At 43.5% G+C, this 57,671-nt stretch carries 55 protein-coding genes, 1 riboswitch and 1 other annotated feature (2 of these 57 running past the window's edge); of the genes, 5 read left to right on the top strand and 50 right to left on the bottom strand.

The genetic code is table 11. The features are described from left to right. The 3 genes in view from AC0YN7_RS03895 to AC0YN7_RS03885 are tightly spaced (at most 39 nt apart) and all read right to left on the bottom strand, a layout consistent with a single transcriptional unit that may run on beyond the window. Positions 1 to 187, bottom strand: the 5' portion of a protein-coding gene (locus tag AC0YN7_RS03895) for a heme ABC transporter ATP-binding protein (protein ID WP_475808644.1). Its footprint begins 602 nt before the window's first position; 187 of the gene's 789 nt are visible here — the first part of the coding sequence; it begins with the start codon at positions 185 to 187; its stop codon lies off the left edge, out of view. After that, positions 184 to 1,185: a FecCD family ABC transporter permease gene (locus AC0YN7_RS03890; RefSeq protein ID WP_475808643.1), complete on the bottom strand. Its 1,002-nt coding sequence runs from the start codon at positions 1,183 to 1,185 to the stop codon at positions 184 to 186. The genes AC0YN7_RS03895 and AC0YN7_RS03890 overlap by 4 nt, the downstream gene beginning before the upstream one ends. Before the next feature lie 39 nt (positions 1,186 to 1,224). Continuing rightward, entirely contained in the window at positions 1,225 to 2,202 is a 978-nt protein-coding gene (locus AC0YN7_RS03885; protein WP_475808642.1) for an ABC transporter substrate-binding protein, read from the bottom strand. Between the two features lie 230 nt (positions 2,203 to 2,432). Then, a riboswitch (cobalamin riboswitch) is annotated at positions 2,433 to 2,654 on the bottom strand. 255 nt (positions 2,655 to 2,909) lie between these two features. Here AC0YN7_RS03885 and AC0YN7_RS03880 point away from each other — a divergent pair. Further along, positions 2,910 to 3,359 (top strand): FixH family protein, encoded by a 450-nt coding sequence (locus tag AC0YN7_RS03880; protein WP_475808641.1) that lies wholly within the window; start codon positions 2,910 to 2,912, stop codon positions 3,357 to 3,359. A 656-nt stretch (positions 3,360 to 4,015) separates the two neighbouring features. Here the strand turns inward: AC0YN7_RS03880 and AC0YN7_RS03875 are convergent. The 14 genes from AC0YN7_RS03875 to lepB form a co-directional block, all read right to left on the bottom strand. Next, positions 4,016 to 4,702, bottom strand: a complete 687-nt coding sequence (locus tag AC0YN7_RS03875; RefSeq protein WP_475808640.1) for a sulfite exporter TauE/SafE family protein — start codon at positions 4,700 to 4,702, stop codon at positions 4,016 to 4,018. Then, a complete protein-coding gene (locus AC0YN7_RS03870; RefSeq protein ID WP_475808639.1) occupies positions 4,699 to 6,975 on the bottom strand; it encodes a heavy metal translocating P-type ATPase in 2,277 nt (758 codons plus the stop codon). The genes AC0YN7_RS03875 and AC0YN7_RS03870 overlap by 4 nt, the downstream gene beginning before the upstream one ends. A 101-nt stretch (positions 6,976 to 7,076) precedes the next feature. Continuing rightward, positions 7,077 to 8,945: an arginine--tRNA ligase gene (locus AC0YN7_RS03865; RefSeq protein ID WP_475808638.1), complete on the bottom strand. Its 1,869-nt coding sequence runs from the start codon at positions 8,943 to 8,945 to the stop codon at positions 7,077 to 7,079. Positions 8,946 to 8,992: 47 nt separating this feature from the next. Continuing rightward, positions 8,993 to 9,220, bottom strand: a binding site (T-box leader). A gap of 95 nt (positions 9,221 to 9,315) precedes the next feature. Further along, positions 9,316 to 9,627, bottom strand: coding sequence for a rhodanese-like domain-containing protein (locus tag AC0YN7_RS03860; protein ID WP_475808637.1), 312 nt, complete (start codon positions 9,625 to 9,627; stop codon positions 9,316 to 9,318). Between the two features lie 285 nt (positions 9,628 to 9,912). After that, positions 9,913 to 10,224 (bottom strand): YbjQ family protein, encoded by a 312-nt coding sequence (locus tag AC0YN7_RS03855; protein ID WP_475808636.1) that lies wholly within the window; start codon positions 10,222 to 10,224, stop codon positions 9,913 to 9,915. A gap of 82 nt (positions 10,225 to 10,306) precedes the next feature. Next, entirely contained in the window at positions 10,307 to 10,645 is a 339-nt protein-coding gene (locus AC0YN7_RS03850) for a DUF3889 domain-containing protein (RefSeq protein WP_475808635.1), read from the bottom strand. A 139-nt stretch (positions 10,646 to 10,784) separates the two neighbouring features. Then, a complete protein-coding gene (locus tag AC0YN7_RS03845) occupies positions 10,785 to 10,913 on the bottom strand; it encodes a hypothetical protein (protein ID WP_475808634.1) in 129 nt (42 codons plus the stop codon). Positions 10,914 to 11,266: 353 nt separating this feature from the next. Then, a complete protein-coding gene (locus AC0YN7_RS03840) occupies positions 11,267 to 11,563 on the bottom strand; it encodes a hypothetical protein (protein WP_475808633.1) in 297 nt (98 codons plus the stop codon). Positions 11,564 to 11,907: 344 nt separating this feature from the next. Continuing rightward, complete coding sequence (locus AC0YN7_RS03835) at positions 11,908 to 12,288, bottom strand: hypothetical protein (RefSeq protein WP_475808632.1); 381 nt, start codon at positions 12,286 to 12,288, stop codon at positions 11,908 to 11,910. Positions 12,289 to 12,466: 178 nt separating this feature from the next. Continuing rightward, positions 12,467 to 15,502, bottom strand: coding sequence for an efflux RND transporter permease subunit (locus tag AC0YN7_RS03830; RefSeq protein ID WP_475808631.1), 3,036 nt, complete (start codon positions 15,500 to 15,502; stop codon positions 12,467 to 12,469). A 28-nt stretch (positions 15,503 to 15,530) separates the two neighbouring features. Then, on the bottom strand, positions 15,531 to 16,220 hold the full coding sequence (locus tag AC0YN7_RS03825; RefSeq protein ID WP_475808630.1) for a response regulator transcription factor: 690 nt from the start codon (positions 16,218 to 16,220) through the stop codon (positions 15,531 to 15,533). Beyond that, on the bottom strand, positions 16,198 to 17,676 hold the full coding sequence (locus AC0YN7_RS03820) for a sensor histidine kinase (RefSeq protein ID WP_475808629.1): 1,479 nt from the start codon (positions 17,674 to 17,676) through the stop codon (positions 16,198 to 16,200). The genes AC0YN7_RS03825 and AC0YN7_RS03820 overlap by 23 nt, the downstream gene beginning before the upstream one ends. A 95-nt stretch (positions 17,677 to 17,771) precedes the next feature. Then, entirely contained in the window at positions 17,772 to 18,701 is a 930-nt protein-coding gene (locus tag AC0YN7_RS03815) for a DUF4184 family protein (RefSeq protein ID WP_475808628.1), read from the bottom strand. Positions 18,702 to 18,720: 19 nt separating this feature from the next. Continuing rightward, positions 18,721 to 19,263, bottom strand: coding sequence for a signal peptidase I (lepB, locus tag AC0YN7_RS03810; RefSeq protein WP_475808627.1), 543 nt, complete (start codon positions 19,261 to 19,263; stop codon positions 18,721 to 18,723). A 166-nt stretch (positions 19,264 to 19,429) separates the two neighbouring features. Here lepB and AC0YN7_RS03805 point away from each other — a divergent pair, with 166 nt between their 5' ends. Together AC0YN7_RS03805 and AC0YN7_RS03800 are read left to right on the top strand one after the other, a co-directional pair. After that, on the top strand, positions 19,430 to 20,638 hold the full coding sequence (locus tag AC0YN7_RS03805) for an MFS transporter (protein ID WP_475808626.1): 1,209 nt from the start codon (positions 19,430 to 19,432) through the stop codon (positions 20,636 to 20,638). Then, positions 20,635 to 21,216 (top strand): HAD family hydrolase, encoded by a 582-nt coding sequence (locus tag AC0YN7_RS03800; RefSeq protein WP_475808625.1) that lies wholly within the window; start codon positions 20,635 to 20,637, stop codon positions 21,214 to 21,216. The genes AC0YN7_RS03805 and AC0YN7_RS03800 overlap by 4 nt, the downstream gene beginning before the upstream one ends. On the opposite strand, the gene AC0YN7_RS03795 is transcribed toward AC0YN7_RS03800, so the two are convergent. Beyond that, positions 21,208 to 23,070 carry an ATP-binding cassette domain-containing protein gene (locus AC0YN7_RS03795; RefSeq protein WP_475808624.1) on the bottom strand — a complete coding sequence of 621 codons (1,863 nt, stop codon included), beginning with the start codon at positions 23,068 to 23,070 and terminating at the stop codon, positions 21,208 to 21,210. The two genes, AC0YN7_RS03800 and AC0YN7_RS03795, sit on opposite strands and share 9 nt — an antisense overlap. Continuing rightward, complete coding sequence (locus tag AC0YN7_RS03790; protein WP_475808623.1) at positions 23,057 to 23,908, bottom strand: energy-coupling factor ABC transporter ATP-binding protein; 852 nt, start codon at positions 23,906 to 23,908, stop codon at positions 23,057 to 23,059. The genes AC0YN7_RS03795 and AC0YN7_RS03790 overlap by 14 nt, the downstream gene beginning before the upstream one ends. Positions 23,909 to 24,031: 123 nt before the next feature. Here AC0YN7_RS03790 and AC0YN7_RS03785 point away from each other — a divergent pair, with 123 nt between their 5' ends. Then, on the top strand, positions 24,032 to 24,646 hold the full coding sequence (locus AC0YN7_RS03785; protein ID WP_475808622.1) for a biotin transporter BioY: 615 nt from the start codon (positions 24,032 to 24,034) through the stop codon (positions 24,644 to 24,646). 271 nt (positions 24,647 to 24,917) lie between these two features. On the opposite strand, the gene comI is transcribed toward AC0YN7_RS03785, so the two are convergent. The 11 genes from comI to AC0YN7_RS03730 form a co-directional block, all read right to left on the bottom strand. Beyond that, on the bottom strand, positions 24,918 to 25,013 hold the full coding sequence (gene comI, locus AC0YN7_RS03780; RefSeq protein ID WP_475808621.1) for a competence inhibitor ComI: 96 nt from the start codon (positions 25,011 to 25,013) through the stop codon (positions 24,918 to 24,920). 168 nt (positions 25,014 to 25,181) lie between these two features. Further along, the gene (locus AC0YN7_RS03775; protein ID WP_475808620.1) at positions 25,182 to 25,694 is read right to left on the bottom strand and encodes a DUF6886 family protein; all 513 of its coding nucleotides are present in this window, start codon (positions 25,692 to 25,694) and stop codon (positions 25,182 to 25,184) included. A gap of 126 nt (positions 25,695 to 25,820) precedes the next feature. Continuing rightward, entirely contained in the window at positions 25,821 to 28,052 is a 2,232-nt protein-coding gene (locus AC0YN7_RS03770; RefSeq protein ID WP_475808619.1) for an ATP-dependent helicase, read from the bottom strand. Between the two features lie 142 nt (positions 28,053 to 28,194). Continuing rightward, positions 28,195 to 29,508: a D-arabinono-1,4-lactone oxidase gene (locus AC0YN7_RS03765; protein ID WP_475808618.1), complete on the bottom strand. Its 1,314-nt coding sequence runs from the start codon at positions 29,506 to 29,508 to the stop codon at positions 28,195 to 28,197. Further along, positions 29,496 to 30,719, bottom strand: a complete 1,224-nt coding sequence (locus tag AC0YN7_RS03760) for an amino acid deaminase/aldolase (RefSeq protein ID WP_475808617.1) — start codon at positions 30,717 to 30,719, stop codon at positions 29,496 to 29,498. Before AC0YN7_RS03760 ends, AC0YN7_RS03765 begins: the two co-directional genes overlap by 13 nt. 607 nt (positions 30,720 to 31,326) lie before the next feature. Next, complete coding sequence (locus AC0YN7_RS03755; protein WP_475808616.1) at positions 31,327 to 32,154, bottom strand: MerR family transcriptional regulator; 828 nt, start codon at positions 32,152 to 32,154, stop codon at positions 31,327 to 31,329. Between the two features lie 122 nt (positions 32,155 to 32,276). After that, entirely contained in the window at positions 32,277 to 32,948 is a 672-nt protein-coding gene (locus tag AC0YN7_RS03750; RefSeq protein WP_475808615.1) for a class I SAM-dependent methyltransferase, read from the bottom strand. A gap of 176 nt (positions 32,949 to 33,124) precedes the next feature. Continuing rightward, positions 33,125 to 33,250, bottom strand: a complete 126-nt coding sequence (locus AC0YN7_RS03745; RefSeq protein WP_475809102.1) for a hypothetical protein — start codon at positions 33,248 to 33,250, stop codon at positions 33,125 to 33,127. Positions 33,251 to 33,525: 275 nt separating this feature from the next. After that, positions 33,526 to 34,026: a YlbF/YmcA family competence regulator gene (locus tag AC0YN7_RS03740; RefSeq protein ID WP_475808614.1), complete on the bottom strand. Its 501-nt coding sequence runs from the start codon at positions 34,024 to 34,026 to the stop codon at positions 33,526 to 33,528. 23 nt (positions 34,027 to 34,049) lie between these two features. Further along, positions 34,050 to 35,657, bottom strand: coding sequence for a tRNA (N6-isopentenyl adenosine(37)-C2)-methylthiotransferase MiaB (miaB, locus tag AC0YN7_RS03735; protein ID WP_475808613.1), 1,608 nt, complete (start codon positions 35,655 to 35,657; stop codon positions 34,050 to 34,052). Between the two features lie 172 nt (positions 35,658 to 35,829). Further along, the gene (locus AC0YN7_RS03730) at positions 35,830 to 36,432 is read right to left on the bottom strand and encodes a TetR/AcrR family transcriptional regulator (RefSeq protein WP_475808612.1); all 603 of its coding nucleotides are present in this window, start codon (positions 36,430 to 36,432) and stop codon (positions 35,830 to 35,832) included. Between the two features lie 189 nt (positions 36,433 to 36,621). On the opposite strand from AC0YN7_RS03730, the gene AC0YN7_RS03725 reads away from it, so the two are divergent. Further along, entirely contained in the window at positions 36,622 to 38,115 is a 1,494-nt protein-coding gene (locus AC0YN7_RS03725) for an MDR family MFS transporter (RefSeq protein ID WP_475808611.1), read from the top strand. Between the two features lie 117 nt (positions 38,116 to 38,232). On the opposite strand, the gene AC0YN7_RS03720 is transcribed toward AC0YN7_RS03725, so the two are convergent. The 20 genes from AC0YN7_RS03720 to AC0YN7_RS03625 all read right to left on the bottom strand — a co-directional run. Beyond that, complete coding sequence (locus tag AC0YN7_RS03720) at positions 38,233 to 38,805, bottom strand: phosphate propanoyltransferase (RefSeq protein WP_475809101.1); 573 nt, start codon at positions 38,803 to 38,805, stop codon at positions 38,233 to 38,235. Positions 38,806 to 38,904: 99 nt separating this feature from the next. After that, positions 38,905 to 39,771 carry a 2-oxoacid:ferredoxin oxidoreductase subunit beta gene (locus AC0YN7_RS03715; protein WP_475808610.1) on the bottom strand — a complete coding sequence of 289 codons (867 nt, stop codon included), beginning with the start codon at positions 39,769 to 39,771 and terminating at the stop codon, positions 38,905 to 38,907. Further along, positions 39,749 to 41,506 carry a 2-oxoacid:acceptor oxidoreductase subunit alpha gene (locus AC0YN7_RS03710; RefSeq protein WP_475808609.1) on the bottom strand — a complete coding sequence of 586 codons (1,758 nt, stop codon included), beginning with the start codon at positions 41,504 to 41,506 and terminating at the stop codon, positions 39,749 to 39,751. Before AC0YN7_RS03710 ends, AC0YN7_RS03715 begins: the two co-directional genes overlap by 23 nt. A 186-nt stretch (positions 41,507 to 41,692) precedes the next feature. Beyond that, entirely contained in the window at positions 41,693 to 42,631 is a 939-nt protein-coding gene (locus AC0YN7_RS03705; protein WP_475808608.1) for a dipeptidase, read from the bottom strand. A gap of 112 nt (positions 42,632 to 42,743) precedes the next feature. Next, positions 42,744 to 43,004, bottom strand: a complete 261-nt coding sequence (locus AC0YN7_RS03700; protein ID WP_006036664.1) for a stage V sporulation protein S — start codon at positions 43,002 to 43,004, stop codon at positions 42,744 to 42,746. A gap of 137 nt (positions 43,005 to 43,141) precedes the next feature. After that, a complete protein-coding gene (locus AC0YN7_RS03695) occupies positions 43,142 to 43,936 on the bottom strand; it encodes a TIGR00282 family metallophosphoesterase (RefSeq protein WP_475808607.1) in 795 nt (264 codons plus the stop codon). Positions 43,937 to 44,032: 96 nt separating this feature from the next. Continuing rightward, on the bottom strand, positions 44,033 to 45,574 hold the full coding sequence (gene rny, locus AC0YN7_RS03690) for a ribonuclease Y (RefSeq protein ID WP_475808606.1): 1,542 nt from the start codon (positions 45,572 to 45,574) through the stop codon (positions 44,033 to 44,035). 182 nt (positions 45,575 to 45,756) lie between these two features. Beyond that, positions 45,757 to 46,479 (bottom strand): regulatory protein RecX, encoded by a 723-nt coding sequence (locus tag AC0YN7_RS03685; RefSeq protein ID WP_475808605.1) that lies wholly within the window; start codon positions 46,477 to 46,479, stop codon positions 45,757 to 45,759. 57 nt (positions 46,480 to 46,536) lie between these two features. Next, positions 46,537 to 47,586, bottom strand: coding sequence for a recombinase RecA (recA, locus tag AC0YN7_RS03680; RefSeq protein WP_475808604.1), 1,050 nt, complete (start codon positions 47,584 to 47,586; stop codon positions 46,537 to 46,539). A 241-nt stretch (positions 47,587 to 47,827) separates the two neighbouring features. After that, the gene (locus AC0YN7_RS03675) at positions 47,828 to 49,075 is read right to left on the bottom strand and encodes a competence/damage-inducible protein A (protein WP_475809100.1); all 1,248 of its coding nucleotides are present in this window, start codon (positions 49,073 to 49,075) and stop codon (positions 47,828 to 47,830) included. 90 nt (positions 49,076 to 49,165) lie between these two features. Then, the gene (gene pgsA / locus AC0YN7_RS03670; RefSeq protein WP_475808603.1) at positions 49,166 to 49,741 is read right to left on the bottom strand and encodes a CDP-diacylglycerol--glycerol-3-phosphate 3-phosphatidyltransferase; all 576 of its coding nucleotides are present in this window, start codon (positions 49,739 to 49,741) and stop codon (positions 49,166 to 49,168) included. A gap of 489 nt (positions 49,742 to 50,230) precedes the next feature. Further along, positions 50,231 to 50,725 carry a YajQ family cyclic di-GMP-binding protein gene (locus AC0YN7_RS03665; RefSeq protein WP_475808602.1) on the bottom strand — a complete coding sequence of 165 codons (495 nt, stop codon included), beginning with the start codon at positions 50,723 to 50,725 and terminating at the stop codon, positions 50,231 to 50,233. A 101-nt stretch (positions 50,726 to 50,826) separates the two neighbouring features. Then, positions 50,827 to 51,750: a RodZ domain-containing protein gene (locus AC0YN7_RS03660; RefSeq protein ID WP_475808601.1), complete on the bottom strand. Its 924-nt coding sequence runs from the start codon at positions 51,748 to 51,750 to the stop codon at positions 50,827 to 50,829. 18 nt (positions 51,751 to 51,768) lie between these two features. Continuing rightward, positions 51,769 to 52,536 carry a DUF3388 domain-containing protein gene (locus tag AC0YN7_RS03655; protein WP_475809099.1) on the bottom strand — a complete coding sequence of 256 codons (768 nt, stop codon included), beginning with the start codon at positions 52,534 to 52,536 and terminating at the stop codon, positions 51,769 to 51,771. A 187-nt stretch (positions 52,537 to 52,723) separates the two neighbouring features. Beyond that, a complete protein-coding gene (locus AC0YN7_RS03650) occupies positions 52,724 to 52,975 on the bottom strand; it encodes a DUF3243 family protein (protein ID WP_475808600.1) in 252 nt (83 codons plus the stop codon). 112 nt (positions 52,976 to 53,087) lie between these two features. Then, entirely contained in the window at positions 53,088 to 53,834 is a 747-nt protein-coding gene (gene ymfI, locus AC0YN7_RS03645; protein WP_475808599.1) for an elongation factor P 5-aminopentanone reductase, read from the bottom strand. After that, entirely contained in the window at positions 53,831 to 55,117 is a 1,287-nt protein-coding gene (gene yfmH / locus AC0YN7_RS03640) for an EF-P 5-aminopentanol modification-associated protein YfmH (RefSeq protein WP_475808598.1), read from the bottom strand. The genes ymfI and yfmH overlap by 4 nt, the downstream gene beginning before the upstream one ends. Positions 55,118 to 55,120: 3 nt before the next feature. Continuing rightward, positions 55,121 to 56,395 carry an EF-P 5-aminopentanol modification-associated protein YfmF gene (gene yfmF / locus AC0YN7_RS03635; RefSeq protein WP_475808597.1) on the bottom strand — a complete coding sequence of 425 codons (1,275 nt, stop codon included), beginning with the start codon at positions 56,393 to 56,395 and terminating at the stop codon, positions 55,121 to 55,123. A gap of 186 nt (positions 56,396 to 56,581) precedes the next feature. Continuing rightward, the gene (gene sleB / locus AC0YN7_RS03630) at positions 56,582 to 57,358 is read right to left on the bottom strand and encodes a spore cortex-lytic enzyme (protein WP_475808596.1); all 777 of its coding nucleotides are present in this window, start codon (positions 57,356 to 57,358) and stop codon (positions 56,582 to 56,584) included. 116 nt (positions 57,359 to 57,474) lie between these two features. Further along, a protein-coding gene (locus AC0YN7_RS03625; protein ID WP_475808595.1) for a DNA translocase FtsK crosses the window boundary here: on the bottom strand, positions 57,475 to 57,671 show its end. The gene runs 2,464 nt beyond the window's last position; only the last 197 of its 2,661 coding nucleotides appear in the window; the start codon falls outside the window, past its right edge; the stop codon is at positions 57,475 to 57,477.

The following is a 57,671-nucleotide window of genomic DNA, read 5'->3' as shown; positions in this document are numbered from 1 at the left end:
TTCCCTCCAGCAGAACTTCGCCTTCTTTCGGACGCTCCACACCTGACAACATATGAAGCAGTGTTGATTTACCAACACCGTTAGGTCCAATAATCCCGTACATCAGACCTTTTTGAAAGGAACAAGAAAGATTTTTCAATACAAGACGGCCTTGAACCGACTGCACAATTCCTCGTACATCAATCATAGCGAGCCTCCTTGTTTCAGCTTGCGGCGGTGTAATAAGTAAGCGAAGAAAGGCGCCCCGATTAGCGCTGTAACGACGCCAAGTGGAATTTCCTTTGGAGTCAGTACATTTCTTGCTAGTGTATCTGCCCATAAGACAAATATGCCTCCGCCAATCGCCGACAACGGTGTAATCAATCGATAATCAGGACCCACGATAAGTCTAATCAAATGAGGAACGACAAGTCCCACGAAGCCGATTACACCTGAAACAGACACTGCAGCAGCTGTAAGAAGCGTTGAGCAAATTAAAACAATAAGCTTAGTCCTCTCAACACGAATGCCTAAATGTGCCGCATGCCGCTCTCCGAGTACAAATAGATTAAGAGATTGTCCGTATGCGAGCAAGAGAGGCAATCCAACGATAAGAAAAGGAATCAGCATATATACATTATCCCAGCTTTTCATGGCAAGCGACCCCATCAACCAAAACAAAATCTCATTGACGACACCCTCAGACATCGACACCATAAAGGAAACAAAAGCGCCAAGAAAGGATTGAATAATTACGCCAGATAATATGAGTGTTTCAATATGCATTACGCCTTTATCTCGCGAAAGCCAGAAAACACCTAATAATGTTACTGTGCCCGTTGCGAAAGCCACAAGCGGAATCGTCCACATCCCAAGCACCGTTTGCAGACCGAACAAAATAATAAAAGCAGCGCCTACAGATGATCCCGATGCGACCCCTAGCGTATATGGGTCAGCTAACGGATTTCGCAGCACCCCTTGAAATCCTGTTCCTGCAAGCGCTAGACAAGCACCAACGAGAACAGCGAGCAGAACACGTGAAAGCCTCACTTGCGTAACGATAGCAATTTCTCCGGGCGTGTAAGCACCAGGCTCGCCCTCCAGCCATGGAAGCTGATGGATCAATATGCCCCAAACATCACGTACTGAAATTCCGGCAGAGCCAATAGATAGACTAGTAACGATAGAAACAGCAAGAAGGAGCATAGCTGCTCCTCCATACCAAACTAATTTATGCTTCAACATTTATTTTACGAGATCCGGGTGAATCACTTTTGCCAGCTCAAGCAAGCCGTCTGCAAGGCGTGGACCAACTCGTACAAGCGGATCCTCCGTTACAGCATACAATTGTTTGTTTTTCACCGCGTCGATAACATTCCAGCCTGGACGGCTGTTTATGCCAGCAACAATCGGATTCGGATACTCCTTCAGAGCAGGATAAATAATCAATTGCGGATTTTGCTTAACGACTTCCTCAGCGCTAACTTCGAACCAGCCTGGCTTCGCTGCAGCAACATTGGTTCCGCCTGCAAGTGTAAGCAGCTCATCAAGGAAAGTCCCGCTGCCAACGCTCCAGCCAGGTGAGAACTCTAAGTATACACTCTTCTTCTCTGCACCCTTCACTGCATCGGTTACTTGCTGTTTTACCGCTCGCATGTTGTCAGCAACAACTGCCGCCTCTGTTTGCTTATTCATAATTTTACCTAAATTTTCGATTTTGGCAACAACCGCATCATAAGTCAAAGGGTCTGTTGCAAATACTGTAATTTTCAACTCACGGAGCTTATTAATCGCTTCTGTGTTCATGGATGAAGAAGCTAGAACAAGATCAGGATTAAGGGCAACTACCGCTTCAATGTTCGTTGTCATATCGCCAACCTTCGGCTTCGATGCTGCTTCCTCCGGATAGTTGCTCCACTCGTCTACGCCAACAACCTGCTCCCCTGAACCGATCGCATAGATTGCTTCTGTTTCACTTGGTACTAGCGTTACGATTTTCGTAGGCGCTTGTTCAAACTTCACTTCCGTATTTGTATCATCTTTAATAATAACGGGGTATGCAGCCGCTGGCTTATTACTTGATCCCTGTTCCGTATTCGTTGATTTATTCCCCGTATTGTTTTCTTTGTTCGAATCTGCGCCACATGCTGCTGTAAATACGAGCATCATTGCTAGCATAAAACCTAATAATGTTTTCATCAAACTCTTGTTATTTCTAACCATTCTTTAATGCACTCCTTATAATTTTATTTCGTACAAGCGTAAACGGCTGGCGCCAGCCTCTGGCGGCATATGTTCGTTTCGCTGTGAAATACAGGAAAAAAGTATAGTATGAACTTTCCCATATTTCAAAAACAAAAAAGCATCTCTGACAAATGTGTCAGAAATGCTGTCATACGCCAAAAAAAGATAGCGAATTGCTCTTCCAACACCTCCCTAAGTCCACGTAGGATACAGCGTTATGTAAACAGGCAGGTCTCCTGACTCGGATTTCGCAGCCAACGTCTTCCCGAGCTATTAGCTCAGTGACATGCAGCTGGCGCGCTGGCAAAGGCAAGTGTTACCTCGCATTGCCGGTCCTAACAGTGGCGGGTCCGTGCCGGATTTTCACCGGTCTTCCCTATTAAGCTTCAATGAGTATAAGAGATTAATGAAAATATTCTCGTATAAACTCGTTCAAGCACCTATTTATTAACTATTAAATTATCAGTAGTTACTATACACTCTCGCCAATTATTTGTCTACTCTTTACCCTAATCCATTTCACCTTTATCCATCCTCAAACTTAGATCAAGGCTAAAACAGGACAAACCATTGCTTAGTTGCAGTTCTGTACCTTCCATTAACCGCATAGGTAACATAGTGAACCCACTTGAGAAGCTTTATTTAATCCTTACATTAAAATAGCAAGATAAGAAAGGACTGATCACATGCTGCCGCAAAAGAAAGCACTCAAGCCTATTCATAAGCTTGCTATAATAATACCACTGACCACTCTGCTCATTGGTATTGCGCTTTATTGGCTTTACTCTGATAAAGCTGCTGTATCAGCGCCAGCAACGACAGAGCATGATTTCAAAAATGGCCATGCCGTATGGACCATTAATCCATATGCTGCGAAAGTGCTGCATGAAAATACATTTACCTTCCAAGTAACAGACATTTCCGGCGCTCCTCTACAGGATGCTGCTGTCTCGGTTCAGCTCGATATGATTGGCATGGTTTGCGGTAACTACACTTTTGATATGAAAGAAATCGCACCCGGCATGTACAAAGGAGAAGGTGTGCCGCTTATGGCTGGAACATGGAAAGCAACGTTATCTATAAAAACTGCGGACGAATCGTATACGGTAGTTCGCCGTTTGCAGGCGGTGCATTGACCTCTTTTATTATCTATGTAATGAGAACAGCAACGGACATAGGTTCTGTTATTTGTGGTTTTAATGCTCTTTAGGTCATATTTCTGACATAGATTCCGTTATTCCTCTTCAATCGGGGTATATTTGAAATTTTTAGCACAAATAACGCATATGATGTCCTCACGCACCTCCAAAATGAAGTAATGCTCACAAATAAACGCTTCTGTGTCCGCTGACTTATAAACTGTGTCCACTGCCTTACGTGCCGTGTTCGCAGACTAATGTGCCGTGTTCGCAGACTTATGTGCTAAGCACGCGTAGTTTCATTTTTTGCAATTAAATGAGAAAGCAAAAAGGTCAGCAGCGATCTAGTTTCAGAAAATGAACGTAATAGCTAGGTTAGCCCGATTCGCGCCCTGTTACCGGTGATTTAGCTTCACATTGTGAAACAAATGCGTCTCTAATTCCATAATGCTACTCATTAGTTTCACAATGTGAAACTAATTTAACATTGCCTTCAAGTCGCCAGATGTAAATGTAATTATGGAGATATCACACCAACAAATAAATGGATAGTCGAGTACAATCATGCCGCTTTACGATACCTTATATTGGTAACTAACCGATTTAATATGAGTACTGACTAGGAAGAATAAAAAAGCTCGTTATCATCACCTTTACCATAGCCAAGGTGAAATCGTCGGTATAACGCCGTTAACAGCCAAGCCTCGAAGTATCGCTAAAACTCCAACAGCAATTGCCGTTATTACGCCTGCCCTGCGCATAAAACGCCGCCATTTCTTATTGGCAAACGCGGCTATCGACGCAGCGGCCGCTAATGCGGGAAATGTTGACAGACCGAATAATGCCATGACTGCAGCTCCTGCTACAGCTGATCCTGTTGATGCCGCGGTCATTTGCATCGCATAAGTGAGACCGCATGGCAAAAAACCAAATGCTATCCCCGTCGCCAGCAAATGTACTGCCTCTTGGCTGGAAGAACGCTGAGCACCGCCTGCAAGCCTTTTATGCAATACGGTTGAGACCTTATGCATAAGCGGAAGTTGAAATCTTCTCCATAACCAAAGAAGCACAAAGCAGCCTCCGATTATTGAAGCAAGTCCCTGTACTCCGGCAAGCTTGCCTGCCACATCGACAAAGGAGCCGACGGTACCCATCACTGCTCCTAGTACGGAATAAGAGAAGATACGACCCGCGTTATATAACAGCATCGATTTTCGCACGGATGCGGTAGACTGCAGTGATACCGCAGATACAATCCCACCGCACATTCCTATGCAATGTGGAGCGCTAAACAATCCCGTTAAAATAATCAACCCGACTTGGTTCCATGACATGATCATGAGTGTGAGCCTTCTATACGGCGCAATTGTCCGGTTAAACGAAGCGCGTTACCTACAACTGATATTGAGCTAAGCGCCATGGCTGTGCCCGCCATCCATGGCTGTAGAATGCCGAACGCGGCAAACGGAATAATAATGACATTGTACAGGAAAGCGAAAGTAAGATTTTGCTTTACGTTTCGTATCGTTAACCGACTGATTCGTACTGCCTCTGGTATAGATTTTAATTTTGAAAATAATAACGTCATATGTCCCGCGCTGAGCGCTGCATCCGTTCCATTCCCCATAGCCAAGCCAACATCTGCTGCTGCTAAAGCAGGAGCGTCATTCCAGCCGTCACCAGCCATTGCAACTCTTTTCCCTTGCCGCTTCAACGCTTCAACAAGGGCCAGCTTACTCTCTGGAAGCATTGAGGAGTGAATCACCGTAATTCCCGCTGCCTTCGCAACCGCGCGTGCCGGCGCTTCATGATCACCAGTTGCGAGCAAAGCAGATATACCAAGACCCTTCAATTCCTTCACCGCATCCCGAGCGTATGGCTTGATCATGTCGGTTAAAGCAATAACACCAACACATACCCCTTCTAGGGAAGCAAATAATACCGTTTCGCCTACCAATTCACGGCTTACTGCAAACGCCTTTGCCTCCTTGCTGACGTTCCAGCCTTGATTTGACGCAAATCGTTCATTGCCGACAGCAAATTGCTGCTTCTCCACAATTGCGTTTACTCCACCGCCTGGTGTATATGATTGCTGCTCAGCTGAAGGGATTACAAGCCCCATATGCAAAGCCTCTTGTTTAATCGCAGCTGCTAACGGATGCGCCGATTCCGATTCAGCAGCCGCTGCAAATCGCAATATCATAGAGCGTGTTCCTCTAAGCGCAAGTATTGAGCTTACCCGCGGCTTACCTTCAGTCAACGTGCCCGTTTTATCAAAGATAACGGTTTCGATACGAGCAAGCCGTTCTAACGCTCCCGCTTCCTTCGTTACAATTCCTTGCTTAGCAAGCCTTCCAGCAGCTATAACAAGGGAAATCGGAGCTGCTAAGCCAAGAGCGCAGGGACATGCTGCTAATAATACGGCTATCGTACAAACGAAAGCCTTGCTCCAATTGCCTGGATCAAGAATAGATCCCCATAATATAAATGTGATGAATGCAAATAGGAGCATCATCGGTACGAACCAGCTTGCGGCAACATCAACATTTCGCTGAATTGCAGACTTTGACCGCTGCGCTTGCCGTACAAGCTCTTGAATTCGGTTAAGCATCGTGTCATGCCCTGCCGCTTCTGTCCGAATACGAAGACAGGCGCTCTCATTACGTGTCCCCGCATATATGCGATCGCCCACTCGTTTCATAACCGATAAGCTTTCCCCAGTCAGCAGGGACTCGTCAGCCGATGAAATACCTTCACTTACGAAGCCGTCAACAGGCACGATTTCACCCGCTTCTACAACGACAATGTCGCCAGCGCGCACAAACTCGGTGCGAATTTGCAGCAATTCACCTGCCCGTTCTACTGTAGCTGTTTGACTTAACAGCTTGCCATAGCCATCCGAGCCTTGCTGCGCACGCAGTGATGCTGCAGTTTCTATATATTTTCCGAGCAGGACCGCCGTAATAACAACAGCCGATGTCTCAAAATATAAAGGAGGAGCGTGCAAAGCAGCATCCATAGGAGTGAACAAGCCTTGTTGAAATACAACAAAATGACTGTATAAATAGGCCGCTGTTGTCCCAATTACGACGAGAACATCCATATTAGCACTTCGCTGTCGCAGCGCGTGATAAGCGCCAAAGTAAAAGGGCATCCCAATGACAAACTGAATAATGGTCGCCAAAGCTAATTGGAGCCATGGCAGAAACAGCCATTTCGGCAATATGCTGATAAAGGGCTCCAGCATCGGCAGATGCTGCGTCATAGACGCTAGCAAAGGTATCGTAAAAACTACAGCTACGATAAGTCTTAGACCAAGCGTATTATGCTCCTTGCGCAGCCCCTGACGCGGAGACTCATTAATCAGCGCTTCGAAGCCAAGCTGTTTGACTCGCTCTGCAATTTGCTGCAGCCCCACTTGAGTAGGGGTTAACTGGACCCAGGCTGTACGAAGCGGGAAGCTGACCGCCGCCGATTGTACACCCTCCATTTTGCCAACAGCCTTCTCTATTCGCGCCGCACAAGCAGAACAACTCATTCCCTGCACGGCAAAATCTATCGTTACGTTCTTATTCATCGTTCCATCTTGATTAATGTGCCCAGCCTGCTCCATCTATCGCAACCGCCTTCCACTCTTACTCTCCACTTATCTATGCCTGTACCTCTGAGTTAAACTATATGACAGGCAAGTGAATTGCATGAATGGAACATGTGTTACATTTTTTTTGGTGTCGGCAAACCTAGCAGCTCTAGCGCTTCATGCATCGTTTGCTTATAGCGCTCCGTGATCCACAAACGCAAGCTTCTCTTCGTACCAACCGCTTTAAGAATGGGACAGGTAGCATAGAAGTAGTTAAAAGAGGTCGAAAGCTCATGCACATACGTACAAAGCTGATTCGGCGCCAGCTCCTTGACCGCTGCTTGCAATGTCTCTGGCCAATAAGCCAGCTGTCTAAGCAAGCTCTGCTCCTGAGCTTCAAGCTCATTGAACTTAAGATCAAGAACAGATAAAGGCGCTACCTTCGCCTTCTCCAAAATGCTGTGTGAACGCGCGTAGGAATACAGCAAATATACCCCAGTATTTCCTGACACCTCCGTTGCTTGCTCAAGATCAAATACAACCTCTGTATTCAAATGGAAACGCAATAAATAGTACCTAATTGAAGCGGCTGCTATTGCACGGCTCGATATTCCTGCTTTACGAGAACGCTTCGTATCGATAATAAGTGCCATTTTCTCTAAAAATTCAGCAATTTTAATGCCGATTCCTTGTCTGCCCGACATCGCGTAAGCGTGCTTCCCATCAGACGTATCAATGTTTAAGCCTTTCGCCGTATTGGGGCTGAGAGAGACGACGCCATAGCTAACATGTCTAAGCTGAGCCGCTTGCTTCTCAAAACCCAATGCGAGCAGTGCTTGCTTCACCATCGCTTGCGGATATTCCTGTCTTTGATCGATGACGTTTATGACCATGTCTGCACGACCAATTGGTTTCTTTACGCCGTCCGTATGTGTTGTCCAAAGACGATCCGCAAACTTTTTGTAACGAAAATCTTTGTCCAAGAGGCCAAATTTCCATAGATGATAGGCAATATCCTTAGCCGTATACGTTAAAATGCCATTCGAGCGCACCAATACTTTATCCGCATGAAACTCCGTTTGCTCTGAAGTATCAGCCTCATCCTCAGATTGCTTAAGTACCCAGCAGCCTTCTAGCTTGCCTTCCAGCTCTTGACGGAATATCGCTGTCGTCTGCAGCAGCTCGAAGGCACGCGACCAAAATCCTTCACGAACGATGCTGCTCTCCCATACCAGCACATCATAGGTGATGCCGAATTGCTTCATTTCCTCGACATGCTCACTTACGATCTTTTCCGCAATAAGCAGTCCCATCCACGAAATATTTGAGCGCCCCTCTTCTAACTCAGAAAGCACGTTTGTGCGTTCAACAAGCAGCTCTGGCTGCTCCTTATAAGCTTTGTTGATTTTCGAATATGTCTCCCAGCAGAAATCTCCGAACCTTGAGTAGGCTTGTTCTGTTGAGGTGTGAAGGATTCCGACTACCGTATCGGCTAGTTGATTGCCAAGGTCGTCAATATAATTGTGAACCTCAACCTGGTGACCGCTCTTTCTCAGCATCCTAGCCAGTGTATCTCCGATGCAGGAATTACGTAAATGGCCAATATGCGCGGATTTGTTTGGGTTAATAGACGTATGCTCGATGAGCACCTTTTGTTTGGCTTGTTGAGAAGCATATACCGCTTGTTCCGAATACACTGCCCACTTTTGCCAATCGAGATAAAGGTTAATGAACCCTGGCGGAGCCACTTCTATTTTGTAAAATAATGCGACAATTTGCGGGTGAGTCAGTAATTTATCCTTGAAAGCATTAGCTATTACAATAGGAGGTCTCTTTAAAATTTTTGTTAGCTGCATAGCGATACTACTGCTGTAATCGCCATGCTCAGAATTGGCCGGATGTTCGACAGTAACCTTTAAACTGTCAGGTTGCAGAGCCCCCACCTCTTGCAGTAAGTTTTGTGTAATCTCTTCAATTGCTGTCGTAATTTGTTCGTTGATCATAGAAATTCCCTCCAATTGGATGAAATAAAAAAGGCCCTCGTCTCTAAATAAGAGACGAGAGCCGTGAAGATCCCGTGGTACCACTCTAAGTGTTGAGCCAATAATTGGCCTAACCCCTCGTTTTCGTAACGGTCATTGACCGGATTTGTCTACTTCGAACACTTCGACAAACCATTTCCTGGACCCGCTTCATCCTTGACATCCGTACCGGCTTACACTGACCCGGCTCGCTGTAACTATCCGTCATGAACTACTGTTCCATTCTTTAATGTTGTTGTATGAATATTCTGATATTTACTTTAAAGTATTTATACAGGAATTAGCTTTTGGTGTCAAGATTAGTCCGAAAAATAACCAATATTCGGTTGAGCTATTCGCCGTACGCTACCTCTCCTGACCATGCAAGCATACCGCCAGCTACATTAATTACTTTATATCCTTGAGAATGTAAGAAATTACATGCTTTTGTGCTGCGACCGCCGCTGCGACAAATGATGACTATTTCTTGATCACCCTGTTGAAGCTCATCAACACGTTCCTGCAATTCCGATAATGGAATGTTACGAGCCTCATTGATATGACTGGCTTGCCATTCATCTTCTTCACGAACATCTACTAGATTAAGTGATTTACCTTCTTTTAGCTGGTTTTCCAACTCATCTGTTGTTATTTCTGGATACATGCTATCCATCCCTTCAAGCTTTGCTCGTTAATTTTGTTGTTTGAATGCATTGTATCGCGTTGCCAAAGCATTGTCCATATCGTCCATTTAACTTGTAATCAACAAAAAAAATGAGCTAACCTCTTTCGCATGCAATCTAACGCATGATGAACGAAGCTTACTCACTTTTTTTAAAATATAGGAAAGTAAAAGTTTCACACTTATACTCCGCCTATATTTCACCGCGAAACGAGCTTAATTCGCCTGAGGACAGCATCAGTCGTTTACGCTTGTAAGAAGTATACTTTAGAAACGAACGGCCGTGCCACTCACAGCAACCATCAACATACCTTCACGAACAACCTCGTAATCGATATCAATCGCGACAATCGCATTTGCTCCAAGTTTTGAAGCTTGATTTTTCATCTCGTCAATCGCAACGTCACGCGCTTCCTTCAGCTTACTTTCGTATGCGCCAGAACGTCCGCCAACGATATCTGTAATGGATGCAAAAAAGTCTCGAACGACGTTTGCGCCCATGATCGCTTCACCGGTAACGACTCCAATATAATCCTGAATAGGACGACCTTCAATTGTTGGTGTTGTAGTAATAAGCATAATTTAACCCCTCTCGCCCCAATTAAGAAGCATGTGATTTTGTTTTGCTTCTATATACGAGACAATAACTAGGATGTTTCAATTATTTTCTATCCAATTCATTAAGCTTTACGTTAATAAGCGTATCTGAAGCGTCTTTAATTCGTATACTAACACGCACGCCAAATTCTTGCGAATCCTGACGCAGTCTTAACATAAACCGTTCCTCCGCTTGCCCGTCCCCTAGCTTCTGTCTGCCTTCATATTTATAGTCGACAATGGAAGCATCGTGATATGATTTTATTGTTTCCTCCATCGCAACTTTTCCCCACTTCGCATAGTTGGGTTCAGCGTACAGTGCTACAGCTTCATCAGCAATAACTCCCGAGTTGGAGAAGCATAAAATGGCGAATGCAGCTTTTATAAGCATATGACCTAACATGTAATCACTCCTACCTACCTTCTTGATATAGCAAATAGGGTCACCCAATAAGGTCCTTACTATGCGTTTACGATGGAATTTGTATCTCGTTGATAAAGTTCATCGACAAACGAACTTTCATTGCATTATTTGTCAGCTTTCACGACTCTGTAGAGAATGTTTTGTTAATTTTTTTGTAGATCGTAAGCAGCTGATTCTGTTCTTCAAGTGACAACACTTCCATAATTTCTAACTGCATTTTTATTCCTTTTTCTTTCACTTCTTTCAACACTTCTTCCCCATTTGGCTCGATTGAATAGACAAAGTAACGTACTCTCAAATGAGGGAAGTAAGAGGCTATCCGATTACATGAGGAGGATAAATAGACATATCGTCAGATAGCTGAGAAATATAAGACACAGGATAAAGGCCGGGTACGTCATTGGGTGTCCGACAGCAGAGTGGCTCCTAACCTGCTTAAACGTCAATTTACTGCAGAAAGTCCTAATCAGTCTTTGACTTTTTATTGCTGCACCGTTGGAGCAATAGCATTCAATGGTAATTCTTTTTGAAAATATAAATGCTCGACATCATCAGCTTATTAGGATTCTAAGTTTCCACTCCTTACTCGCAAAATCTTAGTTATACTTGCTCTCTTCTGAAACTATCCATCTTATGTTTTATGATCAGTATTTCCTCAAACATTTGTTCATGTGTTTTACTTGTCATTCTTATCTTTGAATAATACTGTAAATAGCGTTGTCTAATTTTTATTAATAACTGTTGAATCTCCCTTTCCTGCTCAGTCTCAAAATTTTTATCGTCGAATATTTGAAGTAATTTTTTCTCCTTTTCTGAAAACATCGCGATTTTTTCGAAAGTATTTCCGTATATCAGTAAGATTTCCAGTGCTTCGTCATAAAAATTATTGTTAATCAATGTCTAAACTCCTTTTTCTCCATTAATTTTTTTCATTTAAACGATTTTACAAAAAAACTGGTATCACATATTGCTCTTTTACTATGGTACAAACAATTAGTATAGGCCCCCTCAATGAAACATAAAGGAATTGCCAATATATCTGCAGCAATACTATAAAGATGAGCAGATTCATTCCCAGCGATTAGATTACAAATAAAGGAGTACACAACTACACTATTCATTTCAAAAGAAATTTCAATAAATAAATTTCTGAGTTCTTTAGAAATTAAATTATTTTTACTTATAGTAGTGTTTGCTTCTTAAATATGATTCCTTAACCCGGAGTTCATCGGGTTGACCACTCACTTCCCATCTTTTTTAGGATCATCACTTTCATTTTCGATAAATTCCTCAAGCTCATCTTCAATTTGTTTATTCAGTAATTTATATTCTGCTGATTCATCCTCTTGCTCGTTATTGCCAGCGTTCTCGTTCTCATTCTCGATATAATGCTCAAGCTCTTCTTCGATTTCTTCATCCGTACTTATATGATCTTCCTTTTCTTCAACACCAAGCTTTTCTTTAATCAAATTTATGTCTTTCGCAATTTGCTTATTGCTCTGGTAGTTACTAAAAATCATGCCAAACATGATTGCCAATACAACAGGTATACCAAACGGGCCTAATATTAGGCTTAAAATAATGACTAAAACTAATCCAATCACTGCACCGACAATTGTCATTTTTCATACCCCTTTTGTCTTATTTTCATCAAATAATACTTTTATGTGTATGCGTCATCGTCCTTAACATTCGATAAGTATAACAAAGTTAGAAGATACTGGTAAACACAAAAAAGCTGCCCCTTCGGCCAATGACCGTTGGGACAGCTTCTACTTTACCGTATCTCTACAGCATCAATTATTTTGCAATATTCACTTTATTTTTCTTCTTACGATTTAGGAATTCGTAGACAACCGGTACGATAATCAGCGTAAGCAAGGTCGAGCTCGTCAAGCCGCCGATTACAGTAATCGCCATGCCTTTGGAAATAAGTCCGCCAGATTCAAATCCGAATGCTAGTGGAAGCAATGCTCCAACCGTAGCAATTGCGGTCATCAAAATCGGACGTAGACGAGTTCCTGCTGCTTCAAGCAATGCTTCACGTACGGATAACCCTTCGTTTTCCTTATGAATAACTCGGTCGACGAGTACGATAGCATTCGTGACCACTATACCAATAAGCATGAGCGCACCAATCATGGCGGTAACACTTAGCGTTTCCCCAGCAATGAGTAGGCCTAACAGTGCTCCAATGACTGTGAACGGCAAGGAGAATAAGATCGCGAACGGTGTCAATGCTCCGCCGAATGTAATAACCAGCACTAGGTATACAACTGCTATGGCAGCCAGCATTGCAAGTCCTAGCTGTGTGAACGATTCTTGAATATCCTCCGTCACACCGCCCATTTCAATATCAATACCTATTGGAAGTTCCATTTCGTCTATCATCTTCTGAAGCTCGGTAGATACTTTACCTACATCAGATGTGGTCACATCTGCAGTCACTTCTGCATAAACGCGATCATCACGTCTCGTAATTGTATTCGGTGATTCGCCTTCTTCAATAGTAACGACATCTTTCAGAGCTACTTGAACACCGGCAGGTGACATTAGCTTCACATTTTCCAGATCCGCTTTTTCCTTATACGTCTTCGCTTCAACCTTCACGTAAACGTTGAATTGTTCGCCGTCTCTCTCAATTGTTGTGATGAGAGGACGGTCACGTACTGGGCTGAGCGCCATTGCAACTTGACCTGCAGTCAGACCAGTCATACTAAGCTTTTCTTGATCAACTACAATTCGATATTGATCATAGGTTTCAGCCAAGCTGGAATCAATATTTTTCAAGTTTTTGTTATCCGCAAGCTTAGCTGTCAATTCATCCACTACGGGTTGAAGTGACTTCATATCTGAACCGTAAACGAGCATCGAAATGCCCGAACCGCCCATACCTCCGCCACTGAAATCCTGCTGCTTCCATTCCCCTTTGCCGCCTAGCTCTTGTAGCAACGGTACGATTTTCTCTTTTTCAGCTGTAAAATTAGGTGCATCTTCATTATAACTTAAGTTAAATAATGCTTGCTTCGATGCGCCCGGGCTAAAAGGATTACTTCCACCAACCACATATTGTACAACATTTATACCCTCATCCTTACGATCAAGCAGAATTTTTTCTGCTTCAAGCGCCATCTTCTCTACCTGTTCAAGCGTCTCACCCGGAGCAGGATTGTAAGAAACGACCATCATTTTCTGCTCATCAGCAGGCATGAAGCTTACTCCGATTACAGGAATAAGGAACAAACTTCCGACTAACATAACAACTGCTAAGCCGAATGCGATAAATTTATGATTTAGCGACCAACGCAATACACCTTTGTACCATTCAGCCATTTTACCTGGTTTATCGTGATGAGCCTTGCCAGGCTTCAAGCCTTTGCGGAACATCATATGCGCCAGCATTGGAACAACTGTAATCGCGACGACCAAGGACGCCAATAGCGCAAAAACAATCGTCAATGCAAACGGAAGGAATATTTCTCCGATCATACCGGACACAAGTCCAAGCGGTAAGAATACTGCTATGGTTACAATAGTTGATGCCAAGATAGGCATAAACATTTCACGTGTTGCATCCAGAATTAATTCCTTGCCAGTAAGCTTCTCTGTAGAGAGAGACATTCGTCTGTACACGTTCTCGATTACGACAATGGAGTCATCAATAACACGTCCAATGGCGACGGTCATCGCTCCGAGTGTCATAATATTCAACGTAATATCCATCTGACTCAAAATGAGTAGTGCGATTAAGATAGATAGCGGAATGGATACCACCGCAATAATCGTTGAACGAATATCACGCAAAAATATCATAATAATGAGTATGGCGAACAACGCGCCTATAACCGCTTTACTTAACATCGTGTGAACAGAATCCTCGATCGGCTGACCTTGATCGAGTGTTGCTATGATGGACAAGCCTTCATTTTTTTGTTCTAGTTCCTTAATTTCATCCTTAGCGAGATTAACGACGTCTACGGTATTCGAATCGGCCGCTTTGACAATATTCAAGCCAATTGCATCTTTACCATTCGTACGAGAAATCGATTCCGCTTTACCGACGATATTTAGGTCAGCTACGTCGCTTAGTTTAACCGTAGGTATGAGAACGAGGTTCTTCAAATCTTCTTCTGTTGAAATGTTGCCATCAACAACGATTGCTTTCTCCGATTCACCAAACTCGAAAATTCCAAGCGGCACATTAAGAGCAGAAGCCTGAATGATGCCCTTTACCATGTCCTGTGTTAATCCGTATTGCTTCAGCTTATCCTCTTTGAAAACAAGCTCGCCTTCCCTAACATTTTGACCGGACATTTGAACGCTAGCTACACCCTCTAGCCCTTTCAATCGCGGTAAAACATTCGCTTCCACCGTCTTAGTCAGCTGCTCCAAATCCATATTCTCATTAGAAACGCTTAACGATAAAACTGGAAAAGTATTTAAACTAATTCGTGATACGGATGGGTCCTGAACGCCAGCTGGAAACTCGAGCTCTGACAGAGCTTCTTTCACCTCAGTTGCCGCTTTTTCCATATTCGTCTCGTAGTTATACTCAATTACGACTGATGATGCATTTTCGTAAGATGTCGAAGTAACCACTTTAACGCCCGTCAAGTTGCGCGTACGCTGCTCGATTGGCTTCGTAATCTTTTCCATAATTTCTTCAGGAGCAGCTCCTGGATACACAGTAGTTACACTGACAATTGGAATAGTAACATCAGGCAAGGTTTCCATTTTCATATTCATTCCTGAATATAGACCGGCGAATAATACGATCAGTGTTAAAATCCATAAAGCAAACTTATTATTAAGAGAAAATCGTATAATGCTTTTCAAAATTATCCACTCCCAATCATTTTTCTATCTACACCTTAAAACGATATCCCACTCCCCAAATCGTCTCAATATATTGAGGGTTCGAAGGGTCATGTTCAACCTTTTCACGCAGTCTACGAATATGCACCGTTACCGTAGCTGCGTCACCATTAGAATCTACCCCCCATACACGTTCAAATAATTCTTCTTTCTCAAAAACACGATTCGGATTGGAAGCAAGCAGTAATAGTAACTCATATTCCTTCGCGGTAAGCATAGCTTCCTCTTCATGTATCATCACTCTGCGCGACGGCTTATCAATAAATAGACCGCGAATACGAATTTGCTCTCGCTGTTCCGTCTTGTCCCCTGTCAACCGTTCATATCTTGCTAAATGTGCTTTCACTCTCGCTACAAGCTCACTCGGACTAAATGGTTTCGTCATATAATCATCTGCTCCAAGGCCGAGCCCTCTGATTTTATCGATGTCTTCCTTCTTAGCTGTTACCATAAGTACAGGAACGTTCATTTTCTGCCTAATCTGCCGACAAATTTCAAAGCCATCCACTTTAGGCAGCATCACATCTAAAATAATAAGATCAAACTGTCCTTCCAATGCTTTCTGTAAGCCGATGTCTCCTCGTCCTTCAATTTGAACGTTAAAGCCGTAGCTTTCCAAATAATCACGCTCAAGTTCGGCAATTGACTTCTCGTCTTCAATGATTAGAATGTTCTTCATGCTGATCCACCGTCTTGACTGGAATCGATTTTGGCAGCTTGAGACAGAACCTTGCTCCGCCCTGTTCCCTATTTTCTGCCCAAACGATTCCGCCGTGCCCTTCTATAATTTGTTTGACTATAGCTAGACCAAGACCGCTTCCGCCCGTTTCCGAATTACGTGATTGCTCTGCTCGATAAAAACGTTCAAAGATATATGGCAGATCCTCCTCTTCAATGCCAGGCCCTGTATCTTCGATTTCGATTATTACATCTCCCTCTAGGTCAACCACTTTTACGTAAATTTCCTTTGTGCTCCTATCTGAATCTTGCCCCATGTACTTTAAGCAATTGTTCAAAATATTCGACAGAACGCGGCTGAGCTTATCCGGATCAGCAGCAACCATAAGGGATTTACCATCTAAATCGTAATAATACAGCCTTATACCTGATTTCTCTAGATCAAACCGCTGCTCGTCCAAGAAATGCTCCAAGTAGCGATTAACATCAATCACTTTAAAATCGAACGCGACCGTCTGAAGATCTAGCTTGGAAAATAAAAACAATTCATCAATTAACTGATCCATATCCGTCGCTTTACGATAGATCGTTTGCATGTAGCGGTCACGTTTCTCATCGGTATTGGCGATCCCATCCATAATACCTTCTACATAACCTTTAATGGCTGATATGGGCGTTTTCAAATCATGTGAAATATGCGACAGCAGCATTTTTCGATTTTCTTCATACTGTAAGCTTTGATCGATGGAAAACTTCAGTCTTACTCTCATTTCCTCAAAAGCTGTACTCAATTGACCGATTTCACCTTTGGAAGTCGCCACCACTTTATGTGATAGATTACCGTCTTTAATTTGAAGTGCAGCTGCCTTCAGTGTATGAATGGGTCTTATAATGCTTCGAGATACAAAGTAAGTCAGCAATAAGCTTGTAAGTCCGATAAATGCTAGACTGATGGCTGTACTGATCGGTCTCCAATAAATAGGTACGATATCATTTCGTCTTAGCAATACAGCTCTACCTTCACCGCCATCAGGATAGATAAAATCAATGGTATTCGTTTCGAATTGATAAAGGTTAAAATTGACCTTCGTTGGCGGCGCCTCCAGCAGCTTTTTCCAGTCCTCGCCTGGAGAGGTTTGCTCTAAGAACGAAGAAACTGAAGTGATTTCCCCATCTCGAGAGATGATTAAACCTGCCCATAAATCATCAAGTCTAGCTTGCAATTCATTCACATAGTCCGGCTTCTCCAGCTCACCTGAATCGTTGCTAAGCACATAGGACAGCTCACCGTATACTAACGCTTGAAGGAAAGGCTCATTTTTTTCCTTGTCAAAATATTGACGAACATCCTGAATCCCGCCTGCATAAAAAATAAACATCATAAAGGCTGACATCAAAATTATAGGTACAAAAACCATTGCCAAGTAAGACATATACAGCTTCACTCGTATGGACAATTACATTCACGCCTCACTGAAACAATCTATATAAGTCTAGGTTTTATCATAATGGCTATTTCTAAACGAATAAGTATCCAATTCTTACAAAATTATTACGTTTGCGGGAATTTTGGTTTAGAGCTGCAAATTATTGTGCTTATAAGTATAACAGCTGATATGACCCATGTATAAATTACCCATATAAGCAATTCATTTCCCATCCATTGTTGCGAAATTTTGTATATCGCTATAACTAGAAATATTACGATGACAAACATGATGCCTACAGTCAATCGATTTGATCGACGAGCCATAGTCAGCATAGCTGTTAAAAAAACACCGAGGAACAACGAGGTGACTGGTGCGGCTACCCATATGTTAATTGAAAAATATTGACCGCTTATTATTAGCTTGCTTAGAAGAAATATCGCAGTGAAGAAGAGGATCAGCCAGATTTGCTTTTGGTCATAACGACTAGACGAGACATTCATAGACTTGACGTCAATTGTCCGTCGCCATTTTTTCCAAAGATGTAGAAAATACAGCCCCGGAATGAACGCACCTACCACGGATAGAGATAGCTGCAAAATATGATATACCTGATCACCTGCAATTACGCTTTGCAGGAATGGCAGCCTTTGTACAAACCATCCGCTGCTGTGCGTCCAATTATCCATAAACACATGAGATAAGAAACCAATCCATATTGACAGTATAAATAAAGTCCATTCTAATCCCGTGGTCAAGCGCCAAGGACGAATTCGTTCAGCGGTGAACTGATTAATGCCTAGAAAGGATGGCAGCATACTAGGAAGGACTGGCTTAATCGTACGATGAAAAGCGAAAGCAAAGGCGATGCAAGCTGGCAAACCAAGCAAGAAGAAGCCTGTCCAATGATGCCCAATTGTGCTATACGGCTGCATAGCGAAAAAATACTCAATATCCGGCGCCATACTTCCGAGGATAAGCCCTGTTACGCTTAACGATGGCACTATTTTTTTGAGTGGAGCTGCAAATAAAGGATGTGAAAGTGTAAAGGGCATACGTTTGTTACAACTCCTTCTATTTGTACAAATCCCCGAATTTTGGGAGTGGCCATATTCGATAAACCGCTTTACCTTCTATACTTGATCTTGCTATTGGTCCAAGTGCGCGGCTGTCTAAGCTATGCTCACGGTTATCACCCATAACGAAAAGCTGATCATCTTGAACAGTAAACGGAACTTCTATATTTCCCGGCAGTGTTTGCCCTTTGACGTATTGTTCTTCTATTTCCTGACCATTTAAATAAACAGCCCCATTTTTAAAGTCGATCACATCACCTGGCAAAGCAATAACTCGTTTGATGAGCCGTAAATCGCTCTCAGGACCGTTAATAATGACAATATCCCCATGCTTGGGCTCATGAAATCGATAGGACCACTTATCTTCTATTAAACGTTGACCTTCGACAAGCGTATTTTGCATGGATACATTATGTACCTCTGACTGAGCATATACATACGTCTGAAATAACATCGCTACAACTACTGCAATTCCGAGTGAAACGACCCACTCCCGGACTTCACGAACCCACTTTTTCCCCGACGGTCCTTCTGTTTTCAACACAGCCACCTCTTCAACTATTATTAGAAGCATCATAAGACATTTAAAAGTCCATAACTTAATACGTTCAAAAGCCGTTAAAAGTTTCCAAATCGCTGCTAAATTAGCAAGTGACAACTAAAGCTGCGATACGATAAAGTGAAGATGAGAGGAGTTTTTGACAACCATGAATCCATCATCGTCTTCACAACGGCTGTTGTTTACCATTGTTACTCTTTTTTATTGGACCTCTATGTATGTATATGTCCCTACACTATCGCCTTTTCTAAGCTCCAAAGGACTCTCTTTGCAATTGATTGGCATTATTCTAGGAAGCTACGGCTTCGTGCAAATGTTTGTACGCTTCCCGCTTGGTATTCTATCGGATCGTTGGGGTAAGCGTAAGCCGTTTATTTTGTTCGGTATGCTGACTGCCGCCATTAGCTGCTTGCTATTTCTCATTCCAGGTTTGTGGGTTTGGCCCCTCTTCGGCCGACTGATGGCAGGTGTGTGCGCTTCAACCTGGGTTGCTTTTACAGTCATGTATGCAAGCTATTTCGGAGCTGGCCAGACAGGTCGCGCGATGGGCAACATAAGTGTGATGACAGTTTCCGGGCAATTAATCGGCATGCTGCTCAGCGGATGGCTGACTGAAGGCTTTGGCGATAAGGCTCCTTTCGCAATTGGCGCAATCATTGCAGGTATTGGACTTCTGCTTGCTATAATGTTGAAGGAGCCACGTTCCGAGCAACAGGATCAGCCCGGCATGTCATTTGCTATGATTAAAAATGTCGTTCGAACAAAAACACTGCTGAGGGTTTCATTGCTCTCTATTCTAGCGCATGGCGTTTTATTTATTACAATGTTCGGCTTTACACCGCTCAAAGCTGAGGAGATAGGTGCTGGAGGAATCGGTTTGACCGTTCTCGTTTTTGCTTTTATGCTGCCTCATGCTTTTGCCTCCCTTGTCACCTCGAGGTGGTTTACGCCGCGCTTCGGCAACTGGGGAACGATAGGGACTGGGTTTGTGATTAGCGCGCTATGTACTATTTCGATGATCTATACACAATCGTTCAGTATGCTTGTCATTACACAAGCGATTAATGGTTTTGCGCAGGGTCTTCATTTGCCGCTGCTGCTCGGACTAGCCATTCGTGATGTAGAATTGCCAGGCCGGGCAACGGGGATGGGCTTATATCAAGCAATATATGCTATTGGAATGTTTTCCGGGCCATTCCTGGCGGGTTGGCTGAACGAGAGCTGGGGGTTAAATGGAGGTTTTTTGTTCGGCTCACTATTAGGCGCTGCAGCAGTGCTGTTGATATTTTATTGGGCAAGACAAGATCATGCAACAACACATTTACGTTCCACAACTAGCAAGGAGGTAGGCAGATGATTCGGCCTCAACTTATTTTTGATATTGGCGGTGTGCTTGCAACGAATTTATCGCCGCGCTTCTGGCGTCTTCTTGCGTCTGAAGCATGTATATCTGAAGAAGCTTTATATGCATCTTACAAAATGCAAAAAAGCGAGCTTCTTTGGACTGGCGAGCTTTCAGAGGATCAATTCTGGAGCTGGCTCAATGAACAAACACCTTCTGTTTCAATCGAGCAAGCAAAAGCTTTTCTTTCTTCGTGCTTACAGCCGCTGCCCGCGTTATCGAAGATCGCTGACTGGAGCTTAATCGCAGATATTCATTTACTTAGCAATCATCTTCCGACTTGGATTGATTCTATAGTTAACCCTATTAATGATGTTGTGAAAAGTATTACGATTTCCAGTTCAGTCGGCATTTGCAAGCCAAACCCTGCAATTTATGAGCTCGTTTCACAAAATTTCCCTCCAGATAGTATCGTGTTGTTCATTGATGATCAGGATAAAAATTTAAGGCAAGCAGCATTGCACGGATGGCGAACGCTGCTTGCCGATGATGATGGTCATTGGATTTCGAAAGTCGAAGCTTTATTACAATAACGTCTTGATTAAAAGTAATAAGATAAAGGTAACCATAGCGATTCCAATCATTATGGCATCCGAAACGCTGAAGTGTAGACGAAAGCCGTATGTCGGCTTTCGCTTCTTATAACCAATGCCTCGCGCTTCAAGCGCATCGGCCATTTGCTCCGCTAAACGAAGGATCGAGCGAATATATGGAATAAGGACAGAACGGATCATACGAAATGGTACCGATCGCAAAGAAGTTACCGCTTTTCCTCGCGCATGAGCTAGCTTAGCAAACCTCTCCCATTCTCCCGTAAGCAAAGGAATAAACCGAAAAATGAGTGTTACTAACAGTGCAAAGGTGTGAATGGACACATGAAATCGGCTCAACCAGCCAAATGCTTGCTGGATAGCACGCTGAAGCCTGAAAGGAGTCATTAGCTTTAACATCGGCATGCTGAGCAGCATAACCAACAGCAGCTTGCTTAGCCTGAGGGCAGTTGGAACTGTCTTCTCCCAATCAAAAACTAACGGATTAAAGGTTAAGCCTCCAATGACACATAAGATCACAATAAGAATGCCGTATGCACGAATGACCCGCAGCCACGGCTTAATCAGCGTATGGAAAGGCGCGAGCAGTCCTCCAACGACGAGGGCAGCAAGAGCTAATTGTAAGAAGCTCTGCATAGCCAGCACCCCAGTTGCTAGCAGCATATAGGCTGCAATAAGCGCTCGCGGATCGAAGAGATCCGCACGGAGCCACTTAGAGGCAGCCGATGTTGTACTAGCCGGCTGCTCATCAGCTTCGGCGCGCTGCAATTGCGGCGCTCGCGCCTTAAGCTCACCGCCGCTAGGCTTTGCCGCATGCGGCGACTGCTCTGCGAGCGCGGGCATAGCCTCCGCGCTCGCCAAAGCTCCAGCGCCAGCAAGCTGCTCGCGCGCTGGTCGCCCCAGCTCCGCTGCCAGCGCCGCCGCGACCTCACGCGGCGCTGGCCACGGCGCCCCGCCGCTTCGCGCGGGTGCCTGCGGCGGCAAAGCCGCCTCCGCGCGCAGCAGCGCCAGCGCGCGAAGCGCCTGCGGCGCGGCTGCAGCATGCGATATCGCTGCTGCAGGAGCCGCTTCGCGGACAGCGCCGCCGCTGACCACGGCGAGCGCGTCCGCTAGCGGCAGCAGCGCATCGAGGTCGTGCGTGGCAACGACCGCTCCGCGCCCTGCCGCCTTGTGCGCTTGAAGCACCGCGCCCAAGCGGCGTATACCTTCGGCGTCTAACCCCGCCGTCGGTTCATCCAGCAGCAGCCAATCCGGCTCGCACGCCAGCAAGCAGGCGAGTGACAGCCTTCGCTGCTGACCACCGCTGAGCGTCCAAGGGTCACGCTCAAGCAGCTCCTTGTCCAGCCCCGCTTCAGCCAGCGCGCTATCCATTCGTCGCTGCGCTTCCGTTGCCGATACCTTGTACGGCTTCAATGAATAAAGAAACTCCTCGCGAACAGTCGCCGCAAACCATTGCGACTCCGAATTTTGCATAGCTATTCCAAGCTTAAGAGTCACATCCAAATTAAGCCTATTTCTTTTATCTACTCTGTTATTTATTCTTTTATCTATTTTTTTATCTATTACTTCATCTTTTCCTACACCAGTAATCCCCCGATTTCGCTGGCCTCTACTTACCCAAAGCGACTTATCTCCAAGTTCAATCGTCCCATTATGCAGCTTCCTTATGCCTGCCATTGTTTCCAGCAGCGTCGATTTGCCAGCTCCGTTGCTGCCAAGCAGAAGAGTAATCTGTCCCGCTTTAAACTGCGCATCGACCTCTTGTAGCAGCACTCGCTTCTCTGCACCCTCTGTCATTACAGTAACACCACGCAGGTTCCAATCAGCGTTTGCCATGGTGCACCGCCTCTGCAAGCATGTCGGCTGTAAATGGAAATGGCCTCAACTTCACACCCAGATCTTCAAGAACCCATGCAACCTGAACTACATAGGGAGCCTCAAAACCAAGCTGCTCGCATACACTTTGAGTATCACCGTCAACTGAACGAACAAACCAGCGATCAGCTTCACCATCAAACACAATCGCACCTTCATTCATAGCAACAATCCGATCGCCTTCCCGTAGTTCATCCAGCTTTTGTGTAATCCAAATAACCGTTATTCCACTCTTATTCAATTCTCTGACCTGCTCAATCACAAAAAGAGCAGCTTCAGGATCAAGCATCGCTGTCACCTCATCAAGAACGAGTATTGGCGAGTGAACGGCTAAACAGCCTGCTATTGCAACAAGCTGCTTCTGCCCGCCCGATAACGTTTCGATGGGTTGAAACATTCTCTGGCCCATTCCTACCTTGTGCAGTGCATCTTCTGCCCATTCTACTATTCGCTTCGCGTCCATCTCATTCTGTTCCAATAAAAGGACAACATCCTCCCAGGGCGTTGCGCCAATCATAGCCGCTTCAGGCTGCTGCATCACAATTGGAATCGGCTTTCCTTCAGTGAATGTACTAATGCTTCTGCTTATTTTGCCTGTCATACCCGCCATTCGAAAGCCTGCAGCCACCTTAGCCAGCGTACTTTTTCCACTCCCATTCCGACCAAGCAAAGAAATAAATTCACCTTTATGTATTTGGAAGCTAACATCTTTTATTATAGAACGAGTCTTCTGCCCCTCCGTCATTATAGGCGGCGTCACCGTTATATGCTTTAACTCAATCTGACAAATTTGTTCCAAAAAAATTTCACCCAACCTCTTCCCCAAAACGTTTGGCTATGCTACAATTCCATTTGTTAACCTAAATCAAATATATAAGGTTAACAATAAAAATGCAACTACATAAAGGAGTCGTAATTATTTATGCAAACTAGCAACATTCGTTCACTCGTATTTACCGCCTTATTTGCAGCACTTTTTATCTACATGAGTTCCTTAAGTATTCGACTAACCGCCACACTTGTCCCGATTACGCTGCAAACATTAGCCGTTCTATTAGCTGGCTTATTCCTAACGCCCCGCAACGCTTTTTTAAGTATCGCAGTCGTTATCGTGCTTGCCGCGTTCGGCTTGCCACTCTTCAATGGAGTAGGCGGCATCGCGCATTTGATCGGATACACTGGAGGATTTATTTTCGCATTCCCATTCTGCGCCATGTTTGTCAGCCTCGCGGTTGGACGTTTGCTGAACAGCAAAATATCCAAAGGGAATAAAGTCGTTTCGTTTATCGCTTTTTTCATTATTTTCGAGCTGTTCAGCTCATTATTGGCCTATGTGACAGGCATTCCTTGGATGATGCATGTTCTTCATTTCACATTTCCGAAAGCTATGGCTGCCGGCTTCTATCCATTTATCATTGGCGATGCGCTTAAATCTTTAGTCGGTACTTTAGTGGCAATCTCCTTAACACCTTACATTGCCTATATTCGTACGTCAACTATGGCAAAACAAATGGATGAAACAACAATTATCACTTAAAATTTCTTTATTCCCAGCAACAGAAAAACCACTTAGACATAAGTAAATAAACACCTATGCCTAAGCGGTTTATAAAGAGAAAGTATAATGATCTTTATCTCCATTTATTGATCTTTAAGTTTGAAGCAATAAATGGATTATGTTATCATAGTATTTAGAAAGACCAAGTGCTGTTACACTTGGTCCATACAATTGGCTTGGATGGTAAATTCCCTTCTGAGTTGCATAGGAATAAAAACCCACCTTCGGCTGTTAATCTTCGGGTGGGTTTTTACTTTCTCTTGTTGTTTAAGTTAATGTATGTTAAAAGTGCAAGAATAAACATTCCAAAAAGGAACATAATCGTCAGTGCATCTTTTACTTCCATGGCTTCACCTCCTTTCGAAGGGAAACCACACCCACCCAAGATTCAATTGTATTTATATACTACCTTTTTCCATGAAACCGTACAAGTGTTCTTATACCTAGAGTTGAAAAATAGTACTATTCAGCCTATCTTACAACTAATCGAGCAAAAATGATTACTTCCATTCGTTTAGCTTTTAGCGTTCTCAAATCGATGAATTCCAAAGTCTTTAACCGATGACTCAAGTAAAGCTTCTCTAATCCGATTTAGATTTGGTGTAAGTCTTATCTCTATGTTAAGCTCGATAAGTCGTTCCATTAAATGATCCATAACCTTTATTCCTGTCGGTTCTACTACTTCTTCTGATATATAATAACCTGCGAATTCATCAAACAAAGTAAAGGTTTCTCCAGGCAGCTCATATCTATAAGTAATCGTATTATTGATCCTCTTATACCAATCTGTTTCAATTGTGATGACAATATCTGATTCCGTTAGTCCGAAAAAAGTGTTGTAGTCACTCTCACTAACACCTTCCGATTTTGTATATACAATTCTTGGACAATCTCTGGGAAAATAAAAAGTAAATTCATGTTGTTCATCTATCGTCCATACAACCGGAGGCATGTTTTGTCTATTATGTTTGACCCTTGGCTTGAAAATTTTAATATTTGATTCCTCACTAAAATGATAAAGCTTCACCGAAGTACCTCCTCTACTTCTTCATATTACCCAGCTTCCAACTACTCTTGTTGGATTAACTGCTGATACTTACTTGTTCGACTTTCCCTGCACCGTATTGCCGGCATGTTTGCTCCATTGTCCCAATTACACCAAACGTGCCGGCTCCAAAAGCCCAATCTCCAAGCACGCTTTAACAGATAGCTTCTTCACACCTTGACTGAATTGAATCTCGATCAATTCCTTATCGATGTTTATAACTTCACCCTGTCCAAAAGCGTTGTGCTTAACATGCTTATTCAAACCTAGCTGTCCTATTGATTTAATCGCGTTCGGATTGGGAGGGGCTGCTGACTTGCGTTCTTGAGTAATGACAGCACCGTTTCTCGCTCTACCCTTGCTAATTACCGGGTTCGCGTTGAATTTTGTAGGAGGATTCACGATATTCCGCACGGCTGTTATAAAAGGAGACTCGGCCACCTTCTCTCCGTCCCGCTCCTGATAAGCAATCAGCTCCAAATGCTTCCTTGCTCGCGTCATGCCTACATAGAACAAACGAACAGCCTCCTCCCCATTCCCGTCTACATTTTTACTGTCCTCGCGTGAAGGAATTATGCCATCAATCAGATCAATCATATATACGCTGTCGAACTCTAAGCCTTTCGAGCTGTGAAAGGTAGAGAACGTTACTGCATTTTGCCCTCTCCTCGCCTTGGACGATTTCAAAGCTGCTTCCAGCGCCTTGAGTCGGCTTGCGAAGCTCTCCATCGACGGCAGTCCCTCTGCTATATCCTCCAACGTGTTCATCATGCCGATCAAATATTCCTTCCGGAAGCCAAGTCGGTCACACATTCGCTCAATCGCTTTTTCATAGCCTAATCTGGTTCGAATGACCCTAATCGCTTGTAACGGCGGCATTCCTTTCATTCCCTGAAACGTTTCTTTGGCTTCAACTATTAGCTTGGCCTGATAATCCTTCAGTGGAACGTGCTGAATCAGATTGTCAAAGACAGACTCACTGTTCTCGATTTCCTTTAGCGCGGCCATCTGCCCCTTGCTTATATAGCCATTTAGCTTCAAATGAATTTTCTCCAAAATATCGGAACGCTTATCGGTGAAGGTCATCCTCATGAAGTTCAAAATATCCTCTACCACCCAATGCGAGAAAAATCGATTATCCACATCCTTCATATAGAATGGAATTCCCGCGCGATCAAATGCATTCATTAATGCGATGGACGAGGAATTATTTCGATAGAGCACCGCCGTTTCAGATAGGTTGTCCATCTTCTGAATTTCCTTCACTAGATAACCTGACTGATCCTTGTAACAAGCTAAAATTTTGAAATGAACGGGATGTTCGGATGGATTGTTTGTAAACATATTTTTGTCGTAACGGTTTTTGTTCCGTTTAATGAACCAATTTGCTGCATGAACAATATCTTTGGAGGAGCGATAGTTCTGCTCCATATAGAGGACGGCTGCATCTTTGTAGTTCTGTTTGAAGTTTAACAAATACGACGGTTCCGCGCCGCGCCAGCTATAGATGGATTGATCATCGTCGGCAACGACGCATAAATTGCGATGTCCGATTACCAGCTTCTCAATAATAGCATGCTGCACAAGCGATGTATCCTGACTCTCATCCGTCATTACATAATCATATCTTTGTCCGTATTTCCGCCGCAGCTTCGTATCCCTCTCAAGCACCTCATTGCTAATCGTCAGCATATCGTCAAAGTCGAGCAGCAGCTTGCTATGGCCGGATTTCTTAAACGACTCATATTCCTGTACTATGCGTGCCCCTTCCTTCACACCGACTTTAACCGTATCCCATTCCTGTTCTGGTATCATTTTGTTTTTAATGAAACTAATGTAGGAGGTTAACTCATCCAATTGATCGTCGGTTATATTTTCTCCAACAATCGACCGGTACAGCTTACGTAAAATAATTCTCTTGTGCATCGGTAAATGATCCGCGTTAAGATCATCCTGCTCCTCTGTATCCACATCGCCCTCAATGATTAAGTATGAGGTGTTCATCTTCCAAAAATGCTCTCTTACAATCTCAAACGCTAAACTATGGATCGTAGAGAAATCTACTGCCGGAAGCTCGGGAAAAAAGCGTTTGAAGCGACCTTTCATATCATTAGCTGATGCGCGACTGAACGTAACCGCCTTAATGCGGGCAGGATCAACCGCCTTCTCTTCTATTAAATAGCCGATTCGCATGATCATTGTCGTCGTTTTGCCCGAGCCGGGCGACGCCAACAGCAGGAGCGGTCCTTCTGTATGCAGCACGGCCTTCTGCTGAATCTCATTTAAAGTAACATTTAATTCATTCTTTTTTCTATTGAAAAATTGTGTATTTTTGCTCATATCTATGATGCCTTTCTTTCTTTCTTTCTTTCTTTCTTTCTTTCTTTCTTTCTTTCTTTCTTTCTCTCAATTAATGTCTAATCTATCTTATCACATATCCTACCCTTCGTTCCCTTTCGTTCCTCTATCTGGTCTATTCCAATCAGACCCCTAACAGCTCTCGCAAATAAGGGCTTAGCAGCAACCCTTGCGGGTCCATCAGTGCGCGGATTTCTGCAAACCTCTGCCACATCGGATAACGACCTTTGAGATCTGCTGCTTTGAGCGTATGCATTTTGCCCCAGTGGGGTCTGCCTCCATAGCGGAGAAAGATTTCCTCCATTACTTCAAAATAACGTTTATATGGCATCCCACGATACATATGGACTGCAATATAGGCTGAATCTCGTCCATAGGCAGGACTGAGCCATATATCATCCGCTGCTGTATATCGACACTCAATCGGAAAGTGAACATGAAATTTCTCCCGCTCCATCGCATCGCGCATTTCATGGATAACCGAAGCCATTGATTCCGCGGGAAGGTTATATTCCATTTCATTAAATCGAACATTCCTTTGAGTGGAGAAGAGCCGATGGCTATAATTAGCTTTTTTTGTAACCGGCACACTTGATGCGCTAACGCGGCTTACGGCAGTACTCACTGCGGGAAAAGCCCTGCAAATCTCTGACATAGCACCGAACAGCGTATTTTCAAGTAATCTCTCGTTCACATAATCACGTAAAGGGGTGGCGCGGGTGGGGATATCCGCTTCATTCATCAGCTTCACCTGACAGGTTTCTGCATAAGGAAACCAGAAAAACTCAAAATGACGATTATGCTCGGCTAGCTCAGGCAGCTGTGTCAAGCAATCTCTCAAAGCCATACGTTTGCTCTCATAAGCCAGCACAAAAGCGTTTTTTAAACGCAGCTTCACCTTAACGATGACACCGAGCGTACCTAGTGATACTCCCATCGCTTTAAACATATCGGGATGCGATGCTGGCGTGCACTCGAGCACCTCACCAACACCGTTCACCAAAGTAAGTCCGATAACTTGCGTCGCAATGCCTCCCAAACTCTTTCCCGTTCCATGCGTTCCCGTACTTATCGCACCAGCAATTGACTGAACATCAATATCCCCTAGGTTTTCCTGTGCCAGACCTTCCGCATGCAGCAGCTCACCGAGCAGCTTCAGCTTTGTTCCTGCCCAGACGACAGCTGTACCCTCATCAACATCTAAGCTCTCTATACCTTGCATATTATCCAACATGACAAGTACTTGGTCAGATGCTGCAACATGTGTGAAAGAATGTCCCGAGCCGACCACCCGCAAATACCGCCCTTCTGCAGCACATTTGCGTACAAGCTCTACAATCTCGTCTATCGTTCGCGGATAAGCAATATGCTCAGGCGAGGCTGTCACCGAACCTGACCAATTTCTCCAGCTCTTCATATTATCCATCATAAGAAGCATTCTCCTTCTCCGCGGTAGGTGAAGTACTCTCCTACAATTTCATTTTCTGCAATTGCATACAACTTGGAGAACCGCTCACATAGCTCGCCTGCCTTCGCATGACGAAAGAACACCGGATCCCCCAACTCAAGACGTATGCCTTTCGGCAAGTGAAGCGGTGTCTGCACCTCGCCTGCTCCCTCTAATGAAACTAGCTTCACGCCATCCGGCAAATAAGGCTGCGGCGCCTTTTCAGGAGCAGCTACGCCAGATGCGATGTAACCTCCGCCTAAGCAGGTAACGATATCCTCTCTGGGCTTCCGAACAACCTCTACCGCATAGCCTGCCGCAGGCAAATAGCGAAAGCCCGCATAATGATCGAATAGAGCCGGAGAATAGAAGCCAGAACCAGTCGTTATTTCGGTAACACCCGCCTCCAATCTGGAGCTTGCCATACTTCCAGTGCCGCCGGCATTGACAAAACGCAGCGTTACACCCATCGCCATGATGCCTTGCAATACCTCAGCCCGACGTTCGGCAACTTCTCGAATGGATCGTTTTTTCAGCCCGCGAATAAAGTTGTTTTTCAGCCACTGTCCAGTCACTTGATCGCCTACTCCAGCAATCTGAGCTTCATAACCCATAATGCCTTCAAGCTTTAACCAGTTTGAGCCGATTATCCGCTCCACAACCGGACGCGCATTCTCCCATGAGGTGATCGGTGATCGCCATACGCCAAAACGCAGTCCTGGATAATGAGCAGACATATCAATATCTATACATAAGGGCACTTTTACGCCGGCTTTTGCTCCCAGTTGCTCAAGATGCTCCACATGTTCGATAGAATCAACCATAAAGACAACGGTGCTTCCTCTATTCACTGACTGTAAGAGTACTGTAATCTCATCCTCATTCCAAACTGGATAACCGATCAGCAAGTCGTCGAATCCTTGCTTTAATAGATATGCAGCCTCGCTAGCCGCATAACACATCACACCTTGGAACACTTCATCCGCATTTATAATCCGCCGAAGCACTTCTACGCATCTAATCGATTTGCTCGCCACACGGATCCTCTTGCCTCCTGCCGCCGCTGCAATTGCACGGATATTCACATCCAGTAAATCAAGATTGACATAGGCGAATGGCTTTGCTGCTCCTGAAAATATCTTTTTGTACTGCTCATATTGTGGGAGTTGAGGGAGATGGATAGGGCATTTCTCCTTTATCATTACGATGGGTTAGTTTAAGATATAATTCAACTATTAGCTGAAATATCCTTTATGTTCAACAGATTTAAACTCATCTTATCTAATATTGGCTCAACCCAAAAATCAGCGTCTGATAGAAAGTGAGATCAGCCTACTCCACGGTACTGTACTGTGCTATGCTGCACTGCACTGCACTGCACTGCACTTCACTGCACTGCACTGCACTGCACTGCACTCCACTTCACTGCACTTAACTGCACTTCACTGCACTTAACTGCACTTCACTGCCCTACACTCTTCTGTTGTCGTATTTGACTGTATTTAATACAATCAACACCACTTCAAAAACGTTGTCTTTGTCACTGACTGTATTTCATACAAGCTAATCGCCTGTTACGCAGATAAAGAGCCTCTAACGACCTATTTGATTGTATCTTTTCCATTCAAACACATTGAAACATGGAAATATAAGCTGTTTGAATGTACAATATCCATTCTGATTACACATCAATCCCTTTACATGCGCTGAAATAGAATGATGGTAAAGGATGCTCTGCACTTCTGTATAGAGTTTCATGTTATCACGCACTAATATTGAGATTGATCCGTAATATTTCATCTAATTGTACTAGCCATTTTTTTGTGTATATAAAAATTCCTTCACCCCGCTATGTGCCAGTAAGAGAACACTTGCTCCAGCAGAATAAATCATCTGAACCACAAGCAACCATACATGGCCCGATGACAACTCCGATATATAACCGCTTGCAAGCAACGCAAACCCCATGAAAATACTTAGCGCCGCACCAATAACAAAGAAATAACGAACCCAAGTCACACCTGCAAACAAAGCTATACCTAATACCAATTGAATAATGAAAGAAAAGAAATTAAAATCGATAAATGCTGACACAATGGTTGAAATAATATGGATCGTAGCAATGGTAAAAACAATGATTTTGCCCATATGATATTGCCGCTCTTGGCGGGCCTCGAACCGTTCAAATTCGCGTTCCCTGTCTTCTTTCGTTTCACTATCAAATCTGCCGAAATTAGGGTTTATATCACGATTGGGCAATTGCAGGCTCGCGGACACATTTTTCAAACTTATAGCCAGCGAGTCTATATCTTTAAATGAAGAAAAGCTTATCCGTTCAAGAGTTTGAACAATCGTTGCCTTAGCTGTTGCTTCCGTGTTCAATTTATTTTTATATGCGGTAACGACATCAGCTATCCTTGTCGGAGCTTCTTTCATTTCTTTTATTTCACTAATGGAAAAAAACAGCTTTCGTAAATCAGCGATCGTTATTAGTTCAGCTATATCTTGTTCTGAGTAATCAAAGTACTCCCTGCCATTTTTTAAAGTTGATTTCGGATTGATCAGTTTTTCTTCTACATAGAAACGTACCGTTCTCTCCGTCAAATCTGTAAGCTTGCAAACTTCTTTGATTTTCACGAAACCCACTCCTTTTTGTGGTTAGGGTACATGGTTACGTTACGTAAGTGTCAATACATTTAGCTAAATTTACTACCGTTTCAAAAGAAAAAGACCGCCAATCAAGGCGATCTTAACTATTATCATTTCTGCCCAACTACGAGTCCCAAAGATATCCAACGACCATTATCTTCTAGTATAAAGTCCTTTTCACCATCATAATATTTAAAATTATCGAGCATCCATTGATAAGCTTCTGGATAGTAATACCCCTCAGTAACCGTTAACCTATTTTTCTGAAATAAGTCACTATTCCAATTTACTGATCGCAACCATTCTTTATATGAGGCAAAGATTTCATACTTGTTTAACTCAGATGGTAAAGGATTAATCGTACACATTGGCTCTGCAATTCCTATATAACCTGATTTACGGGTGACCCTTATCATCTCTTTTAATGCTTGTTCTCGTTCATCAATCATAAAGAAAGAACCAATTCCAAAAACAGCATCAAACGATTCGTCCGCAAACGGCAAATGCTTTGCATTTGTATTCATTGCTAGAACATCATTTCCTACGCCTTGTTCAGCTGCGAAATCTTGGATAACCTTCAAATCTCCCCACGGTTCTAGCGTAATTACGGATACTCCCCAATTTTTTGCTAATATCGCAGCTACTTGACCTGAACCCGCTCCTACCTCTAACACTCGCATACCAGCTTTAAGCTTAAGAGCATTTATTAATGGGAATGCCATTTCGTAAGAACCTGCGCCATATGGCTGTGGATTATTAATAATTAAAAAAGGATTGATCAAACTAATGCCCCTTTCAAAATAGGGGGGAATTGCAGTTTAATGGGCTAGTTATGCTTTATTCCCCGCAGTTGATTTGCCCAACATATTTCTGTCATGCTTTTCATGTAAACCGCCTCTTTTCAAATTAATGGTTTAATTGTAGCAAATATTTCATTTTGTGAATATAACCATGATTATTATCTAGTTCCTGTTTCACTTTGCTCCATCCAACTCCATAATCGTACCTTACCGATGCGAATATGCTGCACATAAGGCGATTCGCGCAATTTCAACAACTCTTTTGTCGGACCAGTAACTCCCATTCCGTAAACGATATACAACTTTCATATGCATCATATATAATTCGTCTAAATTATTGGGCTCTGTCACCCTCCAACTCGCTCCGGCCTTCATCTACCTTTCACTCTCGCCATATACACGTTTGACTTCCGAAAAAGTTACAACTAATCCATAATTATAAACGTAAACTCCAATATATTTGTATATATGCATAAAAAAAAGCCGTATCCGACTAATACTCCTTACAGAGTACTTGCTGGGTGCGGCTTTATTATTTTCTAAGGTGTATTCGTACTTATTAGTCGCTGCAATCCTCTGGATCCGGCTCAGATGCATTTTCAACATTAATCTTCTCCGAAACCGTATCGCGAACAATGGATACGACTAGCTGCAGCAAATAGTTAATATCTGATTGGCTTTGTTGAAACTCCGATACGATCGGAATGCCATCCAGCTCATCTTGCAATACGGACATTTCACCTTCAATTTTTTTAACCATATCCGCATTTTTGAAGGTCGTCTCAAAAGCGACTACTTCCTTTTGTTTCTTCTTAATCTTCGCAATTAGATCTTGAACTCGTAAATTGGAGTTTATTTGTTGTTCCGCGCGGCGGTAATGCTGCACTTCCTCTGAAGTGAAAATAAGAGAAGCCAGCTCTTTCGCTTTAGTAGTAATATCTTCACGTACAATTAAGTCCCGCGTATTGAAGCTCGGTATGCCGCAGCCGCCACCATTCGCATGATCGTGGTCGTGATCATGCTGCTCACATTGAGTTGCCGCTGATTGTTGTTCTGCCATTTGTCATCTCTCCTGTTTTACCGTTAGCTTACGGCTTCTTTTGTATCCTGTTCGATCGATTCCGCTTTAATGTACCAGGTTTGTGCGTCTGTTACTTTAGCGACAATAAATTGTCCGATCCACTCTTTAGGCCCTTCGATGTGTACCAATTTATTCGTACGTGTACGTCCAGAAAGAACGTTCTCGTTGTTTTTACTTTCGCCTTCGATCAATACTTCTACGACTTGTCCAATCAACTGCTCATTTTTTTCTCGTGCATTTGCAGACAAAAGCGCATTGAGACGTTGAAGTCTTTCTTTCTTCACTTCAAGCGGCACATTATCCTCCATCCCAGCAGCAGGTGTTCCTTCACGCGGTGAATAGAGGAACGTATAGGCGGAGTCGAAGCCCACCTCTTTGACAAGAGATATCGTATCCTCGAACTGCTCATCTGTTTCTCCAGGGAAGCCTACAATGATGTCCGAGGTAAGCATTGCGTCTGGAATTGCTTTTTTAATTTTTGCAACAAGCTCCAAATACGTCTCTCGTGAATACTTACGACTCATCCGTTTCAAAATTTCTGTGCTGCCAGACTGTACAGGCAAATGGATATGCTCAACCAAATTACCGCGCTGCGCTAACACCTCAATAAGATGATCATCGAAATCTCGCGGATGACTAGTCATAAAACGAACACGCGGAATATCAATTTTATTCATATCATTCATCAAATCGCCGAAGCGATAGTTGATATCTTCGAAATCTTTACCATATGCATTCACATTCTGGCCGAGCAGCGTAATTTCTTTAAAGCCTTGACGAGCCAGCTCACGTACTTCAGCAATTACATCCTCAGGACGGCGGCTCCGCTCCTTGCCACGAGTATAAGGCACTATACAATAGGTACAGAACTTATCGCATCCATACATAATGTTAACCCAAGCCCGCATACCTTCACGTTTCTTCGGCATGTTCTCGATGATGTCGCCTTCCTTGGACCATACCTCTACAACCAATTCTTTGCTGAAATAAGCGTTTTGAAGCAAATGTGGAAGTCTATGAATGTTATGTGTTCCGAAGATCATATCGACAAAGGCATGCTTTTGCAAAATACGCCCAACTACTGACTCTTCCTGCGACATGCAGCCGCAAACACCTAGCAGTAGATTAGGCTTTTCCGTCTTCAGCGTCTTCAAATGTCCAAGCTCACCAAATACTTTATCTTCTGCGTTTTCACGAATGGCACAAGTATTAAGTAAAATTACGTCCGCTTGATTTCTATCCTCTGTAGACAAATAGCCCATTTGTTCGAACATGCCCTTCATCACTTCTGTATCATGCTCGTTCATTTGGCAGCCATAAGTTTGTATTAAATAATAAAGCTGAGTTTGTCCATTCATGTCTCTAAACATATTCATTATTTGTTCCGTATTCGTATCTTCAAAGGTCAAAACCTGAATCTCTTCTTTTCCACGTTTTTTCTCATCGCGATGGTTAGGCGTCGAATTGATCTGAACGTTGCGACCCTTGATGCGGTAAGTTGTTTTGCCTTCTTCCTCGGAAATAACCTTAGCATCCGAAAAGTCAAAATACTTACTATAGTCCTTTACACTCTTGGTGGATTTTAAGTCCACTGAGTTCTCCTGAGTCATTCGGTTGTCACTTCCTTATAGCCATATGTTCTATAACAAATATTTTTTATCATTTAATTAGCATAGCAATAATAAATTATATCACAATGCCCTCACCTAATCCATCGATATACAATGTTAAGACCACTATTTGCACTCGAACAGGAATTTGAAAATACTGAATGTGACTATCTTAAAGAAACAACGGATCTATATTCGTTTGACAGCAACGATCCTGTATTTCTTCACAGGTGTAACCGACTACATTACGTAGCTGCATATACATATGAGGTGATTGTACAGCAATAATCGAATGTGCCGTATATTCAGGATCGATCGGATGAACGAGTCCCTTGTCGATAGCCTCGTTTAACAAGCCGCTTAACAGACTGTGTAAAAAATGATATGGCGGCGTTTGAAAAAAGTCGAACTTAGATTGCTGCTGTTGGTTGCAGGATTGCACTACGCCTAACCAACTCGATTCTTTATCGACAAACACGATAATTTTCCTCATAATGTCTCGCAAACGCTGCTGAACAGATAAATGCGCTGCCTCTTGCAAATACTGCTCAATTTCTTTGCTGAATTGATTGAAATTCCCCTTCATCATTTCCATGCACAAATCACTTTTGTTCGAATAGCGACGGTACAATGTACCTTGTCCAATTCCAGCCGATTTCGCGATTTGATGCATACTGACAGATTCAACACCATGCTCCTTAAACAAGTGATTCGCGGTGTGCAAAATCGCCTTGCTCAACTCATGCTTGGATCTGTTGTTGTCGGGAACCGTCATATCGTGATTCTCCTTATTGTTAAGTTTAAATGAAGTGATTGACATTTACGCTGATCAAATTTATTATACAGTATGCGGACAATTGTCCGCATAGAGATTTGGACTTCTTTACATTGTATCCTGAGCTGTTGAGCAGGTCAACAACGGTAAGTAATAGAGAAGCCCTATAGATGGATAGGAGGAAATACAATGTCTTCAGCTTCAAAGAAAGCTGTACCCGCTGGCGACCCCATGTCGATCAAAAATATTATTGCACCTTTGATCGCAATAATCGTCGGTATGTTTATGGTTATTTTGGATGGTACTGCAATGAACGTCGCAATGCCTGGTTTAATCAAGGATTTCAATAGTCCCATGTCTCTCGTTCAATGGACAATTACCGGCTATGCTTTGGCACAAGCTGCTGTTATCCCATTAGCTGGTTGGATGTCGGATCGTTTCGGCGCCAAACAAATCTTTTTATTTTCGATCATCATGTTCACCATCGGTTCTGGTCTTTGTGCTTTTGCCACGACAGCGGAACAACTCATTATTTTCCGTGTAATCCAAGGTCTTGGCGGCGGTATGGTTGCTCCGATTGCCATGGCTTTCACATTCCGTCTAAGCCCTCCTGGCAAGCAAGGTGCAGTAATGGGTATGATCGGCATTCCAATGCTGCTCGCTCCTGCTCTAGGCCCAGTCGTAGCCGGCTGGTTGATCGACTATGCAACTTGGCACTGGATTTTCATTATTAATCTGCCAATCGGAATTATTGCCGTTATAATCGGAATCCGTACACTGCCTAACATTGAACGCAAGCGTGTGCCCGCGCTCGATTTTCTCGGGATGCTATTCGCACCGTTAGCATTTGCAATGCTCGCTTACGGCGTAAGCTCAGCTGGCGGCGGTGAAGGTGGTTCCGGCAGCGGCTGGACGTCACCGGCTGCACTAATCGGTATGATTGTCGGCGGTATTGCCCTCATTATTTTCATTATCGTAGAACTGAATCGTAAAGAGCCTTTGCTCGAGCTGCGTGTATTCAAATCAAGCGACTTTACCCGTGGCGTTATATTGCAATGGGTAGTACAGATTGCACTATTCGGAACATTATTTCTTATCCCGGTTTTTATGCAACTTGCAAAAGGCTATTCCGCTTTCAATACTGGTTTAATTCTGCTCCCACAAGCACTTGCAGCCGGTATTTTCATGCCAATTGGAGGAAAACTGTTTGATAGATTTGGCGCGCGTCCAATAGTCATTGTTGGACTCTCGATTGTTGCTATCGCTGGTTTCATACTCAGTCAAATTTCGGCTGATACAGCCCTATTAACACTCATGATCCCAATTGCTATGCTTGGCGCGGGTATGGGTTTGTCCATGATGCCGCTTAATACACACATTATGCAGTCTGCACCAAGAGAGCTAGTAACTCGTGTTACATCACTTACTGCGGCTGCACAACAAGTTATGACTTCCTTTGCAATTGCCGGCTTGTCTACTATTTTAACAAGTAAAGCCAAGCACTATGGTGAAGTGAGTCCAGGTCCTAATGTAATCTATTCCGCATATGGTGATACTTTCTTCATCTTAGCTGTTATTTCAGTCTTCGGAGCTATTATTGCACTGTTGCTCCGCAGACCAAAGCAGGTACCTAATAACAGCCCTGATGAGAAGACTGAAGTATCAATGATGATGGGACACTAAACTAATCGTACTTATCTTTACCCTTTCAAAACGAATAGACTGCTTTCCACTCGTCATGCACGAATGTAAAGCAGTCTATTTTGCTTTTGACTTCCTTTATACTTAACCGATGCTAATTTATTCTATTATTTCCGCCAAATCCCCATTCTTCACACCGGCTGCATTCGCTTCATCCGTGTCAATATGCATATCCAGAGCAAAATCCTTCGATACACGAGCGACTACCTGCTCGAACACGACACCGCGCTGGCCGCCAAAACGAACGCGCAGCAACTGCTTATCAGCAATGCCAAAGCTCTCAGCGTCACTAGTATGGAAATGGATATGACGCGCTGCTACTATGACACCTTCTTCTATTACTACTTCACCCTCAGGACCCTTCAGTGTTATTCCTGCAGATCCAACAATATCACCTGACTCCCGCAAAGGAGCATTAACTCCAAGCGTGAAGGCGTCAGTTCGCGATACTTCCAGCTGTGTCTGCTTGCGAGCTGGACCGAGTATTCTCACCTTTACAAAGGATCCCTTCGGACCAATAACAGCAACTGTTTCATTTGCAGCGTATTGTCCTGGCTGTGATAAAGCCTTCATCTCTGTTAAATTATAACCTTTGCCGAATAATAGCTCGACATGCTCCTGTGATAAATGAATATGTCTTGCCGATACACCAATTGGAACTTCTTTATGTATCATGTTGTCACTCTCCCGCCACGAAATAATCGATACGCTATTCGCGTTTTACAAAAAAATAAGCAAACGGCCATAGCGACCGTATGCTTATCATATCATTTATTTAAATTCTGCTACAAGTTTGTCGAATTGATCCGGTGTAATCATCATGTCTTGCTTTGACAAACCTTCTTTTTGGAAGCCCGTAACCAAATCCTCATATGCTTTACGTGTTTTGTTCTGATAAATAAGACCTGTTACCAGACCATTTGTTTCCATCACTTTGTTCATTGCTGCAACACGGTCAGACGGATCATAATCAGGGAATTGCTCTAGGTTCACGATATGCTCTTTGAACCAATCATACGTATTTATTTTGTTAAATGTAACGCAAGGGCTAAACACATTGATTAGAGAGAAGCCTTCATGATTAATACCCTCTTCTATCAATTTCGTCAGCTGCTTCAAATCACTTGAGAATGATTGTGCAACAAATGTCGCTCCTGCAGACAACGCAATTTCTAGCGGTGATAAGGTCGTCTCAATCGAACCCTCAGGAGTCGATTTAGTTTTGAACCCTTCTGCGCTTCGCGGAGACGTTTGCCCCTTCGTTAACCCATAAATCTGGTTGTCCATAACGATATAAGTGACGTTAATGTTACGTCGAATCGCATGAACGGTATGACCCATACCAATAGCAAAGCCGTCCCCGTCACCGCCAGAAGCAATAACCGTCAGCTCACGGTTAGCAAGCTTTACACCTTGAGCGATTGGAAGCACACGGCCATGAATACCATGAAATCCATATGCGTTAATGTAGCCTGAGATCCGTCCGGAACAGCCAATACCGGATATGACTGCTAGATTTTCAGGCTCAAGCCCTACATTTGCAGCTGCGCGTTGAATAGCTGCTTGAATAGAGAAATCTCCGCAGCCAGGACACCAGTTTGGTTTTACATTATTTCTAAACTCTTTGAACGTTGCCATCTAAACTCAACTCCTTACAAGCTTTGTGAACGTCAGAAGGCAGGAATGGATTGCCGTCATACTTAAGCAAGCTTTCGATTTTTTCCGCGAATCCCGCATGCATCTTAATCTGAGATGCTAGTTGCGCGGTAGCGTTATTTTCGATAACGATCACTTTTTTTGCATTTTGCAAGTAAGGACGCAACAATTCCGTTGGGAACGGATGAATTTGGCGAATCGTAATATGATTAGTCTTAATACCCTCTTGATCTAGCTTTCTTCTAGCTTCATCAATTGTACCGCCTGTAGAACCCATACCAATAAGCAATAAATCTGGTGTATCATGCGAAGCGTCCACGCGGATCGCATCACGAATATACATACCATTCAGTTTATTCATTCGTTTATCCATCATATTCAGACGGTTTACCGCACTCTCGGATGGTCGCCCTACTTCATCATGCTCAACACCCGTTACATGGTGAAGACCGCCCTTCTCACCTGGCAGAACCCGAGGTGATACGCCGTCCTCCGTAAATTCGTAGCGTTTGAACAATTCATGACCTTCTAGTGCTGGAACATCTTCTCTAAGCTTGCCGCGTTTGATAACGATTTTGTTATAATCGAGTTGCTCACAGGATTGTTTGCCCAGTGATAGCTGAAGATCCGTCATTAATATAACTGGAACCTGGTACTGCTCTGCTAGGTTGAAGGCTTCTATTGTATCGTAGAAGCAATCTTCAATAGATGCAGGCGCAATTACGATTTTAGGGATCTCACCATGCGTTCCATACACCATCGCGTTTAAATCTGATTGCTCTTGCTTTGTCGGAAGACCTGTCGAAGGACCTCCACGCTGCGTATTTACGATAACAAGAGGCGTTTCAGTCATACCTGCAAGTCCAATTGCTTCCATCATTAGGGAAAGGCCTGGACCTGCTGATGCTGTCATTGTGCGGACACCAGCATAGTTAGCGCCAATTGCCATCGTTACTGCAGCTATTTCATCCTCCGTTTGAATAACGGTGCCGCCGAATTTTGGCAGCTTCTTTATCAAATACTCCATGATCTCTGAAGCTGGTGTAATTGGATATGCAGACATCAAACGACAGCCGGCAGCTATAGATCCCAGACCAATGGCTTCGTTTCCGATCATAAACAGCTTCTGCACACCATCAGCATCTCCGAGCTTAAACTCGTTGATAGGACCGCCAGCTAACTCAAGAACATATTCGGCACCGAGTTTAACGGCTTCAATATTTTTCTCTACGATCGCTGCGCCTTTGCGCCCGAATTCTTCTTCTACCGCTTTATTGAATACCTCTAGGGGCAGTCCAAGAAGTGCCCATGATGCGCCTGAAGCAACCATGTTCTTCATCAATGATGTTCCAAGCTCTTCTGCCAGCTTTGTAATAGGTACTGCAAACAGTCTTGCGTTTATACCCTCAGGTATAGTTGGATTAAATTTCGCATCCGCCACTACGACGCCGCCAAGACGTAATTCCTTCGCATTCAAATCAATACTTTCCTGATCAAATGCAACAAGAATATCTAAATCATCAGAAATCGCTCGAATTGGCTTTGTGCTAATACGAATTTTATTGTTAGTATGACCACCTTTGATCCTCGATGAAAAATGTCGATACCCATATAAATAATAGCCTAAGCGGTTAAGCGCCGTGGAAAATATCCGGTCCGTACTTTCGACGCCCTCCCCTTGTTGTCCCCCGATCTTCCAAGACAATTGACTAATCAAAATGCCCAACTCCTCTTTTTCATCAACATGTACCTATTTCTACAATTAAAAAATCATATATTATAAGTCATAACATTCAAATCAAGTTTAAAGTGGAAACGTTTAAAAATCAAGATGTAAACACACATCCGAAACATAGTTTGATTCGATTGAATCCATACCAGAACAAGATTAAATAATTTAAGTTTATTGAGGGAGATTTTTCCTTAAAAATCGCAATGAATTTCCAGACATAAACAGCTCCGTTTGCTGTACAGTATAGCGTTTTATTAAGGCGTCATAAAGCTGTGACAGTTCGCCCGGATGCGATAATCCTGTTATGTATTTATCAATCCCATCAAAGTCTGATCCCAGCATAATATGCGATTCAGCGCCAAGCTCACACATATGCTCAATATGTCGCAATAAATCATCAATAGTAACAATTTCAGTGTTTGCTACAAACCAAGGCACAAAAGTAATGCCTACTAAACCTTCCTTAGCAATTAAAGCTCTTATTTGTTCATCACTTAAATTACGGGGATGGTCGCAAATCGCTTTTGCATTGGAATGAGAAGCAATTATTGGTCGGGTTGATAATTCGACTACCTCCCAAAAAGCCCGCTCTGATAAATGAGAGACATCCAAAAGTATCCCGAGCTTATCGCATTGTTCAACAAACATTTTTCCCTTGGCCGTCAATCCCCCGCCACGCGGTTCCATAACGCCGTCTGCAGCCCAATTCGAATAATTCCATGTTAATCCCGCTGCACGAACACCTAACTGATGCATGATACGAACGAGAGACATTTGCCCTTGAAGTCCATCAACTCCCTCAAGCGACAATAATGCGCCTATTTTACCTTCTTTTATTACGGTGTCCAGCTCTTTGGACGTTCTTACCCAGATCATGTCTTCGCAGCTTAATACCATTTGGTGGAAACGATCAATACTCTCTAGAATCGGTTCTAGTCGTCCATTCAATGACTGGGGAATATATATCGCAAAAGTTTGCAAAACCGTACCAGCTGCCTTCAGACGTTCGTAGGTAACATCTAACGCATTAGCTGCCGTTCCTTCAAACGTCAAACGATCATCAATCAGCAGCTTACAAAGTACATCGCAATGAAAATCAACCACTTTCATTTGTACACCTCAATTCATTGGATTGGCAAGTTTCATAGCAAAAAACCTGTCTACGTCGTAAACAGGCGAACAATTGTGTTATTCAGGCTGTCATTTCCTTCTCCAAGCTTTGCTACCGAGGCTCAACAATCAATTTGATTGCTGTTCGATCCTCCCCGTCTATAACAATGTCAGTAAAAGCTGGTATGCAAATCAAATCCACCCCACTGGGAGCGACAAATCCTCGAGCGATTGCAACTGCTTTAATTGCTTGGTTAAGTGCGCCTGCCCCAATGGCTTGCAACTCTGCACCGCCGCGTTCACGAAGAACGCCCGCGAGCGCGCCTGCAACGGAATTTGGATTGGACTTTGCTGAAACTTTTAATACATCCATATTAAGAACCTCCCCTTGTACTGTTGGATGGATTCCACTTTTAAATAGTATTCGGGAGAGGTTAAATAATTCCTGCTTTATTAGCCTTAATTAACAAACTGTTCCGAATTGTCGGAACTTTTCAACTATTTGAACGACTACATCAGCAGCCATTCGTCTTCTGTGAGTCTAATTTTATCTATTTTACGTGCTTGCCCTGTCGCATCATCGAGTTGAACGGACACAGCATGAAGATGCCATTTTCCTTCATCTACTACAAATCGTACGGGTAATTGCGTTATAAACTTGTGTAGAACAGCCGTTCTTTCCATTCCCAGTACACCTTCCTTGGGACCAACCATACCTACATCCGTAATATATGCAGTACCTCCTGGCAAAATCGTATCGTCATTTGTCTGCACATGTGTATGTGTGCCTACAACGATTGATGCTCTTCCGTCTAGATGCCAGCCCATCGCTATTTTCTCAGATGTTGCTTCAGCGTGAAAATCAACAAGTATGTTGTTCGTATATTCGCTTGCTTCTTCAAGCAGATCATCCGCTTTGCGGAAAGGGCAATCAATTGGGGGCAAAAACGTACGTCCCTGCAGGTTTACTATAGCAAGCTGCTTTCCGTTTGCTTTGATGATAGCCATTCCTTGTCCTGGTGAACCCTCAGCATAATTCGCAGGACGAACGATTCGAGGTTCATCATCAATCCATTCAAATATATCTTTATTATCCCACGTATGGTTGCCCATCGTAATGCCATGAACACCCCATTCGAAAAATTCCTTCGCAATTGCCGCGGTAATACCACGTCCTGCAGCAGCATTTTCACCATTCACTATAATAATATGCGGATTATATTTGCTTTTTAGTGCCGGCAACACACGTTTTAGCGCGCTTCTTCCTACACTTCCTACGATATCGCCTATAAATAATACATTCACTTCAGTACACTTCCTTTTTTCATTTACACTCATTATTCAGACAGAAAAGTGGCTGAACGAGCAGCCACTTTTCTGTCATAACTATTTGATTGTTGTTTATTTCGCGTATTCAACTGCTCTTGTCTCACGAATAACCGTAACTTTAATATGTCCCGGATAATCAAGTTCACTCTCGATTTTTTTCGTGATATCCCGAGCGAGTCGGAATGCTTCTGTATCATCGATTTTTTCTGGCTGTACCATGACGCGAACCTCGCGGCCGGCTTGAATCGCGAACGATTTCTCAACACCTTCAAATGATAAGGAAATATCTTCAAGCTTTTCCAGTCGTTTGATGTAAGTCTCAAGCGTTTCACGACGAGCCCCTGGACGTGCAGCTGATAAAGCATCAGCCGCTCCTACTAGAATCGCGATAACGGAAGTTGCTTCCGTATCACCGTGATGAGATGCAATACTGTTAATAACAACAGGATGCTCCTTGTACTTCTTCGCCAGCTCTACGCCGATTTCAACGTGAGAGCCTTCCACTTCGTGGTCTAGCGCTTTACCGATATCATGCAGCAATCCTGCGCGCTTCGCGAGAGTAACATCCTCGCCAAGTTCTGCCGCCATCAAGCCAGTTAGGTAAGCAACCTCCATGGAGTGCTTCAGTACGTTCTGACCATAACTTGTCCTAAACTTCAAGCGACCGATAATCTTAATTAGATCAGGATGCAAGCCATGTACGCCCACTTCGAAAGTAGCTTGCTCACCGTATTCACGAATGCGCTCATCTACTTCTTTGCGTGATTTTTCAACCATTTCTTCAATGCGAGCAGGATGGATACGACCATCAGCTACAAGTTTTTCTAGAGCAGTGCGGGCAATTTCGCGTCTGATTGGATCGAATCCAGACAAAATGACCGCTTCCGGTGTATCGTCGATTATGAGATCGATACCGGTCAATGTTTCCAAAGCACGGATATTTCGGCCTTCACGTCCGATAATACGGCCTTTCATTTCTTCATTCGGCAAAGTTACAACGGATACCGTTGTCTCAGCCACATGATCAGCCGCACAACGTTGGATTGCTAGCGAAATAATGTTACGTGCTTTTTTGTCAGCTTCTTCTTTCGCTTGCTGCTCGATCTCTTTAATCATTTGAGCTGTTTCCTGTCGAACTTCCTGTTCAACGTTTGACAAAATAATCGATTTCGCATCTTCAGTTGTTAAGCTAGAAATTCTCTCTAGCTCACTAAGCTGCTGCTTGTAAATCGTATCGATTTGCTCTTGCGTCTCTTCGATCCGCTTCTCTTTATTGGCTACAATCTCTTCTTTGCGTTCTAGCGCTTCTAACTTTTTATCCAGCGACTCCTCTTTCTGTACCAAGCGTCTTTCTTGACGTTGGACTTCGTTGCGTCGCTCACGAATGTCTTTCTCAGCTTCGGTACGGAGTTTATGGACTTCGTCTTTCGCCTCTAGTACGGTTTCTTTTTTCTGTGCTTCAGCTTCCTTCTTCGCGTTTTCCACGATTTGGACAGCGGCTTGCTCTGCACTTGAAATTTTAGCCTCGGCAATCGACTTTCGTATAAAATAACCAACGAAAAAGAAAATTACGCCAACAAAGAGACAGATCAAGATCACAAAAATTGGATTCATCTTGTTCACCTCCTTGTTGCATACACCAAGGCACTACTTGGGATGATATTAGGTTTTCAATCGGCTTCAATACCGTTTCATCATCAAACAATTTGACGAAAATAATCGTTTTGAATCAACTTTTGGAAGGAAAATTGATTCATGATAGAAAGAATACAACTTCATTTTATCTTTTCGCAAAATCAATTGTCAAGCAAAAGCCCATCATCTTCATCGAACATCTCTATTTCTTCTTTTAAATTGATCGAATTAACCGCTTCTTTTACTATATCACCTGGGTAGCCTCGACGTAACAAATAGCCCATCAGCTTACGCTTCCGCTCTCTTTGCTCTCCTTTTAGAGAACGCCATTTCTTCTCGGCAGCTACTTTTGCAGAAGCCAGTTCAGACTCTTGATCGAGTGAATTAACAACCTCTGCGGCCGTATCCTTCGAAATACCACGCTGCTGAAGCTCTTGTTTAATCCATCTACGACCCTTCAGCCCATTTCGAAGTCGTTGCGCCGCAAATTGTTTGGCATACGCATCATCATCAATAATGTGTTCACTTTCCAAACGGTCTAGTGCATAATTAATATTGTTCTCTTCAAACTCTTTGCGCGTCAAATACTGCTCCAATTGTTTACGCGTTCTAGGCTTCGCTCCAAGATAATAGACAGCTAGCGCATATGCGCGGTACTGCTCATCTTCTCTGCGTATGTTTTCAATTTCTAAAGTTGTTAGCTGCTGCCCCTTCATTAACCGAAAACGTATTAATATATCTTCATGAACAAACAGTACAGGTTCTTCCGCTTCGCAGAAAATGTGATACCGTCTTCGTTCTTTTTTATCTTGTTTAACCGACATTATCGTATAGGTATTATCTTTTTCCTCGTTTATCACATGTACGGCTCCTTCTCTAAACAAAACATCGCCTCCCTATTGGGACGGCGATGCCTGTACATCTATCATGTTTACTATAATTTAATCTAAATCTTCGAATTCATCTTCATCTTCATCTTTGGAGAAATCAGCCGGCGTTGCTGTTGCTGCCAAATTGCTTGCATCACGGATTTGCTTCTCGATGATCAAAGCCGTGTCTTTATGGTCCTTCAAAAATTGCTTTGCATTCTCACGTCCTTGTCCAAGTCGATCACCATTATATGAAAACCATGCGCCGCTCTTCTGAACAATTTCCATCTCAACACCGATATCTACAAGGCTTCCTTCTCTAGAAATACCTTCACCATACATAATATCGATCTCTGCTTGCTTAAATGGCGGAGCTACCTTGTTCTTAACGACCTTGATACGAGTACGATTACCAACCATGTCATTACCTTGTTTGATTGTTTCAATACGACGCACATCAAGTCGAATACTGGAGTAGAATTTAAGCGCACGGCCGCCTGGAGTTGTCTCCGGGTTACCGAACATTACGCCAATCTTCTCACGCAATTGGTTAATAAAAATAGCGATCGTCTTCGATTTGCTAATTGCTCCCGATAGCTTCCGCAATGCTTGTGACATCAAGCGGGCTTGAAGACCGACATGAGAATCTCCCATATCCCCTTCAATTTCTGCTTTCGGAACTAGTGCAGCAACGGAATCGACTACAATAATGTCAACCGCTCCGCTTCGTACAAGTGCTTCGGCAATTTCCAATGCTTGCTCGCCCGTATCAGGCTGTGAAAGCAGCAGTTCATCAATATTAACACCAAGCTTATTAGCATAAAGTGGGTCTAACGCATGCTCAGCATCTATAAATGCTGCAGTTCCTCCGGCCTTCTGTACCTCTGCGATAGCATGAAGAGCAACTGTAGTTTTACCTGATGATTCAGGTCCATAAACTTCAATAATACGTCCACGCGGCAATCCGCCTATTCCTAATGCGATATCTAGAGCAAGTGAACCGCTGGGCACGGTTTCTACTTGCATGTGTGTTGATTCACCCAATTTCATAATTGACCCTTTACCAAATTGCTTCTCAATTTGGCGCATAGCCATTTCCAACGCAGCGCGACGATCCGACAACGATCTCACATCCTTCACTATTTATAATGTTATGATACCTTTTTTCGGACAGGTTGCCAAGCATTTTTTTCGAACATACATTCGTCTTTTTTGTGTCACCTCCAAATTAGGACATAAAAAAACCGCAGCGAAGTAATCTTCGCCACGGTTCTTCCGTAATTATCTACTAGTATAACATCCTATCAGCATTTGACAACTATTTTTTACATAATCAGACAATGTAGCTGTAATCACACGAAATCTATGCCTTTAATGAACGCCACAATTGATAGAACGCGGATTTAACAGCTCTTAAACGAATAATCGACCGATTACCGCTCAAGTTCATCGTATGCACCAATGTCGGCTTCCCGCGCTCTGCTATTGCGAAATACACTAGCCCAACCGGCTTTCCTTCCGATTCCGCGGGTCCAGCAACTCCGGTTAATGATACACCGAAATCAGCATCTGATAGCTCTCTAATCCGCTCCGCCATTAATGCCGCTGTAGACTCACTGATCGCACCGGGCGCGCCTTCTCCTTCAAGCTGAGACATCGGAATACCTAGAAGCTTATGCTTCATAACATTCGTATAGGTTACAACCCCTCCTAAATACTCTCCACTGCTCCCAGGAACGTTTGTAATGAGCTCGGCCAGCAATCCACCGCTGATGCTTTCCGCGCTTGCTAGCTTACGGCTTGAACGCCTTAGAAGATGTACGACCTCTTCTTCAATTGGAATATCCTTTTCCGCATACAAGTATTCGCCAACCAGCTGCTTTATTTTATTCACCGTTTCATCGATTTTCCGATCTGCGTCGGCAAGCGACTTCTCTTTCGTTGATACACGGATGGATACTTCACCCTCGTTAGCATAAGGAGCAATTGTCGGATCTGACTGTCCTTCAATTAATTCAAGCAGCTTTGCTTCGAGGTTTGACTCACCGATTCCCGCAAATTTCAACAAACGAGAGTACAGCGCCTGCATATCGCCTATCATCGACCGAAGCCATAGCTCGCCCGCGCCTTCCATCATCGGCTTCATTTCCTTTGGCGGTCCAGGCAGCAGCATGTACAAGGTTCCATCCACCGACAACCCATTTCCAACAGCAAGACCTGCTGTATTTTCCAGCGGTACACTGCCTTCGATCATCAATGCCTGACGCCGATTGCTTTCTACCATATGTATACCTCTCGAGCTGAATAAATGCTCGATTGCAGCCATGGACGGATCATGAAGAATGAGCCCGCGGTTTAGATAAGCAGCAAGCACATCTTTCGTAATATCATCCTGTGTAGGCCCAAGTCCTCCTGTAAAGATCAGCAAATCAGCACGGCTTCTGCCAATTTCAATTGCTTGTTTTAATCGATCGGCATTATCTCCAACAACAGTCTGAAAATAGACATCCACACCTAATCCCGCTAACCTTTGTGATATAAACTGTGCATTCGTATTTACGATTTGACCCAACAATAACTCCGTGCCTACTGCGATAATTTCTGCTTTCATCATTCATTCCCCATCTCTTACATATTCACAAAGCTGCCTTGCTTAGACACAAAAGCACCCTCCCGTAAACACGGAAAGATGCTTTTATCATTACTCGACCGGAATCAAATGTTTGTTTTTCATAAAATAATCAATACCTGAGTAAACCGTAATAATGGTCGCAATCCAGCTTGCATATACGTCAAACGGGAAGTCGATTAAGGCGAACGGGAAATTATTAAGCAATATCGCGATTATCATCGTAATTTGAATCGCTGTTTTCCATTTGCCCCACATGCTTGCTGCCATTACTGAGCCTTCAAGAAGAGCAATCTGGCGCAATCCAGTGACTGCAAACTCTCTACTTATAATTACAATCGCGATCAGTGCATTCAACTTGTTCATCTCAACAAGTGAAATAAGTACCGCTGCAACCAAAAGCTTATCTGCAAGCGGATCAAGCAGCTTGCCCAGATTTGTAACAATTTTGTTCTTGCGTGCTATGTAACCGTCTAGTCCATCTGTGCTTGCTGCCACGATAAATATAATTGCCGCAATGATCTGGTTATATGTTATGGAGAAGTCTGAAATAACAAACGACCCCAAGTCCATTTTGATGAGCAGAAAAAACATGATAACCGGCACCAAAAATATTCTGGCAAGTGTAATTTTATTCGCCAGGTTCACGCAATGACCTCCTTGGATAGTTCAAACTCGTAGGTGTGCGTTATACGAACCCCTTGTTCGTGGATTGAACCTGTTAATAATGTAAAATGGGCCTGATCTCTCTTGTAACGATGTGTGAGTAGCTCTGTTCGTTCTGCCATCTGCGTGTTCCAAACCCCTTCAAGAACGCTATTTCATTAAGTATAATACATGACCCTACACGTGTCAAAAACAGGAATAAAGGTATTTTACTATTGCATAAACATCAAACAAAAGCCTCGCCTCTCGACTATGCGATGAAACGAAGCTTCGTTAGTTATATAGAATTTATAAGTTTCACGCTTATCCATTTCTATATAACCACCGCGAAACGAGCTTTGCCGCCAAGGACGGCGACAGCCGTTTACGCTTGAAATATAGGAAAGTATAAGTTTTACCTTTATACTCCGCCTATATTTTGCGAGAAACGCTTTGTCCTTTGACAAGTACGACGAAGTCGTTTCTTCTTAATTACGAGCGATAGTTAGTAAATTGCAGCTCTACAGGTAAATCTGCTTCTCTTAGAAGCTTCATAACAGCTTGCAAATCATCAAGGCTTTTTCCAGAAACTCTCAGCTGATCGCCTTGAATTTGACTTTTCACCTTCAATTTCGAATCGCGTATCAAAATGTTGATTTTTTTGGATACATCCTGCTCAATACCTTGTCTTAACTTAATCCGTTGACGAACTGTATTAGCCGAAGCACCTTCGATCTTACCATAGTCCAAGTTTTTGATCGGCACTCCGCGCTTTACCATTTTGGAAAGCAAAATATCGAGTACGCTCTTCAGCTTGTAATCGTCCTCAGACGCAACGACTAGATCTTCCTTATCTAGTGTAATGCTGCTCTTACTTCCTTTGAAATCAAAACGTGTTTCAATTTCCCGCTCCGCTTGCTTAATTGCATTCGCAAGCTCCTGCATATCTACCTTAGATACGATATCAAAAGCATTTTCTGACGCCATGTTATATCTCTCCTTTAAAGGTTTTGCGAATGCAAAACCTACTTCGTAAGCATATTCTTAGTTTTGCGAATGCAAAACCTACTTCGTAAGCACTTCAAGCATTACTCCGTTTTTGTGGTACTGTTGTCAGCACCTTCAGTCGGAGTATCACTCGTGATCGGTGCTTCAACTGCCGCAGGTACCAGCAATAATTTTTTTGAACCCGCACGATCTCCGTCTGGAACAAGCACTCCATCCACTAGTATTTCCGTGAAATCAGAACGCCCGACATTGATGTAGATTGGCTCCTTCAGATCATAAGTCTTAACATCGCCGTCCTCAGCATTGCTATAGAAGAGCTTCTCCCCTTTGTTGCTCCCGGAACGAACCTCAACCCAGTTTTTACCACCCGCCACTTTTATTTCAACCTTATGTTCGCCTGCTGGCCCGATATCATATTGATCAGCTTTACCGACTATTTTGGCAAAAGTAACTGTTGTCAGCTCTTTTGTTGGCGGCGTAGGTGTTACAACTGGATTAACTGTCGATCCTCCGTTATTTGTACCATTATCGACTTTATCGGTAGGAGAAGGAGTATTGGAAGCATCTGTAATATTCGTGCTTCGATCTACCTTATCAGTAGGTGCTTCCTCTTTATTAATTACATAGATCCAGACTACAACGATGATCAAAATAAGAAAGGACCACATCATTATATTAAAGCCGATTTTCCCTATTCTTTCTGAGGATCGCGACTTTACGCGACGAGGCGCTCTAGCAGAGACTGGCTCGACTACATGCTCAACAGGAGCAGCTGGCACCTCATGCTGATATAGTCGAAGCACTTCATCAGGATCAAGCCCAACCGCTTCGGAATAGCTTTTCACAAATGCTCTGACGTAAAAGGTTCCTGGAAGCACGCGATAATCTCCACTTTCGATCGCTTCCAAATACCTTTTTCTAATTTTTGTTGTTTCTTGAATATCATCAAGTGTTAAACCGTGTTGTTCTCTCGCATTACGAAGCAATGCACCTAAATCAGACATGAGACGGTCTCCTTCCTTTTAGAAATCGTCATTATAGTTGGCGATAAAAGAATCGTACGATATTTCCTCATCCGGTGTATTGCGCAGCTCGACTATAATGTCGAAGTGGCTGTAATCGTACTGAGATTCTTTAATAAAAATATCTGGATGCTCGATAACCTTTGTTGAAGGCATAGCCATAATATCTTGAAGCAAGCCGTAATGCTTCTCATTCGAGCGTATTGTACTTACAATACCGTCAACAATAAAAATAGTATTCGGCTGCATTTCTTCCTCAGAAAGCTGACTGCGAACCGTCTGCCGCAATAAAGTTGATGAAACGAATGTCCAACGCTTGTTAGAACATACGCTTCCTGCTATGATAGACTCCGTTTTTCCAACGCGAGGCATTCCCCGCAAGCCAATGACTTGATTGCCTTCTCGTTTAAATATTTCACCTAAAAAATCAACTAAAATACCAAGCTCATCGCGAGTAAATCGGAAGGTCTTACGATCATCGGAATCACGTTCGATGTAGCGTCCATGACGAACCGCCAATATGTCTACGATTGTAGGCGTTCTCAACTTATTTACCGTAATATTGTCAACCTTCTGAAGCATTTTGCCAAGCAACTCTATCTTCTCATCATCATCCGTTTGTAAAAGCATACCACGAGTTCGGTCCTCGACGCCATTAATCGTCATAATGTTGACCTCGAGCATTCCAAGTAATGATGCAATATCACCAAGCAAGCCCGGTCGGTTTTTATGTATCTTATACTCCATGTACCACTGTTTTGACTCCAAAGCTGTCACCGTCCTAGGCCTCATCATATCGATTAATTTATTTTTTCACTACAGAGCATTATTCTACAATTTCCGGCACAATCCTGCAACCCAAAAAGAAACATTGCAGAAAAGCCTCCTATGGGAGGCTTTCCTGCTTCTGTTCCATTCTTGTTAACAAAATCGTCCCAGCGTCTGATTGCAGTTGTTATGATTTTTGAACGAGCTTAACCATTAAGCCGGCGAGCGCCTTGCGGTCCGCCTCATCGCCCACGTCCCATAACTCCTTCAACACACGTTGCTCTTCATTTTTTGGATCGACCTTCTCTTCGAGAAAAGTCCCGATTTCGTAAGCCAAAGACGCAATGGTTTCTTCCGTCATTCCGATCTTCTTTGCTTGCGATACACGGTCCGCCAAAAAATGCTTCCAAGTTCCAAAATTAGTAAGGACGGTTGACATGCCTCTTCGCCTCCTATTGGTTTAGAAAAGAATCATCAACAGTCATTATTTTGTATCAAAGCGTCATTAATTATGCAGAAAGCTTGTACATCAAAAAAGTAGTAATAAACAGTTAGGTATGCCAACCGCCATTAGGACTAATAATTTGACCCGTGATGTACGAAGACTCCGGCAATGATAAAAAATAAACAAGTGAAGCAATCTCATCGGTTGAACCAAAACGTCCTACTGGAATTTCTTGCTCCAAAGCAGCTTTTTCCTCCGCATTAAAGCCATTCATCATAATAGTATCTACCGCTCCTGGGGCAACCGCATTAACTGTTACACCAGAGGGCGCCAGCTCCTTAGCCAGCGCCTTGGTAAAGGCATTCATGCCACCTTTAGTCGTAGAATACAGCACTTCGCAAGAGGCGCCTGACATGCCCCAAATGGAAGAGACGTTAATGATTCGGCCGTATCGTTCAGCGATCATATTTGGCATAAACAGCTGGGAACAAAGAAACATTCCCTTCAGATTGACTGCCATTACATCGTCCCATTCTTCTTCTGATACATCCATGAGCATCCCGTAATGAGAAATTCCACCGTTGTTAACTAATATATCTGGCAGCATGTTATGGCTTTCCAGCTTTTCCTTCATTCGTTCAAGCTGCTCCTTCGAACGTAAATCCGCTGAAATGGTCAGCACATTAGCGCCTAAGGCCATACAAGTTCTGGCTGTTTCATTTGCTGACTCATGCGAATTTAAATAATGAATGACGATATTAACGCCTTCCGCGGCAAAGCGCTTTGCAATTGCAGCTCCAATACCACGGCTTCCCCCGGTTATTAGCACCGTCATTTCTTGAAGCTTCTTCATTTTGAAGGTTGTTCCACGATAGACACAGCAAGCTGATCAAAAACAAAGTGCTCTCTCAGCCGTTCATTAACCTCATCGAGGGTACAGTTTTCATAGAAGGTCAATACATCAAACATGTCGCTGTCACGGAAACGATATCGTGTAAATTCACCGGCAATTGCTTCAGGGGAGTTCAGCATGCGCAAATACCCGCCGATTTTTTTGCGTTTCGACCTTTCAAAAGCGGAAGGCTCGATCCCGCTTTTCAATACACTTTCTATGCCTGAACGAATCTGTGAGATAAGCTCATCTGGGTTAGGCGTATCCCCTCCAATAACAGAAAACGCATAATCTGTGCTGGAATTATATTCATGGCCAAACGAGTCGGAAATAAGATCTTTCTCATACAGCTCCTGATAAAGCGACGAGCTTGGTCCGATTAGCGCATCTAACATAAGCTTTGTCGTTACTTCAAGGCGCAGCAACGCTTCTCCTGTCAAGCCAACCCGCTTCTCTTTAAACCCAAGCATACATTTAGGCTGAGAGACAGGCAGCTCTGTTACTTTCCGCGCAGTTTTGACCGTGGAAAGCTCTTGATCGAAATAACGCTTGATTTCTCCCTGCGGACTAAATGATTTTGCGTTTTGATTGTCTCGTACGAGCTTGAATACCTCCTCCGCTTCTACACCGCCAACTACAAACAGCAGCATGTTGGAAGGGTGATAAAACGTTTCATAGCAGCGATACAAGGTTTCCTTATCGATTTGTCTTATCGATTCGACGGTTCCCGCAATATCAATGTGAACGGGATGATCGTGATAAAGCGCATCAATTAACCCAAAATATACACGCCAATCCGGATTGTCTCGATACATGTTAATTTCCTGCTCGATTATTCCTTTTTCTTTCTCTACGTTCGTATCCGTGAAATATGGATTTTGTACAAAATTAATAAGCGTTTCTAAATTCGCGTTAATTTGCTCTGTCGCGGAAAACAAGTAGACCGTGCGGTCGAAGCTTGTAAATGCGTTAGCAGAAGCGCCTTGCGATGCAAATACAGCAAAGATATCACCGGTCGGCTCTTCAAACATCTTATGCTCGAGAAAATGAGCAATACCGTCTGGCACTTTAACAGCAGGCTCATTTCCAACCGAAAAACAATTATCTACTGAGCCATATTTCGTTGAGAAGGTTGCATACGTTTTATTAAAGCCTTCCTTCGGTAAAACAATAACCTCTAGCCCGTTATCAAGAACTTCTCTATACAACGTTTCCTGCACGTTTGGATAAGTAAGGGTTTGCATCTGTTAAGCCTCCTTTCGATCGCGCAAAAAGTAAATCGTATCGAGCTGCACGCCTTGCGCAACTTTGATAATATCCTTGGCGGTTACCGCTTGAACCTGCGCAAGCAGCTCGTCTGCAGTTCTATTCTTACCGGTAAGCACACTATTGAAATCATAAGCAATCATCTCGTAGGCCGAATCCTGAAGCTCACGAAGATGATTGGATATCATGGCTTTCGTCTGATCGAGCTCGAGCTCAGAAAGGTTGCCTTGTTTCATACTTTCTAGCTGTTCTTGAATAATGGCAACAGCTTTATCGTAATTAGCGAATTCAATTCCTGATTGAATGGTAATCAAGCCCTTATGACCATCTAAACGCGATGCCGCGTAGTACGCCAAGCTTTCCTTCTCGCGCACATTCAGAAATAACTTGGAGTGAGGATATCCGCCTAAAATGCCATTGAACATCAAGGCTGCAGGATAAGCTTCATCGTCATAGCCAATTCCTATACGGAGACCTAAATTCAACTTGCCTTGACTAACCTCCATCCGTTCAGTCACTTTCTTCACTTCTTTAACAGGATGATTGATGTCAGGCAGCGAATACGGGGACGGAGTACCCGCCTTAAGCTTAAACGCTTGCGTAACGAGCTGTGTAACCTCTTCTAGTGTTGTATCTCCAACGACATACAAATCGAGTGCAGCATGATCTAGCCACTGTTCATATGATTCAAATAGCGATGCAGTAGTAATTTTATCTATTTGCTCCAGCTTGCCAAGCGGATGCAAGCGATAAGGCTCATCTGCGCACATTTCCTCTAAACAGCGTTCAGCTGCATAGCGGATCTTGTCATTCACAATGGCTTCAAGCCGCTTCTTTAGCGTTATTTTTTCGGCATCGACATACTTTTGACGAAATCCGTTATTTTCGAGACAAGGGTCAGTAATCACATCCCCCAAAAACTGTAACGAAGCTGCGAGTAAAGGTGTATCCGCTGCGACAAATTTATCGTTAATGACATCCATTCGAAATTGGACGATTTGAGAATCGCCTCTTTTGTATACGTCAAAACCAAAGCCAGCACCATACAGGTCATCTAGTTTCTCACGAAAAGCGATTGTTTCCGGTGTGCTTGCGGTTCCTCTTCTAAGTACAAACGGAATTAACGCCGTAGGCGTCACCGTTGCTTCATCAAGTGTAAGACCGGCAAATAATGAAATAGCAAACGTCTTAAATCGCTTTGTAGGTAAAACATGTAGTCGAATGCGCTGTAATTGCCCTCTTTCAAATTGGGTCATGCGTTTTGCTCCTTTCATTTATGCGGTTTTGCTCCATTGCGGAAGCAGGTTAAGTACATACGGATATAGAGTAAATCTATTCCAGTTGTCAAATCCCTATTCCATTTTAACCTATAGGAAATGGAAGAAGCAACCGCTCCTGCACTCGGCAGAAACGGCTGCTTCCTTTCGAAAAATCTGGTCGGACTACATACAAAATATATGCTTTCCGATTGTTTTAATTTGTGTTCGCGTCCATATCCACTTCGAGGTAGCCGTTTCTGGATTAAAATAATAAAGACATCCACCGGTAGGATCCCAGCCGTTAATCGCATCCTCTACCGCTTCTCTTGCTTTCGCGTTTGGCGTCAACCAAATCTGACCATCCGCTACAGCAGTAAATGCGAGCGGCTGAAAAATAACGCCGTAAATCGTGTTTGGAAAGCTTTGCGATTTCATTCGGTTAATAATAACCGCTGCAACCGCGACTTGTCCCTCATAGGGTTCGCCGCGCGATTCACCGTAAACAGCATTTGCCATCATCTTCAAATCGTTTTCGGTAAGGTTTAATCGGTTCGATTTGGGAATGGAGGATGAATCGGCATTCTCTTTCTGATCTGTTCCAGTATTCGCAGGAGGCTTAGAAGTATCAGCTGTAGGCTTCCAAGCTTTTGTAGCTTCCCAAAGCTTCAGCTTTGTTTTTGCTCCGACGACCCCGTCAGATTTCAATCCGAATTTCCATTGAAACCAAGTGACCGCATTTTTTGTCGTAGGACCAAACTTCCCGTCCACTTTGTCATTAAAATAACCAAGATGCTTGAGACGACCTTGCAATTCAAATACGTCTTGCCCGGAAGCTCCTTGTTTCAACGTAGCATTGCTGAACGTTTCTTGCGTCTCGTTCTGCGCGCCTCGCAAAAGTGAGAAGGAACCAAACAGTAGCAGAACGATAATCGTGGTCAACACAATCAAACGATTTCTCATGTAGGGATCTGCCTTTCTCTTACAAGTTAGTTCGCTTAAGGTAGCGTTACCTAACTCTAGTATGAGAAAGATGATCTCCTTCTATGCACCAAATCGACTACTTCAAAATCGTTATATTAAGAACTGATCTTTCCCGCTTGGAACTGGTCTAGAGTTATTAGCACTTCACGTGGCTTACTGCCTTCGTATGGCCCAACTACAGCGCGGGCTTCCATCTGGTCAATCAGTCTTGCCGCTCTTGTGTAGCCGATTCTCATTCGACGTTGTAATAGCGACACCGAGGCTTGCTTCGCGTCCAATATAACCTGGACTG

The sequence above is a fragment of the Paenibacillus sp. J31R122 genome, assembly GCF_056269185.1.
Note: the sequence above shows the minus strand (reverse complement) of the source record. Positions and strands in the feature narration are given on the sequence as shown.

What these genes read in the sequence shown, in the direction of transcription:
- AC0YN7_RS03890 (WP_475808643.1), bottom strand. Translation starts at nt 1,185, where the DNA reads ATGCTCCTTCTTGCTGTTTCTATCGTTACTAGTCTATCTATTGGCTCT.
- AC0YN7_RS03885 (WP_475808642.1), bottom strand. Translation starts at nt 2,202, where the DNA reads ATGGTTAGAAATAACAAGAGTTTGATGAAAACATTATTAGGTTTTATG.
- AC0YN7_RS03880 (WP_475808641.1), top strand. Translation starts at nt 2,910, where the DNA reads ATGCTGCCGCAAAAGAAAGCACTCAAGCCTATTCATAAGCTTGCTATA.
- AC0YN7_RS03875 (WP_475808640.1), bottom strand. Translation starts at nt 4,702, where the DNA reads ATGATCATGTCATGGAACCAAGTCGGGTTGATTATTTTAACGGGATTG.
- AC0YN7_RS03870 (WP_475808639.1), bottom strand. Translation starts at nt 6,975, where the DNA reads ATGGAGCAGGCTGGGCACATTAATCAAGATGGAACGATGAATAAGAAC.
- AC0YN7_RS03865 (WP_475808638.1), bottom strand. Translation starts at nt 8,945, where the DNA reads ATGATCAACGAACAAATTACGACAGCAATTGAAGAGATTACACAAAAC.
- AC0YN7_RS03860 (WP_475808637.1), bottom strand. Translation starts at nt 9,627, where the DNA reads ATGTATCCAGAAATAACAACAGATGAGTTGGAAAACCAGCTAAAAGAA.
- AC0YN7_RS03855 (WP_475808636.1), bottom strand. Translation starts at nt 10,224, where the DNA reads ATGCTTATTACTACAACACCAACAATTGAAGGTCGTCCTATTCAGGAT.
- AC0YN7_RS03850 (WP_475808635.1), bottom strand. Translation starts at nt 10,645, where the DNA reads ATGTTAGGTCATATGCTTATAAAAGCTGCATTCGCCATTTTATGCTTC.
- AC0YN7_RS03835 (WP_475808632.1), bottom strand. Translation starts at nt 12,288, where the DNA reads ATGACAATTGTCGGTGCAGTGATTGGATTAGTTTTAGTCATTATTTTA.
- AC0YN7_RS03825 (WP_475808630.1), bottom strand. Translation starts at nt 16,220, where the DNA reads ATGAAGAACATTCTAATCATTGAAGACGAGAAGTCAATTGCCGAACTT.
- AC0YN7_RS03815 (WP_475808628.1), bottom strand. Translation starts at nt 18,701, where the DNA reads ATGCCCTTTACACTTTCACATCCTTTATTTGCAGCTCCACTCAAAAAA.
- AC0YN7_RS03805 (WP_475808626.1), top strand. Translation starts at nt 19,430, where the DNA reads ATGAATCCATCATCGTCTTCACAACGGCTGTTGTTTACCATTGTTACT.
- AC0YN7_RS03800 (WP_475808625.1), top strand. Translation starts at nt 20,635, where the DNA reads ATGATTCGGCCTCAACTTATTTTTGATATTGGCGGTGTGCTTGCAACG.
- AC0YN7_RS03795 (WP_475808624.1), bottom strand. Translation starts at nt 23,070, where the DNA reads ATGGCAAACGCTGATTGGAACCTGCGTGGTGTTACTGTAATGACAGAG.
- AC0YN7_RS03785 (WP_475808622.1), top strand. Translation starts at nt 24,032, where the DNA reads ATGCAAACTAGCAACATTCGTTCACTCGTATTTACCGCCTTATTTGCA.
- comI (WP_475808621.1), bottom strand. Translation starts at nt 25,013, where the DNA reads ATGGAAGTAAAAGATGCACTGACGATTATGTTCCTTTTTGGAATGTTT.
- AC0YN7_RS03770 (WP_475808619.1), bottom strand. Translation starts at nt 28,052, where the DNA reads ATGAGCAAAAATACACAATTTTTCAATAGAAAAAAGAATGAATTAAAT.
- AC0YN7_RS03765 (WP_475808618.1), bottom strand. Translation starts at nt 29,508, where the DNA reads ATGCTTCTTATGATGGATAATATGAAGAGCTGGAGAAATTGGTCAGGT.
- AC0YN7_RS03760 (WP_475808617.1), bottom strand. Translation starts at nt 30,719, where the DNA reads ATGATAAAGGAGAAATGCCCTATCCATCTCCCTCAACTCCCACAATAT.
- AC0YN7_RS03745 (WP_475809102.1), bottom strand. Translation starts at nt 33,250, where the DNA reads ATGGGAGTTACTGGTCCGACAAAAGAGTTGTTGAAATTGCGCGAATCG.
- AC0YN7_RS03740 (WP_475808614.1), bottom strand. Translation starts at nt 34,026, where the DNA reads ATGGCAGAACAACAATCAGCGGCAACTCAATGTGAGCAGCATGATCAC.
- miaB (WP_475808613.1), bottom strand. Translation starts at nt 35,657, where the DNA reads ATGACTCAGGAGAACTCAGTGGACTTAAAATCCACCAAGAGTGTAAAG.
- AC0YN7_RS03730 (WP_475808612.1), bottom strand. Translation starts at nt 36,432, where the DNA reads ATGACGGTTCCCGACAACAACAGATCCAAGCATGAGTTGAGCAAGGCG.
- AC0YN7_RS03725 (WP_475808611.1), top strand. Translation starts at nt 36,622, where the DNA reads ATGTCTTCAGCTTCAAAGAAAGCTGTACCCGCTGGCGACCCCATGTCG.
- AC0YN7_RS03715 (WP_475808610.1), bottom strand. Translation starts at nt 39,771, where the DNA reads ATGGCAACGTTCAAAGAGTTTAGAAATAATGTAAAACCAAACTGGTGT.
- AC0YN7_RS03705 (WP_475808608.1), bottom strand. Translation starts at nt 42,631, where the DNA reads ATGAAAGTGGTTGATTTTCATTGCGATGTACTTTGTAAGCTGCTGATT.
- AC0YN7_RS03700 (WP_006036664.1), bottom strand. Translation starts at nt 43,004, where the DNA reads ATGGATGTATTAAAAGTTTCAGCAAAGTCCAATCCAAATTCCGTTGCA.
- rny (WP_475808606.1), bottom strand. Translation starts at nt 45,574, where the DNA reads ATGAATCCAATTTTTGTGATCTTGATCTGTCTCTTTGTTGGCGTAATT.
- AC0YN7_RS03675 (WP_475809100.1), bottom strand. Translation starts at nt 49,075, where the DNA reads ATGAAAGCAGAAATTATCGCAGTAGGCACGGAGTTATTGTTGGGTCAA.
- AC0YN7_RS03665 (WP_475808602.1), bottom strand. Translation starts at nt 50,725, where the DNA reads ATGGCGTCAGAAAATGCTTTTGATATCGTATCTAAGGTAGATATGCAG.
- AC0YN7_RS03660 (WP_475808601.1), bottom strand. Translation starts at nt 51,750, where the DNA reads ATGTCTGATTTAGGTGCATTGCTTCGTAATGCGAGAGAACAACACGGT.
- AC0YN7_RS03650 (WP_475808600.1), bottom strand. Translation starts at nt 52,975, where the DNA reads ATGTCAACCGTCCTTACTAATTTTGGAACTTGGAAGCATTTTTTGGCG.
- ymfI (WP_475808599.1), bottom strand. Translation starts at nt 53,834, where the DNA reads ATGAAGAAGCTTCAAGAAATGACGGTGCTAATAACCGGGGGAAGCCGT.
- yfmH (WP_475808598.1), bottom strand. Translation starts at nt 55,117, where the DNA reads ATGCAAACCCTTACTTATCCAAACGTGCAGGAAACGTTGTATAGAGAA.
- yfmF (WP_475808597.1), bottom strand. Translation starts at nt 56,395, where the DNA reads ATGACCCAATTTGAAAGAGGGCAATTACAGCGCATTCGACTACATGTT.
- sleB (WP_475808596.1), bottom strand. Translation starts at nt 57,358, where the DNA reads ATGAGAAATCGTTTGATTGTGTTGACCACGATTATCGTTCTGCTACTG.